At 71.4% G+C, this 56,215-nt stretch carries 52 protein-coding genes (2 of these 52 running past the window's edge); 31 read left to right on the top strand and 21 right to left on the bottom strand.

Annotation, left to right across the window (positions count from 1 at the left end; translation table 11 throughout):
• Positions 1-1,453 carry the 5' portion of a hypothetical protein gene (locus O7616_RS00795; RefSeq protein ID WP_282305236.1) on the bottom strand. 20 nt of this gene lie to the left of the window's left edge, so the window shows 1,453 of its 1,473 coding nt (coding positions 1-1,453); the start codon lies at positions 1,451-1,453; the stop codon falls past the left edge of the window.
• 53 nt (positions 1,454-1,506) lie between these two features.
• Positions 1,507-1,875 (bottom strand): VOC family protein, encoded by a 369-nt coding sequence (locus O7616_RS00790; RefSeq protein ID WP_282305235.1) that lies wholly within the window; start codon positions 1,873-1,875, stop codon positions 1,507-1,509.
• Positions 1,876-1,990: 115 nt separating this feature from the next.
• On the opposite strand from O7616_RS00790, the gene O7616_RS00785 reads away from it, so the two are divergent.
• From O7616_RS00785 to O7616_RS00775, 3 genes are read left to right on the top strand one after another with little or no spacing between them, the layout of a single operon-like run.
• Positions 1,991-2,449 carry an SRPBCC domain-containing protein gene (locus O7616_RS00785; RefSeq protein ID WP_282305234.1) on the top strand — a complete coding sequence of 153 codons (459 nt, stop codon included), beginning with the start codon at positions 1,991-1,993 and terminating at the stop codon, positions 2,447-2,449.
• Positions 2,446-2,796 (top strand): metalloregulator ArsR/SmtB family transcription factor, encoded by a 351-nt coding sequence (locus O7616_RS00780; protein WP_282305232.1) that lies wholly within the window; start codon positions 2,446-2,448, stop codon positions 2,794-2,796. The genes O7616_RS00785 and O7616_RS00780 overlap by 4 nt, the downstream gene beginning before the upstream one ends.
• A gap of 2 nt (positions 2,797-2,798) precedes the next feature.
• Positions 2,799-3,242 carry an SRPBCC domain-containing protein gene (locus O7616_RS00775; RefSeq protein ID WP_282305231.1) on the top strand — a complete coding sequence of 148 codons (444 nt, stop codon included), beginning with the start codon at positions 2,799-2,801 and terminating at the stop codon, positions 3,240-3,242.
• Positions 3,243-3,311: 69 nt separating this feature from the next.
• Here O7616_RS00775 and O7616_RS00770 read toward each other — a convergent pair whose 3' ends face one another.
• The 5 genes from O7616_RS00770 to O7616_RS00750 form a co-directional block, all read right to left on the bottom strand.
• Positions 3,312-3,890, bottom strand: coding sequence for a hypothetical protein (locus O7616_RS00770; protein ID WP_282305230.1), 579 nt, complete (start codon positions 3,888-3,890; stop codon positions 3,312-3,314).
• A 229-nt stretch (positions 3,891-4,119) separates the two neighbouring features.
• A complete protein-coding gene (locus tag O7616_RS00765; RefSeq protein ID WP_282305229.1) occupies positions 4,120-4,851 on the bottom strand; it encodes a class I SAM-dependent methyltransferase in 732 nt (243 codons plus the stop codon).
• 228 nt (positions 4,852-5,079) lie between these two features.
• The gene (locus tag O7616_RS00760; protein ID WP_282256748.1) at positions 5,080-5,442 is read right to left on the bottom strand and encodes a PH domain-containing protein; all 363 of its coding nucleotides are present in this window, start codon (positions 5,440-5,442) and stop codon (positions 5,080-5,082) included.
• A 10-nt stretch (positions 5,443-5,452) separates the two neighbouring features.
• Positions 5,453-6,208: a class I SAM-dependent methyltransferase gene (locus O7616_RS00755; protein WP_282305228.1), complete on the bottom strand. Its 756-nt coding sequence runs from the start codon at positions 6,206-6,208 to the stop codon at positions 5,453-5,455.
• A complete protein-coding gene (locus O7616_RS00750; protein WP_282305227.1) occupies positions 6,205-7,089 on the bottom strand; it encodes a LysR family transcriptional regulator in 885 nt (294 codons plus the stop codon). Before O7616_RS00750 ends, O7616_RS00755 begins: the two co-directional genes overlap by 4 nt.
• 113 nt (positions 7,090-7,202) lie before the next feature.
• On the opposite strand from O7616_RS00750, the gene O7616_RS00745 reads away from it, so the two are divergent.
• Entirely contained in the window at positions 7,203-7,652 is a 450-nt protein-coding gene (locus tag O7616_RS00745) for a VOC family protein (RefSeq protein ID WP_282305226.1), read from the top strand.
• Here O7616_RS00745 and O7616_RS00740 read toward each other — a convergent pair.
• A complete protein-coding gene (locus O7616_RS00740) occupies positions 7,639-7,947 on the bottom strand; it encodes a 4a-hydroxytetrahydrobiopterin dehydratase (protein ID WP_088991390.1) in 309 nt (102 codons plus the stop codon). The two genes, O7616_RS00745 and O7616_RS00740, sit on opposite strands and share 14 nt — an antisense overlap.
• A 183-nt stretch (positions 7,948-8,130) precedes the next feature.
• Between O7616_RS00740 and O7616_RS00735 the strand changes: the two genes are divergently transcribed.
• Positions 8,131-8,571, top strand: a complete 441-nt coding sequence (locus O7616_RS00735) for a (deoxy)nucleoside triphosphate pyrophosphohydrolase (RefSeq protein ID WP_282305225.1) — start codon at positions 8,131-8,133, stop codon at positions 8,569-8,571.
• A gap of 319 nt (positions 8,572-8,890) precedes the next feature.
• On the opposite strand, the gene O7616_RS00730 is transcribed toward O7616_RS00735, so the two are convergent.
• From O7616_RS00730 to O7616_RS00710, 5 genes are all read right to left on the bottom strand, one after another.
• Positions 8,891-9,952, bottom strand: a complete 1,062-nt coding sequence (locus O7616_RS00730; RefSeq protein WP_282256751.1) for a succinate dehydrogenase/fumarate reductase iron-sulfur subunit — start codon at positions 9,950-9,952, stop codon at positions 8,891-8,893.
• Positions 9,949-11,877 (bottom strand): fumarate reductase/succinate dehydrogenase flavoprotein subunit, encoded by a 1,929-nt coding sequence (locus tag O7616_RS00725; RefSeq protein WP_282305224.1) that lies wholly within the window; start codon positions 11,875-11,877, stop codon positions 9,949-9,951. The genes O7616_RS00730 and O7616_RS00725 overlap by 4 nt, the downstream gene beginning before the upstream one ends.
• A 12-nt stretch (positions 11,878-11,889) precedes the next feature.
• Positions 11,890-12,696 (bottom strand): hypothetical protein, encoded by an 807-nt coding sequence (locus tag O7616_RS00720; protein ID WP_282305223.1) that lies wholly within the window; start codon positions 12,694-12,696, stop codon positions 11,890-11,892.
• Between the two features lie 273 nt (positions 12,697-12,969).
• A complete protein-coding gene (locus tag O7616_RS00715) occupies positions 12,970-14,367 on the bottom strand; it encodes a metallopeptidase TldD-related protein (protein ID WP_282305222.1) in 1,398 nt (465 codons plus the stop codon).
• A gap of 58 nt (positions 14,368-14,425) precedes the next feature.
• Complete coding sequence (locus O7616_RS00710) at positions 14,426-15,862, bottom strand: TldD/PmbA family protein (RefSeq protein WP_282256755.1); 1,437 nt, start codon at positions 15,860-15,862, stop codon at positions 14,426-14,428.
• 528 nt (positions 15,863-16,390) lie between these two features.
• Here O7616_RS00710 and O7616_RS00705 point away from each other — a divergent pair.
• The 8 genes from O7616_RS00705 to O7616_RS00670 all read left to right on the top strand — a co-directional run bounded on the left by O7616_RS00705 (position 16,391) and on the right by O7616_RS00670 (position 25,063).
• Entirely contained in the window at positions 16,391-17,446 is a 1,056-nt protein-coding gene (locus O7616_RS00705) for an ABC transporter ATP-binding protein (protein WP_282307806.1), read from the top strand.
• A 55-nt stretch (positions 17,447-17,501) separates the two neighbouring features.
• Positions 17,502-18,566 (top strand): dipeptide ABC transporter ATP-binding protein, encoded by a 1,065-nt coding sequence (locus tag O7616_RS00700; protein WP_282305221.1) that lies wholly within the window; start codon positions 17,502-17,504, stop codon positions 18,564-18,566.
• Positions 18,563-19,570: an ABC transporter permease gene (locus O7616_RS00695; protein WP_282305220.1), complete on the top strand. Its 1,008-nt coding sequence runs from the start codon at positions 18,563-18,565 to the stop codon at positions 19,568-19,570. Before O7616_RS00700 ends, O7616_RS00695 begins: the two co-directional genes overlap by 4 nt.
• Before the next feature lie 10 nt (positions 19,571-19,580).
• Positions 19,581-20,567: an ABC transporter permease gene (locus O7616_RS00690; protein WP_282305219.1), complete on the top strand. Its 987-nt coding sequence runs from the start codon at positions 19,581-19,583 to the stop codon at positions 20,565-20,567.
• 123 nt (positions 20,568-20,690) lie between these two features.
• A complete protein-coding gene (locus O7616_RS00685) occupies positions 20,691-22,433 on the top strand; it encodes an ABC transporter substrate-binding protein (protein WP_282305218.1) in 1,743 nt (580 codons plus the stop codon).
• 290 nt (positions 22,434-22,723) lie between these two features.
• Positions 22,724-23,734, top strand: coding sequence for an alpha/beta hydrolase (locus O7616_RS00680; RefSeq protein ID WP_282305217.1), 1,011 nt, complete (start codon positions 22,724-22,726; stop codon positions 23,732-23,734).
• Positions 23,735-23,912: 178 nt separating this feature from the next.
• Positions 23,913-24,464: an ATP-binding protein gene (locus O7616_RS00675; RefSeq protein WP_282305216.1), complete on the top strand. Its 552-nt coding sequence runs from the start codon at positions 23,913-23,915 to the stop codon at positions 24,462-24,464.
• A 227-nt stretch (positions 24,465-24,691) separates the two neighbouring features.
• Positions 24,692-25,063 carry a DUF805 domain-containing protein gene (locus tag O7616_RS00670; RefSeq protein ID WP_278142555.1) on the top strand — a complete coding sequence of 124 codons (372 nt, stop codon included), beginning with the start codon at positions 24,692-24,694 and terminating at the stop codon, positions 25,061-25,063.
• A gap of 102 nt (positions 25,064-25,165) precedes the next feature.
• On the opposite strand, the gene O7616_RS00665 is transcribed toward O7616_RS00670, so the two are convergent.
• Positions 25,166-27,310 carry a prolyl oligopeptidase family serine peptidase gene (locus O7616_RS00665; protein ID WP_282305215.1) on the bottom strand — a complete coding sequence of 715 codons (2,145 nt, stop codon included), beginning with the start codon at positions 27,308-27,310 and terminating at the stop codon, positions 25,166-25,168.
• Between the two features lie 86 nt (positions 27,311-27,396).
• Here O7616_RS00665 and mshB point away from each other — a divergent pair, with 86 nt between their 5' ends.
• The 3 genes from mshB (at position 27,397) to O7616_RS00650 (ending at position 29,322) form a co-directional block, all read left to right on the top strand.
• A complete protein-coding gene (mshB, locus tag O7616_RS00660; RefSeq protein ID WP_282305214.1) occupies positions 27,397-28,323 on the top strand; it encodes an N-acetyl-1-D-myo-inositol-2-amino-2-deoxy-alpha-D-glucopyranoside deacetylase in 927 nt (308 codons plus the stop codon).
• Positions 28,324-28,340: 17 nt separating this feature from the next.
• Positions 28,341-28,775 carry a hypothetical protein gene (locus O7616_RS00655; protein WP_282307805.1) on the top strand — a complete coding sequence of 145 codons (435 nt, stop codon included), beginning with the start codon at positions 28,341-28,343 and terminating at the stop codon, positions 28,773-28,775.
• Positions 28,776-28,857: 82 nt separating this feature from the next.
• Complete coding sequence (locus O7616_RS00650) at positions 28,858-29,322, top strand: hypothetical protein (RefSeq protein WP_282256766.1); 465 nt, start codon at positions 28,858-28,860, stop codon at positions 29,320-29,322.
• A 103-nt stretch (positions 29,323-29,425) separates the two neighbouring features.
• Here the strand turns inward: O7616_RS00650 and O7616_RS00645 are convergent, their stop codons facing one another.
• On the bottom strand, positions 29,426-30,505 hold the full coding sequence (locus tag O7616_RS00645; RefSeq protein WP_282305213.1) for a GNAT family N-acetyltransferase: 1,080 nt from the start codon (positions 30,503-30,505) through the stop codon (positions 29,426-29,428).
• 79 nt (positions 30,506-30,584) lie between these two features.
• On the opposite strand from O7616_RS00645, the gene fdxA reads away from it, so the two are divergent.
• Genes fdxA through O7616_RS00620 form a run of 5 tightly spaced genes read left to right on the top strand, consistent with a single transcriptional unit; the run spans position 30,585 to position 34,358 of the window.
• Entirely contained in the window at positions 30,585-30,911 is a 327-nt protein-coding gene (gene fdxA, locus O7616_RS00640) for a ferredoxin (RefSeq protein WP_030490464.1), read from the top strand.
• Positions 30,908-32,014, top strand: a complete 1,107-nt coding sequence (gene dapC, locus O7616_RS00635; protein WP_282307804.1) for a succinyldiaminopimelate transaminase — start codon at positions 30,908-30,910, stop codon at positions 32,012-32,014. The genes fdxA and dapC overlap by 4 nt, the downstream gene beginning before the upstream one ends.
• A gap of 16 nt (positions 32,015-32,030) precedes the next feature.
• Positions 32,031-33,059, top strand: a complete 1,029-nt coding sequence (locus O7616_RS00630; RefSeq protein WP_282305212.1) for a prephenate dehydrogenase/arogenate dehydrogenase family protein — start codon at positions 32,031-32,033, stop codon at positions 33,057-33,059.
• Positions 33,060-33,069: 10 nt separating this feature from the next.
• Complete coding sequence (locus tag O7616_RS00625) at positions 33,070-33,711, top strand: SIMPL domain-containing protein (RefSeq protein WP_282305211.1); 642 nt, start codon at positions 33,070-33,072, stop codon at positions 33,709-33,711.
• Complete coding sequence (locus O7616_RS00620) at positions 33,711-34,358, top strand: nucleoside/nucleotide kinase family protein (RefSeq protein WP_282305210.1); 648 nt, start codon at positions 33,711-33,713, stop codon at positions 34,356-34,358. Before O7616_RS00625 ends, O7616_RS00620 begins: the two co-directional genes overlap by 1 nt.
• Before the next feature lie 68 nt (positions 34,359-34,426).
• Here O7616_RS00620 and O7616_RS00615 read toward each other — a convergent pair whose 3' ends face one another.
• On the bottom strand, positions 34,427-34,984 hold the full coding sequence (locus tag O7616_RS00615; RefSeq protein WP_282305209.1) for a sugar O-acetyltransferase: 558 nt from the start codon (positions 34,982-34,984) through the stop codon (positions 34,427-34,429).
• A gap of 162 nt (positions 34,985-35,146) precedes the next feature.
• On the opposite strand from O7616_RS00615, the gene O7616_RS00610 reads away from it, so the two are divergent.
• Positions 35,147-38,443 carry a S8 family serine peptidase gene (locus O7616_RS00610; RefSeq protein ID WP_282305207.1) on the top strand — a complete coding sequence of 1,099 codons (3,297 nt, stop codon included), beginning with the start codon at positions 35,147-35,149 and terminating at the stop codon, positions 38,441-38,443.
• A gap of 51 nt (positions 38,444-38,494) precedes the next feature.
• Here O7616_RS00610 and dapD read toward each other — a convergent pair whose 3' ends face one another.
• Positions 38,495-39,454: a 2,3,4,5-tetrahydropyridine-2,6-dicarboxylate N-succinyltransferase gene (dapD, locus tag O7616_RS00605; RefSeq protein WP_282305206.1), complete on the bottom strand. Its 960-nt coding sequence runs from the start codon at positions 39,452-39,454 to the stop codon at positions 38,495-38,497.
• Positions 39,455-39,531: 77 nt separating this feature from the next.
• On the opposite strand from dapD, the gene dapE reads away from it, so the two are divergent.
• The 8 genes from dapE (at position 39,532) to O7616_RS00565 (ending at position 51,936) form a co-directional block, all read left to right on the top strand.
• On the top strand, positions 39,532-40,605 hold the full coding sequence (gene dapE, locus O7616_RS00600; protein ID WP_282256774.1) for a succinyl-diaminopimelate desuccinylase: 1,074 nt from the start codon (positions 39,532-39,534) through the stop codon (positions 40,603-40,605).
• Between the two features lie 364 nt (positions 40,606-40,969).
• Positions 40,970-41,836: a TIGR00730 family Rossman fold protein gene (locus O7616_RS00595; protein ID WP_282256775.1), complete on the top strand. Its 867-nt coding sequence runs from the start codon at positions 40,970-40,972 to the stop codon at positions 41,834-41,836.
• Positions 41,836-42,381: a TIGR00730 family Rossman fold protein gene (locus O7616_RS00590; RefSeq protein ID WP_282305205.1), complete on the top strand. Its 546-nt coding sequence runs from the start codon at positions 41,836-41,838 to the stop codon at positions 42,379-42,381. The genes O7616_RS00595 and O7616_RS00590 overlap by 1 nt, the downstream gene beginning before the upstream one ends.
• Positions 42,382-42,536: 155 nt before the next feature.
• Complete coding sequence (locus tag O7616_RS00585; protein ID WP_282305204.1) at positions 42,537-46,052, top strand: ATP-dependent DNA helicase; 3,516 nt, start codon at positions 42,537-42,539, stop codon at positions 46,050-46,052.
• Complete coding sequence (locus tag O7616_RS00580; protein WP_282305203.1) at positions 46,052-49,516, top strand: UvrD-helicase domain-containing protein; 3,465 nt, start codon at positions 46,052-46,054, stop codon at positions 49,514-49,516. Before O7616_RS00585 ends, O7616_RS00580 begins: the two co-directional genes overlap by 1 nt.
• Positions 49,517-49,742: 226 nt before the next feature.
• Positions 49,743-49,946: a cold-shock protein gene (locus tag O7616_RS00575; protein WP_067374184.1), complete on the top strand. Its 204-nt coding sequence runs from the start codon at positions 49,743-49,745 to the stop codon at positions 49,944-49,946.
• A 225-nt stretch (positions 49,947-50,171) separates the two neighbouring features.
• The gene (locus O7616_RS00570; RefSeq protein ID WP_282305202.1) at positions 50,172-51,485 is read left to right on the top strand and encodes a DEAD/DEAH box helicase; all 1,314 of its coding nucleotides are present in this window, start codon (positions 50,172-50,174) and stop codon (positions 51,483-51,485) included.
• Between the two features lie 250 nt (positions 51,486-51,735).
• A complete protein-coding gene (locus O7616_RS00565; protein ID WP_179780875.1) occupies positions 51,736-51,936 on the top strand; it encodes a hypothetical protein in 201 nt (66 codons plus the stop codon).
• A 106-nt stretch (positions 51,937-52,042) separates the two neighbouring features.
• On the opposite strand, the gene O7616_RS00560 is transcribed toward O7616_RS00565, so the two are convergent.
• The 4 genes from O7616_RS00560 to O7616_RS00545 are packed head-to-tail and all read right to left on the bottom strand — an operon-like array spanning position 52,043 to position 55,195.
• Positions 52,043-52,474, bottom strand: a complete 432-nt coding sequence (locus O7616_RS00560) for an Rrf2 family transcriptional regulator (protein WP_282305201.1) — start codon at positions 52,472-52,474, stop codon at positions 52,043-52,045.
• A 3-nt stretch (positions 52,475-52,477) separates the two neighbouring features.
• Positions 52,478-53,362 carry an ABC transporter permease gene (locus tag O7616_RS00555; RefSeq protein WP_282305200.1) on the bottom strand — a complete coding sequence of 295 codons (885 nt, stop codon included), beginning with the start codon at positions 53,360-53,362 and terminating at the stop codon, positions 52,478-52,480.
• Positions 53,352-54,131 (bottom strand): ABC transporter ATP-binding protein, encoded by a 780-nt coding sequence (locus O7616_RS00550; RefSeq protein WP_282305199.1) that lies wholly within the window; start codon positions 54,129-54,131, stop codon positions 53,352-53,354. Before O7616_RS00550 ends, O7616_RS00555 begins: the two co-directional genes overlap by 11 nt.
• Complete coding sequence (locus tag O7616_RS00545; RefSeq protein ID WP_282305197.1) at positions 54,128-55,195, bottom strand: ABC transporter substrate-binding protein; 1,068 nt, start codon at positions 55,193-55,195, stop codon at positions 54,128-54,130. Before O7616_RS00545 ends, O7616_RS00550 begins: the two co-directional genes overlap by 4 nt.
• A 443-nt stretch (positions 55,196-55,638) precedes the next feature.
• Between O7616_RS00545 and O7616_RS00540 the strand changes: the two genes are divergently transcribed.
• On the top strand, positions 55,639-56,215 hold the 5' portion of the coding sequence (locus O7616_RS00540) for a pitrilysin family protein (RefSeq protein WP_282305196.1). Its footprint extends 731 nt past the window's final position; only the first 577 of its 1,308 coding nucleotides appear in the window; the start codon lies at positions 55,639-55,641; the stop codon falls past the right edge of the window.

Genomic DNA, 56,215 nt, shown 5'->3' with positions numbered 1-56,215 from the left:
GGAACCGTCGTGGCGGTAGCGCGGACCGGAGCTTGTCGGCTGCGTGGGTGAAGTCCGAGATGGTGGTAACGCAACCGTGGCCGACGTGGGCGAGCCAGAGTGCGTCGTCGCCTTCGACGACGAGCGCCTGGGCCAGCGGGACGGTGTGCACGTCGCCCTCGCCGTCCACCGTGGATATGGCATCGGTGCCGATCACCATCGAGCCCTTGTTGCCGAACCGCTTCCTGAGGGCCGGCCGGACCACGTCGCCTGCCGGCACGAAACGGGTGCTGGGGCAGGAGGCGTCGCCGACGCCGGGAAGGTCTGGTCGCGATCCGTATGGCACGACGATCATGGCGGAGGAGAGCCAGCCCGACATGATGTCCCGCGTCGCTGCCGGAGAGAGCCCGTCCGGTTCGGTGAGCGGATCCGTGAGGTAGTGCTCGGTGGTGCCGAACAACTCCCAGTGGACAGCGGATTCGAGCTTTTGGATCGGCCGCATCCAGGCCATCGCGTCGTACGTCGGCACGAGGGCCGCGGGTAGGGGCGCGGTCCGGGTCGCCTCCAGGTCGGCCATGTCGGCCGGGTCGAGCCCGTCGTGCACCAGTCTCCGTAGCTCGGCCCAGAGCAGTTCCGCCGCCGCCGCGGCGTCGAACCGCCTGGCTTTCGTCGGGCTGATCCTGATGCCGAGTTCGTGCCGTGTGCCGTCGACGACCTCGGCCATGAGTTCGGCGAACGGGGCGATCCCGGCCCGCTGCACCGCCGGGTCGACGCGCGATTTCAGCGCGGACATCAGCAGGAGGGCTTCCACGCTGGGCGCGGAGCCGACGACCAGCGCGACACCGTGCACCTCGTCGGCGTACCAGACCGGGCCCGACTGGTGGTTCAGGAGGCGTGTGTCGTGGTCTACGCGGGGTCCGGCGGGCAGTAGCAGTCGCATCGCCGGAGGCGCTTCGGCGGTGGTGGCGAGAACGGCGTTGCCGCTGGTGAAGAATCTGCCCACATGCTGTCTGATCTCGTCGGTCGTGAAGAGCCGGTAGTCCACGGCGGGCCAGCGCGCCAGGCCGTGCCCGCGCGGCCCGAACCGCCGTGCGAGCAGTGATCCCCACGGGTCGAGCACGCCCTTGTCGATGTCGGACACGTCCCGGTCGTCCGCGTCGACGTCCGCGACGGCGTCGGGCAGGTCCATCGGCGGAAGATGGGTGATTGTCGAGCAGACGGTGGTGAAGTGCTCCGCGATCTGCGCGGGTGTGCCGGCGGCGACGAACGAGGTCTCGTTCACCCAGGTGTCGTTCGCGTACTTCTCCGCGATGTACGGGTCGGCCCGGTCCAGCAGATGATGCACCAGATGGTTCAGGCCGATGGAGTCGAGCGCCTCGTCGCGGGTGCCACAGCCGAAGGTCAACGATGCGCCCAGCACGCCCGGCAGATCGTGTTCGAAGACCGTGACTCCGTCCATCTCCGCACGCCGCATGCGCGGATCGTATGGTGGCCGGTCAAGCCGGCCGGCCACCATACGACAGGGGCCTACTGCTCGGCCCAGACGCCCAGCTCGTTGCCGCTGGGGTCGGTGAAGTGGAACCGCCGGCCACCGGGGAACTCGTACGGCCCGTCGACCACCTGACCGCCGGCGTCCTTGACCGCCCGCACCGACCGGTCGAGGTCGGCCGAGAAGAGCAGCACCAGCGGACCGCCGGCGCGTACGGTCTCGTCGAGGCGCAGACCGCCGACCTCGGAGTCACCCTGCGGGCTGCGGATGCCCGCGTACCCCGGGCCGTAGTCGTTGAACTGCCAGCCGAACGCCTCGGTGTAGAAGCTCTTGGCCTCGGCGAGGTCTTTCACCGTGAGCTCGACGTAGTCGATGGCGTGGTGCTGGTGCGGAGTCGTCTCAGACATGCTCGGCATTCTCCGACCCGGGTACGACGAATCCACGACATGCAACAAAAGGTTGCGCAATGGGGGGCTGTCGTCGTAGGTTGAGTGCAACCAAAGGTTGCGAAAGGGTGAGGGTATGGAACAGGGAACGATCGAACGCGACATCCACGTCGACGCGTCACCCGAGGTGGTCTTCGAGGTGGTCAGCCGACCGGAGCACATGCGGGAGTGGTGGCCGGACGACGCGCGGTTCGAGTCGGTCGCGGGCGCGCCGGGCGAGCTGGTCTGGCGCAACGCTGACACCGGCGAGACGACGACCGTCGCCCTCGCCGTGGTCGAGGTCGACCCGCCGAAACGATTCTCCTTCCGGTGGTGCTTCACCGACGAGGGCCGGAACGGGCAGGCGTTGCTCGTCACCTTCGACCTGGCAGCCAGCGGTGCGGGCACCCGGGTCCGCATGACCGAGACCGGATTCCGCGAGATGGGCTGGGAGATCGCCGTCCTGGAGGAGCAGTACCGCGACCACGAGAACGGCTGGGACCACTACATGCCCAGGCTGGGCACGTACGTCGCGCGGCTGGTCGCCACCCCGTGAGTACGGCGGTCGACGACGAGCTGTGGTCCGCGATCGGCGACCCCACCCGTCGTACCATGATCGATCTTCTGCTCGCCGACGGGCCGGGCACTGCGACGTCGCTGAGCAGGCGGCTGCCCGTCACCCGCCAGGCCGTCGCGAAACACCTGGCCGTCCTGGATCGGGTGGGGCTGATCCACGGCGAGCCGGCCGGCCGTGAGCGTCACTACCAGGTCGACGAGGCGCAGCTCGCCCGCGCGGTCGCCCAGCTGTCGGCGGTGGGCGCGACCTGGGACGCCCGTCTGCGCCGGATCAAGCGGATCGCCGAGGCGATCGAACGCGACCGCCACAACAGCGAAGGAGAATGAGAATGATCGACATTCTGCATCGGGTGGGTGTCGTCGCTCCGCTCGGCGACGTCTACCGCGCGCTGGCGACCCCGGAGGGAATCGCCGGCTGGTGGACCACCGACACGGTGGGTAAGAGCGAGGTCGGCGGGCAGTTGACCTTCCGGTTCGGCGACGTCGGCGGCTTCGACATGGAGGTCCTGGAGCTGGATCCCGCCGGCCGGGTGCGGTGGCGGGTTGTCGAGGGCCCCGAGGAATGGATCGGCACCGAGGTCGACTGGCGTCTCGACCAGCGCGGCGAGTACACGATCGTCCAGTTCTCGCACGAGGGTTGGCGCGAGCCGGTCGAGTTCATGCACCACTGCAGCACCAAGTGGGCGCTGTTCCTGATGAGCCTCAAGGAACTCGTCGAGACGGGGCGCGGCAGGCCCGCGCCGGACGACGTCCGGATCAGCGACTGGCACTGATCTCGGTGACGGCTGAATCGTCAGGGTGGGGCGCCCGGCCATCTCTTTGGTGGCGCCTCACTCCACGGCTCAGTAGAGCTGTGGCGGCAGGCCCTTGCGGTCCACGACGGCCCGTACCTGCGCCTCCCACTTGAAGATCAGATCGTTCCACTCGGGCGAGTCGAAGTAGTTCTCGATCGACTCGTCGAGGTCGAACTCGGGCATGTACATGCCGACGACGCCCTGCTGGAGCAGCCCCTCCTCAAGGACGTCCTTCTCGCGCAGGATAAGGATCGGCAGGCCGAGCTGGTATGCCATCGCCGGTTCGATGTGTGACCAGGGGCTTGTCAGCCAGGTGTCGTCCAGCCGGTAGCTCTTCAGGCCCGCGAGGTTCGTCCGGAAGTTACCGCTGCCCGTCTCGATGTACGTTCGTCTCAGGGCGATCGTGATGAGCCCGTTCGACTCCAACATCAGCCGCCGGATCGCCTTCAGCGGGGCGTCCATGTCGTAGTCCGTGACGCCCAGGGTGCGCGGGGCGAACCCTCGAGAGTCGAGGTACGTGCACAACCGGTCGATGAATACGGCCTGCTCCCGCATGCACGGCTTGGGATAGCTCAAGAAAACGGAGATCTTGAAGCGACCCCGGCTGCCTTTCGTCTCCGCTGCCATCACCCTCCCTGCGGCGAACAACCGTGAGCCGGGCGGAGGTCGATCGAGTGACCTGGCCCAGGGAGAGCGATTCTAGGTTCGTGACGCGAAGTGGCGCGGCCCGCTGTCGGCAGCCCGACTGCCGGGCCGGTCCTGGGTCGTCGGAGGAGATCGACTCGGGTTCCTCGAAGTCGCGGCGTCGTCGTGGCGATGACACACCGACTTTCCGGAACCCGAGTCGATCACACCGCTACTCCGCCCGGTAGACGGAGATGTGCGACGGGCTGTCGGCCTGGAACGGTCGCCGTTGCCAGTCGGCGTACCGTTCGGTGAGCCGGAGCCCCGCCCGCTGCGCCATCGCGTCGATCTGGTGCGGCCAGGCGTACCGCATGGCGAACGGCTTCAGGTGCACACCATCACTGTCGAAGGTGATGGTCTGCCTGATGAACCGCTGCGCCGGCCGGTCGTAGGAGTGCAGCCGGATCGTTGCGGAGTCCTCGGCCACGTCCCACACCTGCACCTGCTCGTCGGAGTCGAAGCTGCGCGGGTCGGGCACGAACGTCTCGATGACGAACGCGCCACCGGGCGACAGGACCCGGGCGACGTTACGGAAGCAGTCCGCCTGTCGCTCGGCGTCGACCAGGTTGAACAGCGTGTTGAAGACGAGGTACGCCAGCCGGAACTCACCCGGCACCGGTACGTCGGCCATGTCGGCGATGACCACCGGAATCCGGTCGCCGCCGGGCTTGGCCCGCAACTGGGCCACCATCTCCTCGGACGCCTCCACGCCGTGCACGGTGAGACCACGCTCGGCCAGTGGAAGCGCGACGCGGCCGGTGCCGATCGCCAGTTCGAGTACCGGACCACCGTCGGCCAGGTCGGCCAGGAAGTCCACCGCCGGTATCGGGTCGGGGTTGCCTGGGCCGTCGTAGTCGGCGGCCCACAGCCGGCCGAAGAGGCCGGGATCGTCGAAGACCGACATCAGCGGCCTCCGCAGGTGGTGTCAGTGGCGCGCGGCGGCGCCGTGGTCGGGGGAACAGATCTGCTCACGAAGTCTCGATTCCTCGGTGCGATTGACGTCGGGTCGGAGGCACTTCGTCGTAGCGGGCATGGCGCTGCTCCCTTCGCGTGACCGTCGACCGAGGACACCAGAGACGCTGCGGGCCCGGCAAGGCATTTACGCCGGCCGGGCCCGCAGCGGGACGTCAGGTCAGGAGATGTGGTGCAGGATCACGTTGTGCACGTGGTGACTCTTCTGCGCACCACGGAACTCCACCTCGTAGGTGTGCGTGCCGACGTGGATCGCGATCGACCCGGTGGAGAAGAACGACCCACCCCAGGACTTGTTGCTGACCACGCTCACGCTCGTGATCTTCGAGTACGGGATGCTGGTGATCGCGAACCGCTTTCCGACGAAGGACCGGTCCTGGATGATCACGCGGCGGTCGGTCAGCCCGATGAACCCGGTGCCCGTGCCGACGGCGTCGTAGACGGCGATGATCTGCTCACCGTCGAGGAGGCCACTCTCGATCTGCTGGACCTGCTCTTTGCGGTCGTACGCGATGTTCGCCATGCGTCCCAGGCTAGAAAACCGGTGCCAGCCTGCCGGCCCGGGCGAGGACCACGAACTCGCCGTCGCCGTGGCCGACGGGCTCGTGACGCCAACCGCCGTAGACACGATCCACCACGAAACCTGCCCTGGTCAGAGACTCACGCAGCTCCGCCTCGGTGCGGAACCGCAGGGTCGCCGAGCTGACCAACCGCTCGCCGTCGGCGAAGTGGTAGTGGTGGGTGAAGTCGACCACTCCGGCGCGTACCCCGGTGACAGCGGTCCACGCGCGGACCTCGCCGCCGCCCGGCAGGGTGATCAGCCGCCGCGAATCCACCGGGTTCCACAGCTCCCAGCGGCGGTCCGCCGGGTCGCGGGCGTCGAACACCAACCGGCCGCCGGGCACGAGCGCACGGCGCAGGTCGGCGAGGGTACGCGCCCACTCCGCGTCGTCCACGAAGAACTGCGCCACGTGGCTGGTCAGCACCGCCACGTCGAACACCCCGCTCGGCAGCACTGCCGAGGTGCCCTCGACCCAGGTCACCGACTCGCCACCGGGACGGGCGCGGGCGGCGGCCACTGACGCGCCGGCCGGGTCGACGCCGGTGACGGTGTGACCGGCGGCGGCGAGGGCGACGGTCAACCGGCCGGTGCCGCAGCCGAGGTCGAGCACCCGGGCTGCCGGAGTCTCACCCACCACCGCCCGGAAGAAGTCGTCGTCCGGCCCCCACCGGCACTCCGCGTCGTAGACCTCGACCAGGCGGGGATGCTGGAACTCGCCGTGCCTCACGGCGCGTTCGCGTCGGTCGCGGCGCGGACGAACTCGCGTACCCGGGTGGTGGTGTTGCTGGGCAGCCAGACCGGCCCCCGTTCGATCGGTGGCGCGTCGTGGATGGGCACGTACGCCACGTCGGGGCGTGGGTAGTAGCGCCGCGTGTGCTCACCCACCGGCAGTACGCCTCGGCCCAGCGCGACCAGCGACAGCATCTCGGAGAAGGTGTTCCCGGCCGGCCCCTTCGGTACCGGGCGGCCGGTCGGGGTGCGCTCCGGAGTGCGATCGCGCTTGAACTCCACCGAGGTCACCGCCGGGTACTGCACCACCGGATGGTCGGCGAGCACCTCCAGCGACACGGACCGTTCCCGGGTGAGCGGGTGACCCGCCGCCACCGCCAGCGCCCGACCCTCGGAGAGCAACGCCGGGCCGGTGGCCATCCCGTCGAACGGGAACGAGGCGATCAGCACGTCCGTCGAGCCGTCGAGCAGCCCGGAGCGGGTGGTGGACAGCTGTGCCTCGTGCACCTCCACCCGACAGTCCGGATGCCGTTCGCCGAACAGTGCCACGGCCCGGAGCAGCACCGGTGCCGTCCACTCGCCGAGGAACGCCACCCGGAGCTTCCCGGTGACGCCTCGGCCCGCGTCGACCGCCCGGCGGACGGCCTCGTCCATGCCGGCGACCAGCGGGGCCAGATCGTCGGCGAGTTGCCGGCCGATCGGGGTGAGCTGGACGACCCGGCTGGTACGGGCGAACAGCGGTGCGCCGATCCGGCGCTCCAGCCTCTTCACGATGTGGCTGACGCGACCGGTGCTGACGGTCAGCCGCTCGGCGGTACGGCCGAAGTGCAGCTCCTCCGCGAGCGTCAGGAACGTCTCGACCTCGTACCGCTCCAGCACATCGCTCCCACCGTTGACCTGTGGGCAACGATCGTAGCGGCATCGGGTCTTGGTCGGCGTACCTCGTTCGGAGATCGTGAAGCGGCAGGAGACACCGAACGAAGGGCTGCGACATGAGCATCGACAACGACCGCACCGGCGTGAGCGCGGTACGGGTGACCGGCTTCGACCACCTGGTGTTGACCGTCGCCGACGTGGAGCGCTCGCTCGACTTCTACTGCGGCCGGCTCGGGCTGCCACCGGTACGGGTCGACGAGTGGCGCGCGGGCGCAGTCCCGTTTCCGTCCGTGCGGATCAGCCGCGACAGCATCGTCGACCTCGTCCACGGCGACCGGCACGGCACGAACGTCGACCACTTCTGCCTGGTGGTGGCGCCGCTGGACTGGGAGCAGGTGGTCGAGTCGGGGATCTTCACGGTGCTGACCGGGCCGGTCGACAGGTTCGGCGCCCGTGGCTCGGCGACCTCGATCTACGTCAGCGACCCGGACGGCAACGTCGTGGAGTTGCGCTGGTATCCGCAGGACGCGGAGGTGCCTGCCGACACGGACGTCAGGACTCGGTGACCGCCCGGTAGGCGTCCTCGATGCGCGCGGCCAGCAGGACCTCGCCCTCGGTCAGCGGCTCGCCGTTGCCGTGCCCGACCCGGATCTGGGTGCTGTCGGACCGTCGACTGATCTCGGGGCGCAGGTGCAGCGCGTCCGCGACCACCTTGACTCGTTCAGTTAGCGCCGCGTGTTGGGTATCGTCGATCACGAGCGTCCGTCGGATCTGCTCCCCTTCGCGCGTCCAACCAGATAGCAAGGTCAACGCGTCGGCAAGGTAGTCGTGCTTCGACCTGCTGCTGAACAGCACGCGCATCACCGCACCCCCCAAGCGCCGTTGCCGGCTTGTGGCCAAATCGTCGCCATCCCGTGTCTTGTCGGTGTCCCCTAGTCTCTCCCCACGCGGGAGGGGTGTCCACGCCCACACTTCCGTGTTCTATTGGCCTAGCGGACGGTTCCGGTACCCAAACCGCCGATTGATCTGGCACCCTGGACGCCCGTGCGGACCGAACGGGCTAATGATGGCGGGCAGGCCGAACGACGCGACCTGAAGGTGATCGTCGGTGCGGCGATAATCCGGGACGGGCGGGTGCTCGCCTGCGCGCGTTCCGCGCCGCCGGAGGTGGCGGGGATGTGGGAGTTCCCCGGCGGAAAGGTCGAGCCGGGGGAGTCCGAGGTCGACGCCCTGGTCCGGGAGTGCGTCGAGGAGCTGGCCGTACGCGTGGAGATCGGCGACCGGGTCGGCCGGGACGTGCGGATGGCACACGGCCGTTCGGTGCTCAAGGTGTACGCCGCCCGCCTGCTCGACGGCGACGAGCCGCAGGCCCTGGAGCACGAGGGGTTGCGCTGGCTGACCGCCGACGAGCTGGACTCGGTCACCTGGCTCCCCGCCGACGCCCCCATCGTCGCAGCCCTCCGCCCCCTCCTGAAAACCCCCTGACCCCCCGGCCCGCCCTGCTTCCGGTCGATCGAGAGATTTCGGTCAGGATCCGGCCTCCGGTGACCGAACGTCCGGTATCCGCGGGCCAGGATTGGAACGACGTTGATTCCGCTGTGGCATCTAGATGCCACAGCGGAATCACGCTCATCACGGACATGCCGGGGTGGCGCCGGGTCAGCCGGAGAGTTGCGACGGTCGGCGCCCAGGACCAGCCGGACCCGGCGGCGGCGGGTCTTTGATCACCGGCGTGGGGTGGGGTGGGGGTGGGAACGGGACGGGGGCCGCGGCGGTCGCCGCGGCCCCCGTTCGGTTCGGGTGGTCAGTGCTTGTCCTGGTCCGGGTGCGCGAAGTTGAGGTGCTCCGGAGGCAGCGGGAACGTCACGTCGTCACCGAACGGCGACGGCGCGGCGGGCCGGTCGAACGTGAGCTCGGTCAGCGGCAGCTTGCCCCGGTCGTCCACCGCCGGAGCGGTCGGGTGGGGCACCTCCCGGTCCCAGTTGACGCCGCTCTGCGCCTGCGCCTCAGCCCGCGAGTCGTGGGAACCACCCGCGTGCGAGTGCAGCCCACCGTGGGCCGAACCCGGCGTCGCAGAGCCCTGACGGGCGGTGGTCACGCTGGTCTGGGGCGTCTCGCCCCGACGGAAGATCTTGCTACCAAGCCACACAAGGGGATCGTACCTGCGGTCGACGACCCGTTCCTTCATGGGGATGATCCCGTTGTCAGTGATCTTGATGTGCTCGGGGCAGACCTCGGTGCAGCACTTGGTGATGTTGCAGAAACCGAGGCCCTGTTCGGCCTGCGCGTACTCCTTGCGGTCGGTCCGGGTGTCCAGCGGGTGCATGTCCAGCTCGGCCGCCCGGATGAAGTACCGGGGGCCGGAGAACGCCTGCTTGTTCTCCTCGTGATCGCGGATCACGTGGCAGACCGTCTGGCACAGGAAGCACTCGATGCACTTGCGGAACTCCTGCGAGCGTTCCACGTCGACCTGCTGCATCCGGTAGTCACCCGGTGCCACGTCGGCCGGCGGGGCGAAGGCCGGCGTCTCCCGTGCCTTCTCGTAGTTGAACGAGACGTCGGTGACCAGGTCCCGGATGACCGGGAAGGTACGCAGCGGGGTGACCGTGACCGTCTCGTCGTCGCCGAAGGTCGACATCCGGGTCATGCAGCCCAGTCGCGGCTTGCCGTTGATCTCCATGGAGCAGGAGCCGCACTTGCCGGCCTTGCAGTTCCACCGGCAGGCCAGGTCGGGTGCGTCGGTGGCCTGCAGACGGTGGATGACGTCGAGGACGACCTCGCCCTCGTTCACCTCCACCATGTAGTCCTGCAGGTCCCCGCCGGTCTCGTCGCCCCGCCAGATCCGGAACTGACGCTTCGCGCTCATCGGTTGTCCGCCTCTCCAGCGTCGGCGACGAGGGCGTCGAAGTCGGCCAGCTCCTCGTCGGTGAGGTACTTGGCCAGCTCCGCACGGTCGAAGAGGCCGATCAGCTCCGGCCGCATCTTCGGCAGCGGCTTACGGGTCAGCCGTACGTTGTCGCCGTCCAGCGAGCAGACCAGGTTCACCTGCCGCCACTTCGGCTCCATCGCCGGGTAGTCCTCCCGGGTGTGCCCGCCGCGCGACTCCTGCCGCTCCAGCGCCGCCTTCGCGGTGCACTCCGAGACCACGAGCATGTTGCGCAGGTCCAGGGCCAGATGCCAGCCCGGGTTGTAGCGCCGCCCACCGGCCGCGCTCACCTTGGCGACCCGCTCGCGCAGCTCGGCCAGCCGCACCAGGGCGTCGGCCAGCTCACCCTCCCGCCGGATGATGCCGACCAGATCCCCCATGACCGCCTGGAGGTCCTGCTGCAGGGTGTACGGGCTCTCGCCGGTGTCACGCTGCAGCGGAGCGAGCGCGGTCTCCACGGCTGCCTCGACCGCGTCCACGGCCACCTTCGGCCGGGCGGTCAGCCCGTCGGCGTAACTGGCCGCGTGGCCGCCCGCCCGCTTGCCGAAGACCAGCAGGTCGGACAGGGAGTTGCCGCCCAGCCGGTTGGAGCCGTGCATGCCGCCGGACACCTCACCGGCGGCGAACAGCCCGCGTACGTGGCCGAACGCGGCACCCGAGTCCGGGTCCACCTCGACGCCGCCCATCACGTAGTGACAGGTCGGCCCCACCTCCATCGCCTCGGCGGTGATGTCGACGTCGGCCAGCTCCTTGAACTGGTGGTACATCGACGGCAGCCGCCGACGGATCTCGTCGGCCGAACGCCGGCTCGCGATGTCCAGGAAGACACCGCCGGCGGGGGAGCCCCGGCCGGCCTTGACCTCACTGTTGATCGCGCGGGCCACCTCGTCGCGGGGCAGCAGCTCCGGCGGACGCCGGTTGTTGTCCGGGTCGGTGTACCAGCGGTCCGCCTCCTCCTCGGTCTCCGCGTACTGCTTGCGGAAGACGTCGGGGACGTAGTCGAACATGAACCGCTTGCCCTCGGAGTTCTTCAGGACACCGCCGTCGCCACGGACCGACTCGGTGACCAGGATGCCCTTCACCGAGGGCGGCCAGACCATGCCGGTCGGGTGGAACTGGAGGAACTCCATGTTGATCAGCGTCGCCCCGGCGCGCAGCGCCAACGCGTGCCCGTCGCCGGTGTACTCCCACGAGTTCGAGGTGACCTTGTAGGAACGCCCGACACCACCGGTCGCCAGCACCACGGCCGGCGCCTCGAAGAGGATGAACTCGCCCGACTCGCGGTAGTAGCCGAACGCGCCGGCGACCCGGTCACCGTCGAGCAGCAGCTCGGTGATCGTGGTCTCGGAGAACACCTTGATCCGGGCGTCGTACGAGCCGAACTCCCGCTGGTCCTCCTGCTGCAGCGAGACGATCTTCTGCTGGAGGGTGCGGATCAGCTCCAGGCCGGTCCGGTCGCCCACGTGCGCCAGACGCGGGTACTCGTGGCCACCGAAGTTGCGCTGCGAGATCTTGCCGTCCTTGGTGCGGTCGAAGAGCGCACCGTACGTCTCCAGCTCCCAGATCCGCTGCGGCGACTCCTTCGCGTGCAGCTCGGCCATCCGGAAGTTGTTGAGGAACTTGCCGCCGCGCATGGTGTCGCGGAAGTGCACCTGCCAGTTGTCCCGGCTGTTCACATTGCCCATCGCGGCTGCCGCGCCGCCCTCGGCCATCACCGTGTGCGCCTTGCCGAACAGCGACTTGGAGATGATCGCGGTCTTCTTGCCGGCGAGCCGGGCCTCGATGGCCGCGCGCAGACCGGCGCCGCCGGCCCCGATGACGACGACGTCGTAGTGGTGTCGCTCGATGCGAGTGGTAGTGGTCATGTCAGGGGCCCTTTAGTTGATGAACCGCAGGTCGGAGAACCAGCCGGCAGCGAGCGCCATGATGTAGAAGTCGGCCAGCGCCAGGGTGCCGAGGGTGATCCAGGCGAGCTGCATGTGCCGGACGTTCAGTGCCGAGACGAACGTCCAGGCCCGGTACCGCACCGGGTGCTTGGAGAAGTGCTTCAACCGGCCGCCGATGATGTGCCGGCAGGAGTGGCAGGAGATGGTGTACGCCCAGAGCATCACCACGTTGAGCACCAGGATGATGTTGCCCAGCCCGAAGCCGAAGCCCTCGGGGGAGTGGAACGCGAGGATCGCGTCCCAGGTGTTGATCAACGAGATGATCGCGGCGGCGTAGAAGAAGTAGCGGTGCAGGTTCTGACCGAGCAGCGGGAAACGGGTCTCACCGCCGTACTCCTTGTGGCCGTCCGGCACGGCGCAGGCCGGCGGCGACAGCCAGAACGACCGGTAGTACGCCTTGCGGTAGTAGTAGCAGGTGAGTCGGAACAGCAGCAGGAACGGCAGGGTCAACGCGGCGTCCGGGATGATCCACCAGCCGGGCAGGAACCGCCCGAAGTGCGAGGCGGCCTCGACACACCGGTCGGTCACGCACGGGGAGTAGAACGGGGTCAGGTAGTGGTAGTCATCGACCCAGTAGTTGTCGTGCTGGAAGACCCGGACCGTCGCGTACACGACCCAGGCGCTGAGCCCGATCACGGTGATCAGCGGGGCGAACCACCAGCGGTCGGTACGCAACGTCTTCGCCGCGATGGCGGCGCGCGCCCGCGCCCCCCGCGGCCTCGTTGCCGTTGAAGTCATTCGAGTCGTCTCCTCGACGGGCCCGTACGGGCGGGCTGAGCTTTCACCGGTCGGCACGCGGACCGGAGAACCGCACCCGCTGCCACGTCCTGCGCACACAACGACCACGCCGGATCGACCGACGCAGCTAAGTGACACACGTTACGCCGATCTCTGCGAGCCGTCCGCGCAAGGGACCGTCCCGTGTGTCTGGCCTGCGGAAAAACCGCCGAGGTGCCGGTCGATGGCGCTTGTGGAGGAGTCGCCCGCGGCACGCACCCCCGTCCGGATACGTCAGCCGGAGGCGCCTCCGGTGAAGTGCCAGGACGCCAGCCGCACCGGCGGCGCCGTCCACCACGCACCGTCCACCCGATCCGGTTGGCGCACCGGCCGCGCGCCCAGCCCGAGCACCGCCCCCGGCCCGAGCGCCCGGGGGTACGACTCGGTGAACCGCAGGTCGCGTACCGCCCGCACGACGGTGCCGTCCTCGATCAACCAGACGCCGTTGCGGGTCAACCCGGTGACGACGAGGCTCTTCGGGTCGAGCACCCGCGTGTACCACAGGTCGCTGACCAGCAGACCCCGCCGCACACCGCTGACCAGTGCGGCCGTGTCCGCGTCGGCGACCGCCCCGGCCGCCGCGCCGGTGGTGCTCCGGCCGTTCGCACCGGCCGGGCCCGCCGCCGCGCCGACCAGCCGCATGGTGCGCGCCATCGGCCCCCAGGTGGCGCCACCCGCGACCGCGTGCCCGGTGGACTGCGTACCCGCCTCCACGGCGGTCCGTCGGTCGTGCGCGACCGCCCGCGTGGTGCCCGCCTCGACCAGGGTCAACGCCCCACGGGGGGTGCCCTCCGCGTCGAACGGCAGGCCCGACGCGCCCAGCGGATCGTCCACCAGGGTCACCGCCCGGTCGAACTGGGCGACCCCCGGCTCGGCGAACGACTGCCGTTCGGCGTACCGCTTGCCGTTGAAGCCGAACCAGGACAGGTTCTGCAACAGGTCCGCCACCGCGGCCGGCTCGAACACCACCTCGTAGTGCCCCGGCGGCAGCTCCACCGGATCGGCCGCGGCCTGCGCCTTCGCCGCCGCGTGCGCCCCCAACGCGGCACCGTCGAGGTCGGAGAGCCGGTCCGCGCTGCGTCGGGCCACCCCGTCCGCGCCGTCGCGGCGGGCGATGCCGTCCATCGCCGCCTCCGCCGAGCGGCCGTACGCGGTGTGCCCGGCCGAGTTCGCGAACCCCGACGACCGGTGCGCGGTACGGCAGTAGCCGGCCGTGCTCAGGCCCCCGGCGGCGGCCACGAACGCGCCCACCCGGTCGGCCCGTTGATCCGGCTCGGCGTACGCGGTCGCCTCGTCCACGGGCGGCGCGTCCGGCGTGGGCATCGGCTCGGTCAGCCCCGGCCAACCCGGGTCGGGTGGGCAGAGACGGGCCGCGGCCAGTGTCCGCTCCACCAGCGCGCGCAGCCCGTCGGCGGTGACCACGCTGCCGCTGCCGGCGGCGGTCCGGCCGTCCACATGCAGCCGCAACCGGACACCGACAGTCGACTCCGCCACGTTCTGGTGGATGGCCGAGTTGGCGAACCGGGTCAGCGCCAGATCAGCCCGCGTCACCACCGCATCGGCCTGCGCCGCCGGCCCGCCGAGCTGCCGGACCAGCTCGACGACCTGCCCCGCCAGCTCCAACTCCCTCATGCCGTGCCGCCTTTCGTTCGCGACTGCGGGGCTCGCAAACCCGGCTCACTCCTCGCGCTCACGCGGACACCCCCACCCGGACGTTGCGGAACCGGGCCGGCGCCGCCGGGTGGCCGGTGTGGCCGATCTGGCCGGGTTGGCCCTTCCCGCAGTTGGGCGTGCCCCAGGAGATCGTCTCGTTGGAGAGCATGTCCATCGAGCGCCAGAAGAGCGGGCCGATCCCCGTGTACGTGGGATTGCGCAGCATCCGCCCCCGCCGCCCCTTCTTGATCTCCCAGCCGACCTCGCATCCGAACTGGAAGTTGAGCCGCTTGTCGTCGATCGACCAGGACCGGTTGAGGTCCATCAGAACGCCGTCGTCGGTCGCTGCGATGATCTCCTCCAGGGTGTGCGGGCCGGGTTCCAGGCCGACGTTCGTCATCCGCACCATCGGCAGGCGTGCCCACCCGTCGGCCCGTACGCTGCCGCCGTAGTCGAGGCCGGCCATCGCGGCGGAATCCCGACCGGCGAGCACACCGACCCAGCGACCGTCGCGAACCGCGTCCCGCTTGACCGCCGGGGAGCCCTCGTCGTCGAAGCCGAAGCTGCCCAGCGCGCCCGGGATCGTCGGATCGATGGTGATGTTCATCAGCTCCGAGCCGTAGCGCAGCGAGCCGAGCTGGGCCAGGTCCAACCAGGACGTGCCGGCGAACGCCGCCTCCCAGCCGAGGATGCGGTCCAGCTCGATGGCGTGCCCGACCGACTCGTGGATCTGCAGGGCCAACTGTTCGCCGCCGAGGATCAGATCCGTCTCACCGGCCGGGCAGAGCGGCGCGGTGAGCAGCGCCCGAGACTCGTCGGCGATCTGCGCGGCGTGCGCGGCCAGGTCGAGTGACTCGACCAACTCCCAACCGGTGGTGCCGTACTGCCCCCGGTAGCTCGGCCAGGACCGCCGCTGCGTCTCGCCGTCACCGATGGAGGTGGCGGAGATGCCGCCACCGCACTCGCGGATCCGCTGGTCGATCCGGTGGCCCTCGCTGGAGACGAACCACTTCGCGGTGTCCCAGACCTGGTACAGGCCCTCGGCCAGGTCCGCACCGTGCTCGACCATCGCGCGGGTCGCGTCGACCAGCAGGTCACCCTTGTCCGACAGTGGCACCCCGAGTGGGTCGATCTGGCAGCCGGACGCCCAGCTCGCGGTGACGGCCTCGGTGGGCACCAGGTCGACCGCCGGGCCCGGCACCCGCGCGCTCGCCATCGCGGTACGCGTCGCGCGCCGGCCGGCGTCGCGGGCGGCGGCGTCGGAGAGATCCGGTACGGCGTAGAAGCCCCAACTGGCGCCGACGAGCGCCCGGACGCCAAGCCCGATGCTCTCGTCCTGGGTCAGCTCCTCCACGTCACCGTTGCGGGCGGTCATCGACTCGTAGCGGCGATGCATCACCCGTGCGTCGGCGTACCGCGCTCCCGCGTCGAGGGCGGCCTGGACGGCGGCGGTGGCCGCGTCGAACTCGGTCATGCGACGACCCTAGGGCAGTCGACCGACACCCGTCAGGGGAGCAGTTCCTCCGGTCGGATCCGCAGGCCCCAAGATCGCACTACATCCTGGTTGTAGTGGTATCGGTGCGTCGGTGATGCCACTGAATCCTGGTTCGAGCGTGACCTTGACGGCGGTGGCCCGCCAAAACCCCGCTCCCGGTCTCTCCCGGGCGGTGTTCGTCGTCAAGATCCGCGCAGTATCGGGGATGTTGCTGCTTCCCGCGTGCCGGAGGCAGCAACATCGGGGAAGTTGCGCGGATCTTGAGTGCGGGGGTGGGGCGCGGGGTGCGCAAGGGCCAGGGCCGGGCCATGAACGGGCGTGGATGGCGAGGTGACGGGGGTGCGGGGCCGATGCCGACTCGTTACGCTCGGGCCCGCTGACACGTGCCGACTTTGTAGCTTATTTTCACCCTCGGGACTCTGTTGTAAGTTCTCTTCGTCACTGAGGGAGGTTGCCGTGGACAGCTCGGATCCGGCGCCGTCCGGGAAGCCGGACGACCATCCCGCCGTGCCGACGCAGCGCGGCAACGAGGACGCCTACCTACGGGTGCGTGACCTGCGCGTCCGGTTCGACACCTCGGACGGCGTGGTGCGCGCGGTCGACGGGGTGTCGTTCACCGTCGAGCGGGGTCGCACCCTCGGCATCGTCGGTGAGTCCGGCTCCGGCAAGAGCGTCACCTCGCTGGCCATCCTCGGCCTGCACGACCCCAAACGGGCCACCATCACCGGTGAGATCTCCATCGGCGGCCGACAGGTGGTCGGCCTGCCCGACGAGGAGGTACGCCGGCTGCGTGGCCGGGACATGGCGATGATCTTCCAGGATCCGCTGTCGGCGCTGCACCCCTACTACACCGTGGGCCGACAGATCGCCGAGGCGTACCGGGTGCACCGCCCGAAGGCCAACCGCCGCGAGGCCCGCAAGCGGGCTGTCGACATGCTGGACCGGGTCGGCATCCCGCAGGCGGCCCGCCGCTTCGACCAGTACCCGCACGAGTTCTCCGGCGGCATGCGGCAACGGGCGATGATCGCGATGTCGCTGGTCAACGACCCGGCGCTGCTGATCGCCGACGAGCCGACCACGGCGCTGGACGTCACCGTGCAGGCGCAGATCCTGGACCTGCTGGCCGACCTCCAGGCCGAGTTCCACTCCGCGATCATCCTGATCACCCACGATCTCGGCGTGGTCGGCCAGGTCGCCGACGACGTGCTGGTGATGTACGGCGGTCGTGCCGTCGAGCGGGGCAGCGTCGAGCAGGTGCTCCGCTCGCCGCAGCATCCGTACACCTGGGGGTTGCTCTCCAGCGTGCCGTCGCTGCACGGCGACGCGGACGCGGACCTGGTGCCGATCCCCGGCAACCCGCCGAGCCTGATCAACCTGCCGTCCGGCTGCGCGTTCCACCCGCGTTGCCGGTACGCGGACCGCGCCGGCAGCCGATCCCGCACCGAGACGCCCGAGCTGCGTCCGGCGGGCGGCGACGGGCACCTGGTCGCCTGCCACCTGGGCGCCGAGGAGCGCGCCGCGTTCTACGCCGAGGACGTCGCACGAGTGGGGGTGGCTGTGTGAGGGCGAGGAACGCAGCGCAGCGGAGCACCGCAGCCCTGAACGGAGGACCGTGGAGGTGACCGACGAGCCGTTGTTGCGGGTGCGTGGCCTGACCAAGCATTTCCCGGTACGCCAGGGGCTGCGCGACACCGGCCTGGTGCGGGCGGTGGACGGGCTCGACTTCGACGTGCGCCCCGGCGAGACGCTCGGGCTGGTGGGGGAGTCGGGCTGCGGCAAGACCACCACTGGCCGGATGCTGGTGCGGTTGCTGGAGCCGACGAGCGGCAGCATCGAGTTCGCCGGGCGGGACATCACGCACGCCGGTCGCCGGGAGTTGCGCCCACTGCGTCAGGAACTCCAGATCATCTTTCAGGACCCGTACGCGTCGCTGAACCCCCGGCACACCGTCGGCCGGATCGTGGCGATGCCGTTGCAGGTCAACGGCATCAGACCGCCGGGCGGGATCAAGGCCCGGGTCCAGGAGTTGCTGGAGCTGGTCGGGTTGAACCCGGAGCACTACAACCGGTACCCGCACGAGTTCTCCGGCGGTCAACGCCAGCGCATCGGCATCGCCCGCGCGCTGGCCCTGCGGCCCAAACTGATCGTCGCGGACGAGCCGGTGAGCGCGCTGGACGTCTCGATCCAGGCGCAGGTCGTCAACCTGTTGCGTGACCTGCAACGGGAGCTGGGTCTGGCGTTCGTGTTCATCGCACACGACCTGGCCGTGGTCCGGCACTTCTGTCAACGGGTCGCCGTCATGTACCTGGGCCGGATCGTGGAGATCGGCGACCGGGCGGACATCTACGAGCGCCCGCAGCACCCGTACACCAGGGCGTTGCTCTCGGCGATCCCGGACGTCACCCGGCTCGGCCCGGCGGGCCGCATCCGGCTGACCGGTGACGTGCCGACGCCGCTCGACCCGCCGTCGGGCTGCCGGTTCCGTACCCGCTGCTGGAAGGCGCAGGACCTCTGCGCCACCGAGGATCCGGCGTTGGTCCCGCGCGACGGCGGCCGGCAGTCCACCGCGTGTCACTTCCCCGAAGGGGAATCGGCCGGCGCGAGCCCCGAAGGGGGACCGGCCGGCACGCGCCCGGAACCGGCCGGGTCGACCAGCCCGACCGTCGAGGAGGTGTCATCGTGAGCCTCTCCCCGGTGGAGGGTGTGGCGCTGGCCGAGATCGAGTCCGGCGCGGACGCGGGCGGACCCGCCGAGAAGGGCGTCGTCGGCCGTTCACCCGGTCAACTCGCCTGGCTGCGGCTGCGCCGTGACCGCACGGCCGTGGTCAGCGGCGTACTCCTGGTGTTCTTCATGGTGTTGGGGTTGTCCGCCCCGCTGATCGAGATGGTCTACGGGATCGGCCCGCGCGAGCAGTTCCAGCAGTTGCTGGACGGCTCCGGCATGCCGCTGGGGTACGCCGGTGGTGTCACCGGGGAGCACTGGTTCGGTCTGGAGCCGGGGCTGGGTCGGGACATCTTCATCCGCCTGGTCTACGGGCTGCGCACGTCGTTGTTCATCGCTCTCGCCGCCGCGTTGATCACCGCGACGATCGGCGTCGCGCTCGGCGCGCTCGCCGGTTACCTCGGTGGCTGGCTCGACGCGGTGGTCAACTGGATCACCGACCTGACCCTGGCGATGCCCTTCCTGATCATCGCGTTGGCGCTCACCCCCACCATCACGCTGCGCTTCTACGGCGAGCGGGGGCAGGTGTCGTCGGCCTTCGGGGTGGGCGTGCTGATCGCCGTCTTCGCGATCTTCGGCTGGACCAGCACCGCCCGGCTGGTGCGGGGGCAGGTGATCGCGCTGCGTGAGCGGGAGTTCGTGGAGGCGGCCAAGGCCAGCGGCGCCGGGTTGGGGCACATGCTCTTCCGGCAGTTGCTGCCGAACATCTGGGCGCCGATCCTGGTGTCGTTCTCCCTGGCGGTGCCGCAGTTCATCACCAGCGAGGCGGCGCTCTCCTTCATCGGCGTCGGGCTCAGCGACGAGACACCGAGCTTCGGCCGAATGATCTACCGCAGTCTGGACTACCTCCAGACCGACCCGGCGTACGTGTTCTTCCCGGGCATCGTGATCTTCGCGCTGGTGTTCGCCTTCAACCTCTTCGGCGACGCGTTGCGGGACGCGCTCGACCCGAAGTCGTCCCGGTAGGGGGTACCCGATGGCGCGATTTCTGCTCAAGCGACTGTTCTCGGCCACGCTGACGCTCTTCGCGGTGAGCGTGCTGACCTTCCTGATGTTCTTCGCCCTGCCGCGTGACCCGGTGAGCAGCATCTGCTCGAAGAACTGCAACCCGGAGCGGTTGGAGCGGGTCCGCGACGACCTGGGCCTGAACGACCCGCTGATCAGCCAGTACGCCGGCTACATGAAGGGCATCGTCACGGGTCGGGACCTGGGCAGCGCCCAGGGCGGCCGGTGCGACGCGCCCTGCCTGGGCTGGTCGTACGTCACCAACGAGGCGGTCTCGGACACCATCGCCCGGGTGTTGCCGGTGACGCTGAGCATCGTGATCCCGGCGGCGATCCTGTGGTTGCTACTGGGGGTCGGGCTGGGCATGGTGTCCGCGCTGCGGCGGGGCACCTGGTTGGACCGGGTCGCCATCGGCTTCTCGTTGACCGGTGCCTCGTTGCAGCTCTACTTCGTGGGCGCGGTGCTGTTGCTGGTCTTCGTCTACAACCTGCGGTGGCTGCCGGTGCCGAGCTACACCTCCCTCTTCGACAACCCGGCGAAGTGGGCCAGTGGGCTGGTGCTCGCCTGGGTGGCGTTGGCCTTCCTCTTCTCGGCCATCTACGCCCGGCTGTCGCGGGCGCAGATGTTGGAGACGCTGTCGGAGGACTTCGTCCGGACCGCGCGGGCCAAGGGCCTGGCCAAACCGAAGGTGTACGGGCGACACGCGCTGCGCGCGGCGATCACCCCGGTGGTGACGATCGCGGGGCTGGACGTGGGCGGGGCGCTGGGCGGCACGGTGATCACCGAGACGACGTTCGGCATCCAGGGGCTGGGGCGTACGGCGGTGGACGCGGTGCGCTCGGGTGACCTACCCACGATCATGGCCACCGTGCTGATCGCGGCCGTCTTCGTGGTCCTGGCGAACGTGCTGGTGGACCTGCTCTACGCGGCCATCGATCCGCGGGTACGGCTGCGGTGACCGATGGCGAAATTTATCGACAACTGTTACACAACTCGTAGGTTTTCTTCCTTACGATCCTCGGGACGTCGGTGGTTCTCGCCCCGACGAGATCGCACGGCACATGGCTGAAGGGGGTATTTCATGCGACCACGCGTGGCGGTTGCCGCAGGCGGCGCGATCGCTCTGGTGGTGGCACTGGGTGCGTGCTCGAAGAACACGGGCGAGGGCACCACGGTGGACACCAACCGGACGCAGACCGGGGTCATCTCGACCGACCCCAAGGACTCGCAGGGGCCCGCGGCCGAGGTGAGTGGGGCGCAGAAGGGTGGCACCTTCACCGTCATCCGGGAGTCGCCGATCTCCCACCTCGACCCGCAGCGGACGTACTCGTTCGCCGGTCTGATGGCCAACCCGCTCTGGTCCCGCTACCTCACCACCTGGAAGGACGACGGCAAGGGCGGCCTGGTCCTGGTCGGTGACCTGGCCGAGACCCCGGGCAAGAACGTCAACAACGACTGCAAGGTCTGGGAATTCACCATCAAGGACGGGGTGAAGTTCGAGGACGGCCGGCCGATCACCTCCAAGGAGATCGCGTACGGCATCGCCCGGTCCTTCGACCCCGACCTCTCCGGTGGCCCGACCTACATCCAGGAGTGGCTGGCCGACACCGCGCAGTTCGACACCAAGTGGGACTTCAAGAAGAACAAGACGTCGCTCCCGCCCGGCCTGAGCACGCCGGACGCCAAGACGCTGCGCTTCGAGTTCGCCAAGCCCCGCTGCGACCTGCCGTTCGCGGCCTCACTGCCGACGACCGCGCCGCTGCCCGCCGACAAGGACACCGGCATCGACGTGGACAAGCAGCCGTTCTCGTCCGGCCCGTACAAGATCGCCAAGAACCAGGTCGGCGTACAGCTCACCCTGGACCGCAACCCCAACTGGGACCCGGCCACCGACCCGGTGCGGCACCAGTACCCGGACCAGTTCGTCTGGACCTTCGGCCCGACCGCGGACGCCGCCAACAACCGGGTGATCGCCGACAACGGCGCCGACCAGAGCGCGCTCGCCTTCAACACCGTGCCCGCCTCGCTGGTCGCCAAGGTGGCCGGTGACCCCGCGCTCAAGTCGCGCAGCATCCTCTCCCCGACGCCGAGCGCCAACCAGCTCGTCATCAACAACCAGCGGGTCACCGACCTCAAGATCCGCCAGGCTCTCAACTACGCCATCGACCGCGAAGGCATGATCAAGGCGCTCGGCGGCCAGAACGTCGCCGCGCCGCTGACCACGCTGATGCCGCCGGCCACCATCGGTTACAAGGCGTACGAGGCGTACCCGGCCGGTCCCAACGGCAACGTCGACAAGGCCAAGGAACTGCTCGGCGGCAAGACGCCGGAGCTGGTGCTGGGTGTCGCCGACAACTCCACGGAGCAGCAGCAGGGCGCGCAGCTCAAGGCCAACCTGGAACGGGCCGGCTTCAAGATCACGCTGCGGAACATCTCCGACGACGCCAAGCTCGACGAGATCAAGAAGAAGGACAACCCGTGGGACCTGTACATCGGTAACTGGGCGGCCGACTGGCCCAGCGGGGCGTCGATCCTGCCGGTGCTCTACGACGGCCGCACCATCAAGGCCGAGGGCAACAGCAACCAGTCCTACTTCAACGACCCGGCGGTCAACGCCGAGATGGACCGCATCCTGGCCCTCGCCCCGGCCGACCAGGGCCCGGAGTGGGCCAAGCTCGACGAGCGGATCATGAAGGAGCACGCGCCGGTGGTGCCGATGTACGTCGACGTGGCGTACAACGTGCACGGGTCCAAGGCCGGCGGGATCTTCATCTCCAGCGTCTTCGGCTACCCGTCGTTCGTGAACGCGCACGTCAAGCCGTAGTCGTATCGCAGGCAGGCAGGGCCCCCTCCCGACAGCGTCGTCGGGAGGGGGCCCTCGCCGTCCATCCTTCGAGCGCGAGCGCTGTTCGGCCGGCCCGGGATGGGTGGTCCTGCACGCTTCCTTTCGAGCTGATGTCGTAGACGATTCAGCCGTCGGAGCATCCTCGACCCGGCGTGCCGACGGCCCAGCCTCACGCCTGCACCTCGCAGTGCGGCCAAGGTCCTACGCGCGCCGGTTGAGGGGAACATTCGTCCAAGCCGGCGGCACGGCAGGGCAGCGACAGTGACTTCATGACGGCATCGCCAGCCTCCGGCAAACAGGTCGACGAGGTCGATCCGCGCGCGTCCGACCAGCAACCGCGTCGAAGCCGCGCCCGCCGGCGACGGCGCGTCATCGCCTCGACGACACTGCTCACGGTCGTCGGACTGCTCCTCGCCAACGCGGCATCGGTGAACTGGCAGTCCGCCCCTGCCACCGGAGACACGATCCTGCAGCTCGACGGCGGCGACATCAACGTCAGCCAGGACGGACCCCGCGACGCCCCGGTACTCGTGCTGATCCACGGGCTCGGGGCCTCGACCGAGTGGTGGAAGTCGATCGTCCCGACGCTGGCAGCGTCCCATCGTGTCATCCGAATCGACCTGCTCGGACATGGCCGATCCGCGAAGCCGACCGGCGGCGGCTATGCCGTCCCGCAGCAAGGACGCCGCGTCGGGCAGGCACTGGACCAGCTCGGCGTCGAACAGGCCATCGTGATCGGCCACTCCACCGGCGGCTACGTCGCCACCGCGCTCGCCGAACACCGCAGCGACCTGGTGACCGCGCTCGCGCTCGTCAACACGGGACCGCGCCTGGACGCCTTCATCTCGGACGGGCCGGTCGGCAAGCTCGTCTTCGTCCCCGTGTTGGGTCAACTCCTGTGGCGACTTCGGACCGATGGGATTCTGCGCCGGGGCTTGAGCACCGCGTTCGCGCCCGGCTTCCCCGTCCCGCAGCAGCTCGTCGACGACACGCGCGGCATGACCTACCACGCGCTCACGGCGGCATCGCGGGCGTCCGAGGACTATCTGACCCAGCGACACCTTCCGGATCGGCTCACGAGCCTCGGCAAGCCACTGCTGGTCATCTTCGGTGAGCTCGACCAGAGGTGGCGATCGTCGTCGGCGGCCGCGTACCGCGGCGTTGCGGGTGCGACAGTCGAGCTGATGCCCGGTGTCGGTCACTCACCCATGCTCGAAGATCCTGCGCAGACGGCCGGACTTCTTTTCGACTTCTTCAACTCCGTGCCGGGCGGTCGATGAGTCGAACGAGAACCGCGACCACGTGCGGCCGTGCGGGGTGCCCTGGTGCTCGTGGATCCATGCGATGGGCCGCGCGCATCCTCAGGGGTCGGGCGACCGGATCGGTCGGCGCGAAAGGCTGGTGCGCATAGGGTCGTCCCGAAACGGTGACGACGGGTCGTTCGTACGGAGGCGGGGGATGACGACGCTGTTCCTGACGGTAGGGCTTCCCTGCACCGGGAAGACCACTGCTGCTCGGCGTATCGAGGTCGAGCGCGGAGCGCTCCGTCTGACGAAGGACGAGTGGGTGAAGGCTCTCTACGGGCCGGAGAATCCGCCGTCGGCCCAGGACGTGATCGAGGGACGGCTCATCGAGATCGGGCTGCGGGCCCTGGAACTCGGCACCAACGTCGTGATCGACTACGGCCTCTGGAGTCGGGACGAGCGGTCTGCCCTGCGGCAGGCGGCGGCAGACCTCGGCGCGGCGGTGGAGCTGCACTACTTCGCGCTCGCCCCAGCCGAGCAGCGCAGACGGCGCGATCGGCGCCAGGCCGAGGCGCCGCACACGACGTGGCCGATGTCCGACGGGGAACTCGCCGAGTGGGCCGCCGGGTTCGACATCCCGACGCCGGGCGAACTCGACGGCAGCGAACCCATCGACGCACCACCGGCCGGATTCGCGAGCTGGAACCAGTGGCGTACGCACCGCTGGCCGCCGTCGGTCTCCGACCCGGGCACCGGCGGTTCGTGACCGGAAGGGTGTCCGGTGCCGGGCAGCGATTCGACTCGTCGGTGCTTTCGTTTCGTCGCCGTACCCGGTGGCGGCCTCGCCGGTTGGTGACGCTTGCCTCATCGGTCGGTCCCGATAGGCGCTGCGGCTACCGCGCCTCGGCTGTTCGCCCCTTGACCTCGCCGGATCGAACTGTTTGGCTGCCTCCGCGATGACCTTGAAAACCCCTCAATCGAACGGGGATAGTCATGTCCTTCATTGACGCAGTCAAGTCGGTTCTCAGCAAGTACGTCGGCTTCACGGGCCGCGCCCGCCGGTCCGAGTACTGGTGGTTCGCCTTGTTCACAATCCTGGTCAGCATCGTCGCGTCCATCCTGGACGGTGCACTGGGACTGGACTTCGAGGGCTCCACCACCGGTTTGATCGGCCTCGTCGCCTCCCTGGCGCTGCTGCTGCCTTCGCTGGCGGTCGGGGTGCGACGCCTGCACGACACCGACCGCACGGGATGGTGGTTGCTGATCGCGCTGGTGCCGCTCGTGGGCTTCATCGTCCTCATCGTGTTCTTCGTGTTGGACAGCACGCCGGGCACGAACCGTTTCGGCCCCAACCCGAAGGGCTGAGCGCCGACGACACGTTCCAGGAGTGGGCAGGCCGGCCCCCTTCCGACAGGGTTGTCGGCAAGGGGGCCGCGTCCCGGGGATCGGACTGAGGCCGCATCCCGGCTACAGCAGATGGGTGCGGAGGAACTCCAGCTCCAGTGGAAGCAGACGCTCGGCGGTGCCGTTCGCGGCCATGTGGGTGGCGCCGGTCAGCGGCAGCACGGCGTGCGGGCGACCGGTGCTCAGCAGGGCCGCCGACAGCCGGAGCGTGTGCGCGGCCACCACGTTGTCGTCGGCCAGACCGTGCACCAGCAGCAACGGGCGGGCCTGGTCCGGGCCGGTGACCGCCTCGGCGGCCAACTCGACGAGCGAGTGGTGCGCGTAGACGTCCACGCCGTCCTCCGGCAACCCCAGATAACGCTCGGTGTACGCGGTGTCGTACAGCGCCCAGTCGGTCACCGGCGCGCCGGCGATGCCGCAGCGGAACAGCTCCGGGTGGCGCAGCACCGCCAACCCGGCCAGCCAGCCGCCGAACGACCAGCCGCGCACCCCCACCCGGCTCAGGTCCAGGTCCGGGTGCTTGCCGGCGAGTGCGGTCAGCGCGTCGATCTGGTCGGTGAGGATCACGTCGGCGACCCGGCGGTGGATCGCCTTCTCGAACGAGGGGGCCACTCCCGGCGTACCCCGGTTGTCGATGGTGACCACCGCGAACCCGGCGTCGGCCCACCACTGCCGCTCCAACCACGCGGCCCGCGCCGCCACGACCTCCTGGTGCCCCGGCCCGCCGTAGATGTCCAGCAGCACCGGCAACCGTCGACCCGTCACGTGGTTGTCCGGGTAGAGCACCGCCGCCGGCAGCCGCCGGTCGGTCACCCGTTCCAGCAGCGGCAGCGGAGAATACGGCGGGTTGGCGGCGAACGACCGCAGCTCGGCCAGCTCCTGGTCACCGCGCCGCACGGTCCACCGCACCCCGGCGTGGTCCAGTGACGCGACACCGACCGCCAGCACGTCCCCGCCGACCGCGGCGGTGTACCAGCCGGAGTCGGTGGTGAGTCGCCGCGCGTCCACCCCACCGCCGATGGTGGTGCGGATCCGGAACAGGTGACGCTCGCTAGGCTCGCCGTCGCTCGCCTCGACCAGCAGGTCCGCCGGGCCGGAGGCGGCCGGCAGCCGACCGACCACCCGGCGTACGTACAGCGACGGCGGGGTGAGCAGGGTGCCGTCGGCGAACAGGCACCGTGCGTCGTACCCGTCATGGGCCAACTCCCCGCCGACCAGCACCCGGCCGTCCGGCAGGTGCGCCGGGGTGCCGGCGATCGGCTCGACCCAACGCGGGTCGGCCAGCTCCGCGTGCACCTGCGTCTCCCCCGTGCGGGGGTCCACCGCCAACACCAGCCCGTGCTGCTGCGAGCGGCGCAGCACGGTGATCAACGGGCTGCCCTCGCCCCAGCTGACCCCGGTGAGGTACGGGTAGGTCTCCCGGTCCCAGTGCACGTCGACCCAGCCGTCGTCCAGGTCGAGCAGGTGCAGGCTGACCTCGGCGTTCGGCCCACCGGCTCGGGGGTACGCGACGGCCGTCGGTGGGCTGGCCGGTTGGGCCGGGTCGTGCAGGTGCCAGCGTTCCAGGCGGGACTCGTCGACCCGGGCGGCGAGCACCGACCGACCGTCCGGAGCCCACCAGTAGCCCCGGTACCTGCCGAACTCCTCAGCCGCGATGTGCTCGGCCAAGCCCCAGCTCACCCCGGCGTCCTCGCCGGCCAGCAGGGTGTCGGTCCCGTCCGGGTCGATCACCCGCAGTTCGCCCCGGCGCACACCCTCGGCCGCGTCGGTCACGTACGCCAGCCGCTGCCCGGTCGGGTCCGGACGCGGGTCCAGCACCGGGCCGACGGCGGCCACCTCCACCACGTCACCGTGCACCAGGTCAGCCCGGAACAACCGCCCGGCCAGCGCGAACACGGCGACCCGGCCGGCGGCGTCCAGCGCGTACGAGCCGATGCCGGCGGCACTGAGCCGCAGCCGTTCCCGCAGGGCGCGTTCGCCGGGGGAGAGGGACCTGACGTCCCCGTCCTCGCCGAGCAGCGTCGCCGGGTCGGCGACCAGGCGCTCCTCGGCGGTGGCCACGTCCAGCATCCAGAGCGCGTCCGCGGGATCCTCCGGCCCGGCGGAGCGCAGGAAGATCACCCGGGAGCCGTCCTCGGCCACGGAGACAGCGCGTGGCGCGCCGTGGCTGAACCGGTGGGTGCGGGCGGCCAGCTCCGGAAAGTCCACAGACCAAATCGTAGAGCCGGACCGGAGGTGATGTGGCCGACCTGGGCGGACGCGTCAGCGCCGACCGGGGGGAACCGCCGGTTAGAGTGACCGTCGTGACGATGTTGCCCGACCGCCGCCTGCTGCTGGTCCACGCGCACCCCGACGACGAGTCGATCGGCACCGGCTCGACGATGGCCCACTACGCCGCCGACGGCGCGCACGTCACCCTGGTGACCTGCACCCTCGGCGAGGAGGGTGAGGTGCACGTCCCCGCGCTGGCCCAGCTCGTCGCCGCCGAGGCCGACCAGCTCGGCGGGTACCGCATCGCCGAGCTGACCGCCGCGTGCGCCGCGCTCGGCGTCACCGACCACCGCTTCCTGGGGGGCGCGGGCCGCTACCGCGACTCGGGCATGATGGGGCTCGCGACCAACGAACACCCGCGGGCCTTCTGGCAGGCCGACCTCGACGAGGCCGCCGGGCACCTGGTCGAGATCATGCGGGAGGTACGCCCGCAGGTGCTCGTCACGTACGACCCGAACGGCTTCTACGGCCACCCCGACCACATCCAGGCGCACCGGGTGGCGATGCGCGCCGTCGAGTTGGCCGCCACCGAGGGCTGCGCCCCGCTCAAGGTCTACTGGACGGCGATGCCGCTCAGTGTGCTGGAGGCCGGGATGACGCAGTTCGCGGAATCCTCGGACAACCCGTTCGGCGGCATCGAGGACATCGCCGACCTGCCCTTCGGCACCCCGGACGCGGAGATCGCCGCCCGGATCGACGGCACCGACCAGCACCTGGCCAAGGAAGCCGCGATGCGGGCGCACGCCACCCAGATCCCGGCCAACTCCTGGCTCTACTCGATCGCCGGTAACTTCGGCGGCGAGTTCATGGGCGTGGAGTACTTCACCCTCGCCGTCGGCGGGAAGGGTCCGGGCACCGGGCCGTACGGCTGGGAGGACGACCTCTTCGCCGGGCTGCCCCTGGAGACCGCCCCGGACCGGTCTCCGGTCGCGGCGGCCGGTCTCCGGTGACCTCGCCCGCCGCGCCGATGACGGTCGTCGACGACCAGGCCGCCCCGCCCCCGGCGGGACCGCCGCCGCGCCTGCTGGACCTGGGCCTGCGGGTGGCCGGCGCGATCGTCGTGGTGGTGGCCGGGGTGCTGACCGGGGTGTTGGAGTTGCTGCTGGCCACGGTCCGCGTCGGTGGTCACCTGATCGGCGTGTCAGTGCTCGTGGCAGTCGGCGCGAACATCGCGTTGAGCTGGTTCGCGTACGAGGCGGTCGGCCGTAGGTGGGCGGTGGCGTTGCCGGCGGTGCCGTGGTTCGCGTTGATGGCGGTGGCCGCCCTCCGGACCAGCGAGGGCGACCTGCTGCTGGCCGGCGACAACTGGGTCGGCCTGGCCATGATCGTGGCCGGTGCGATGACCTTCGCGGTGATGGGCTTCCGGCAGATCCTCGCCCCGCCGCACACCCTCGGCGGCTGATGACGTCACCCAGGTAGGGGTGGTAGATATTCCTGCCAGAGATGGGGGCCCCACGACGGGGCGTACGGCGGGAGGTCCGGCGATGGACAAACGGTGGCGTGACATCGGGGTGCTCGTTGCGGCTCTGTTCGCGGTGAACGTGGTCGCCCGGCTGATCATCCGGTTCGGCTTCGAGGGTGACGACACCGCCGCCGACCGGGTGTCACTGGCGATGTTCGCGGTGATCGGGCTGATCCTGGCCGTGGTCGCCTTCCGCTGGGGTCGTCGGCGACCGCTGGCGGGCTGGGCGGCCGACATGGCCCTCGTGGTGCCGATGGCGATGGTGTTGACCGTGCTGGTCGGGCCCCTGCTGATCGGTCACAACCCCTTCGCGGGCGGCGCGCCGACGTTCTTCGCCCAGATCTGGCTCTACCTGCTCGCCACCGGCGCCGGGTTGCTGGTCGGCTATCTGGTGCTGACCGCGCTCGGGCGGGACTACCGGTCGCAGCAGCTCAAGCGGTACGCCGAGGTGAGGGCCGCCAAGCCCCGCCGGGTCGTCCGCCGCTGACCCCGCCCGCTGATCCACTCCATTGCGCCGATGTGGCGGTATCGCCCGCCTGGGAAACCCCCACGTCGGCGATGTGGAGTGGATCAAGCGGGGGCGGATCGGCTCAGTGCGGGGCGACCCGGGTCAGGTAGGTGTGGTGGGTGGTGAAGCCGAGCCGTCGGTAGAGCGTGACCGCCGCCGTGTTGTGCTGCTCGACCTGGAGGAACGCGTGTGTCGCGCCGACCGACACGCCCCAGGCGGTCAGTTCGTGGATCACGCGCCGCGCCAGCCCCTGCCGGCGGGCGTCCGGCAGCACCTCGATCAGGCTGAGGCCCAACCAGCGCCCCTCGCCGGTCACCGTGCCCCGGCCGACAGCCACCAGCGCGCCGTCGACGTACACGTGGGCGAAGCGGACCTGGTCCACGGCGGTGAGCACGTGCCGGGCGGCCTCCGGTAGGCCGCCCTTGCGGCCGGCGGCGACGGCCAGCCACGGCTCGCTCGGCGCCGTGCGCAGCTCGACGACCGCGCCGGGCGGCGACTCGGCGTCGGCGACCGCACCGGTGCCCGGCTCCTCGACGTCGGCGGGCGGCTCGGCGACCTCGTCGCTCTGCGCCCCAGCGGCGCCGGGCGTGGCGGTGATCGCGCCACCCTGTCGTGGGGCGGGCGGACCCTCGGGCGGCAGGGGGAGTGGTGCGGTCTGCACGAGTGTCGGCGGGCGGGCGGTCCAGCCGCGGGCGTCCAGCTCGCCGCCGACCGGTGCGGCGAGCGGCAGCGGCGTATTGATCATCGCGGGCTGGCCCTGCTCGGCGTACCAGCGTTCCACCGCGTCCACGGCGGCGGGCAGCGGCCGGTCCGGGTCGCCGATCGGCAGCGCCGAGTTGGCCCGGCCGGTCCAGCCGTCCGCCGACCGGAGCAGCCAGTCACCGAGTCGGCCGCGCGTCGGTGCCGGCCAGGCCTCGTCGGCGGCCCGCTCCAGTGCCACGACGGCCGCCGCAGTCGGTCGACGGGTCGCCGGCACCCGCTTGGCGCGGTGGACCTGGGCCACCGGAACCCGTAGCGGCCCCTTCGCCGTGGCCAGGGTGAGATGAGTCTCGCTCAGCTCCACCAGCTCGCCGAGGGCATCGGAGAAGAGCGGGCGGCCTTCGCGAATCCCCACAATCCGGCGGACCACAATTCGGTGTCCCACATCCTGCTGTCGGAGCACGATCGACCCCCTCCCCGGCGAGATACTAGGCTCTTACCGTCGCGGGAGATCGCGACGTGTCTTGCGGAGGAGAAGACCGGTGACCTACATCATCGCCGAGCCGTGCGTGGATGTGCTCGACAAGGCATGCATCGAGGAGTGCCCGGTCGACTGCATTTACGAGGGCAACCGGATGCTCTACATCCACCCCGACGAGTGCGTCGACTGTGGTGCCTGTGAGCCCGTCTGCCCGGTGGAGGCGATCTTCTACGAGGACGACGTCCCGGAGCAGTGGAAGGACTACACCGGCGCCAACTACGAGTTCTTCGAGGACCTGGGCTCGCCCGGTGGCGCCTCGAAGGTCGGCAAGGTGGAGAAGGACGCCACCTTCGTCGCCGCGCAGCCGCCGCGCGGCGAGGGCCACTGAACCGGCCCGCGCCGGTCTCGTCGCGGCTGCCCGAGTTCACCTGGGACACCCTGGACGCCGCAGCCACCCTGGCCGCGGCGCATCCGGAGGGCCTGATCAACCTCTCCATGGGTACGCCGGTCGACCCGGTGCCCGAGGTGATCCGTCGAGCCCTGGCTGAAGCGTCCGACGCTCCCGGCTACCCGCTGACCGCCGGTACGCCCGCGTTGCGGGCCGCGATCGCGGCATGGGTGTCCCGGGCCTGCGGCGCTGGTGTCGACGGTCTCGGAGTGCTGCCGACGATCGGCTCGAAGGAGTTGGTCGCGTGGCTGCCCACCCTGCTCGGCATCGGCCCGGGTGACGTGGTGGTGGTGCCGTCGATCGCGTACCCGACGTACGAGGACGGCGCCCGGCTGGCCGGCGCCACCGTCGTGCGCACCGACTCGCTCACCTCGGTCGGGCCGACCTCGCGGGTCCGGCTGGTCTGGGTCAACTCGCCCGGCAACCCGACCGGGCGGGTGCTGCCCGCGGCGCACCTGCGCAAGGTGGTCGACTGGGCCCGGGAGCGCGGCGCGGTGGTCGCCAGCGACGAGTGCTACCTGCCTCTGGGCTGGTCGGCGGAGCCGGTTTCCGTGCTGTCCCCGCAGGTCAGCGGCGGCAGCTACGACGGGGTGCTGGCCCTGCACTCGCTGTCCAAGCGGTCCAACCTGGCCGGCTACCGGGCGGGGTTCGTCGCCGGTGACCCGGCGCTCGTCGCCGAGCTGCTGAAGGTGCGCAAGCACGCGGGCATGATCGTGCCCGCGCCCGTGCAGGCGGCGATGGTGGCCGCGCTGCACGACGAGCGACACGCCGAGGAGCAGCGGGAGCGCTACCGCGCCCGACGTGAGGTGCTCCGGGCCGCGTTCACCGAGGCCGGGTTCACCGTCGAGCACTCCGAGGCGGGTCTCTACCTGTGGCTCACCCGCGGTGAGGACTGCTGGCAGACGGTCGACTGGCTGGCCCGTCGGGGCATCCTGGTCGCCGCCGGGGTGTTCTACGGCCCCTCCGCCGGGCAGTACGTCCGGGTCGCACTGACCGAGTCCGACGAGCACGTCGCGGCGGTCGCCGACCGGCTGCGGGCCTGACCCCGGGCGCCCGGCGATGACCGACGGCACGACCGGGCGGTACGCCGGGGCGCGCGCGGCCGTGATCGGCACCGGCCTGATCGGCGGCTCCGTGCTGCTGCGCCTGGCCGAGGCCGGCCTGGACGTCGTCGGATGGGACCCGGACCCGGCCACCCGTGCGGGGGCCCAGCTCCGGGGTGTGGTCGCCCCGGCCACGATCGAGCAGGCCGTGTCCGGTCGGGACGTGGTCTTCCTCTGCGGCCCGCTGCCGACTCTCCCGCTGACCCTGGCCCGGGTGGCCGAGCTGACCGCGCCCGGCTGTGTGCTCACCGACGTGGGCAGCACCAAGGTCGAGGTGGCCGAGGCGGCCGGTCGGCTCGGGCTGGCCGACCGGTTCGTACCCGGGCATCCGATGGCCGGCGCGGAGTCGGCCGGCCTGACCGCCGCCTCGCCGACCCTGTTGACCAACGCCGCCTGGGTGCTCTGCCCGACCCCGGGCGCCGCGACGGACGCCTTCCGTTGGCTGACCGGGCTGCTGGTGGATGTGTTCGCCGCCCGCGTCGTGCCGATGTCGGCGTCGGCCCACGACTCGGCGGCGGCGCTCGCCTCGCACGTGCCACACCTGCTGGCCGGGGCGTTGGCCGGTGCGACGCAGCGGGCGCCGCTGCGCGACGCGGTGCTGACGCTGGCCGCGGGCAGTTTCTCCGACGGCACGCGGGTCGCCGGCACTCCGGCCGAGCGGACCGCGAACATGCTGCTGGGTAACCGCGACCGGGTCCTGGACGGGTTGGCCGAGGTCCGCGCCTTCCTGGACGGGCTGGCCGCCGCCCTGCGGGCCGACGACGCGCCGGCCCTCGTCGCCCGGTACGCGGAGGCCAGGGCCGCCCGTTGCGCATTGTCGGATCGGCTGTTCACCGGCGAGACCCGGGAGTTCCCGGTCGGCGGCGACAGTGCCGCCGAGGTGGCCTGGTTGCGCGGGCTGGGCGACGTCGGCGGGCACCTGACCGGGTGCCGGGTCGACGCCGAGGCGGTTTCCTACACCGCGCGGATGCCGGTGGCTGACTAGGCTGAGGGGCATGGCGGCGGACGGTCCGGTGGTGCAGGTGCGCGGCGAGGCGTACCGGGAGGTCCCGCCCGAGCTGGCCCGGTTCGCGGTCACCGCGACGGCGCGCGACCGGGATCGGGAGGCGACGTTGACCAGGTTGGCCGAGCGGGCCGCCGCCGTCCGGGTGCTGCTCGACGGCTCGGAGCCGACGGTGGCCCGGCGGGAGACCGGCGACCTGCGGGTGCGGCCGGAGACCCGGCGGTCGGGTGAGCGGGTCGTCGCCTGGCACGGCAGCGTGACCACCACCGTCACCGTCACCGACTTCACCGCTCTCGGCGAGCTGATGCTGCGGCTGGCCGACCAGGACCAGGTCGAGGTGGCCGGGCCCTGGTGGGAGCTTCGGCCGGACAGCCCCGCGTACCGGGAGGCCCGGCACGCCGCGATCGGCGACGCGCTGCTGCGCGCCCGGGAGTACGCGGAGGCGCTCGGCGCCCGGGTCACCGCACTGATCGAGTTGGCCGACGCCGGCCCGGCCGACCGGCCGATGTTCGCCCGGGCGGCGTTCGCCGGGGCCGGTGGGGGCGCGCCGGAGTTCGAGTTGGATCCCCAGCCGCAGACCGTGCAGGCGGCGGTGCAGGCTCGGTTCACGATCAGCGAACCGGTCCTCGGCTGATGCCGCCGGCCCAGGTGCTGTCCGTCGACGAGCTGGTGGGGCGGGCGTTGGTGTTGGCCGAGGCCGGGCCGCGTCAACTACTCGGCATCGCCGGTGCGCCCGGCGCCGGGAAGTCCACGCTGGCCGAGTTGATCGTCGCCGAGGTGGGGCCGACCGCCCGGCTGGTGCCGATGGACGGTTTTCACCTGGCCCAGTCGCAGTTGGTCCGGCTGGGTCGCGCGGACCGCAAGGGCGCGGCGGACACTTTCGACGCGAACGGGTACGTCTCGATGCTGCGCCGGTTGCGCCGCCTGGAGCAGACCTCGGTCTACGCTCCGGAGTTCCGGCGGGAGCTGGAGGAGCCGATCGCCGGGGCGATCGAGGTGCAGCCGTCGGTACGACTCGTGGTGACCGAGGGCAACTACCTGCTGCTGCCCGACGACCCGTGGTGGGAGATCCCGCCGCTGCTGCACGAGACGTGGTTCCTGGACCTGGACGCGGAGATTCGGCACCGGCGGCTGACCGCCCGGCACGAGGCGTTCGGGCGGTCGCCGGAGCAGGCCCGGGAGTGGGCGCTGGGCAGTGACGAGGCCAACGCGGCTCTGATCACCCCCACCGCTGAGCGGGCCGACCTGGTGGTCCGCCTCCCCGAGCCACCGGCGGCCTGACCGGCCCGTCGAGGGCGCGAGCGGCAGTGCCCCCGGCGGCCTGACCGGCCCGTCGAGGGCGGCGGTCGTCAGTCCAACTCCCGGACGGGCCGGGCGGGGTTGCCGACGGCGACCACGTTGGGTGGCAGGTCCCGGGTGACCACCGCGCCCGCGCCGACCACTGTGTTCGCACCGATCGTCACGCCGGCGAGGACGATGGCGCCGCCGCCGAGCCACACATTGTCCTCGATGGTGATCGGCTTGGCGGCCTCCCACTTGTCGCGGCGCGGACCGGGCTCCACCGGGTGTGTCGGGGTCAGGAGTTGGACGTTCGGTCCGATCTGGACGTCGGCGCCGATGGTGATCGCCGCGACGTCGAGGAAGACGGCGTTGTAGTTGACGAAGCTGCGCGCTCCGATCCGGATCTGCCACCCGTAGTCGCAGTAGAACGGTGGGCGGATCCAGGTGCCGTCGCCCAGGTCGCCGAGGAGGTCACGGAGCGCCGCGAGGCGTGCTTGTGGATCGCTGGCGGCGCTGGTGTTGAAACGTTCCATCAGCAGGGCGGCGCGGTCCAGATCGGCGATGATCTCGGGATCGTCGGCGAGGTACGGCTCACCGGCGAGCATGCGGTCCTTCATGGAGGTCATCCGGTCGATGATGCCTGCCATCCTGGTCGGGGGTTGGCAGGTCCGTCATATTTTCGACCCCTTTTCTGCATACCGGGTATGCAATACTGACTTCGGTCTATGGAACCCCGTCATCGGTATCAACGCTCCAAAGAGGAGGACCCGTTGCATCGACGCAGCAGAATGACCACAGCCGCCGCCGCGGTAGCAGCCCTCGTCCTGGGCACTCCAGCGCTCGCCGTGGCCGGCCCACCCACCAGCACCGCACCCGCCGCCAACCCGGCTGCCGCGGCCGGCGTCCCCGCCACGAAGACCGTCACCCTGCTCACCGGTGACCAGGTCACCGTCACCGCGTCCGGGTCCGCCGCCGTCCGGCCCGGACCGGGCCGGGATCATCTGCGGTTCGTCACCACCCGTGACCGCGGTCAGCTCACCGTGCTGCCGCAGGACGCCGTGCCGCTGGTCCGCTCCGGTCGGGTCGACCGGCGACTGTTCAACGTGACCGGGCTGATCAGCGCCGGTTACGACGACGCCCGGCGCGACGATCTGCCGGTGCTCGTCGCGGGCGACGCGGGCGCTCGGCAGCGGGCCGCCGCCCCCGCCGGGTTGACCGTCACCGCGCAGTTGCCCGCGATCGGCGGGGTCGCCGCGACGGCGGACAAGAAGCAGGTCGCGACGGTCTGGGCAGCGCTCACCGGCGCGAACGCCCGGGTCGGCACGGCGGGGGGTGCCGACCGGATCTGGCTCGACGGCCGCCGACACGTCACGCTGGACCACAGCGTGCCGCAGATCGGCGCGCCGGCCGCACATCAGGCGGGCTTCACCGGCCAGGGCGTACGCGTCGCGGTGCTGGACACCGGCATCGACGCCGACCACCCCGACCTGGCGGGCCGGGTCGCCGAGTCGCACAATTTCACCGAGGCCACCGACGCCGGTGACACGGTGGGCCACGGCACCCATGTCGCCTCGATCATCGCCGGCAGTGGCGCTGCCTCGGGCGGGAGATACCGGGGCGTCGCGCCGGACGCCACGCTGCTCAACGGCAAGGTCTGCGAGGACTTCGGCTGCCCGGACTCGGCGATTCTGGCCGGCATGCAGTGGGCCGCCGTCGACCAGAACGCCGACGTGATCAACATGAGTCTGGGCGGCACCGACACGCCCGAGGTCGACCCGCTGGAGGCGGCCGTCGAGTCGTTGACCGCGCAGACCGGCGCGCTCTTCGTGATCTCCTCCGGCAACGACGGCACCGACGGCTCGGTCAGCTCGCCGAGCACGGCTGACGCCGCGCTGTCGGTGGGCGCGGTGGACCGGGACGACGCCCTGGCCGACTTCTCCAGCCGAGGCCCCCGGGCGGGCGACGGCGGGCTGAAGCCGGACCTGACCGCTCCCGGCGTCGACATCGTCGCCGCCCGGGGCGAGGGGACGCTGCTCGGCGATCCGGTGGGCGACTCCTACGTCACCATCTCCGGCACCTCGATGGCCGCACCGCACGTCACCGGCGCGGTGGCGCTGATCGCCCAGCAGCACAGCGACTGGGCGGCGGCCCAGCTCAAGGCGACACTGATGGCGTCGGCGAAGCCGCACCCGGAGCAGACCTCGTTCCAGCAGGGCGCCGGCCGGGTCGACGTGGCCCGGGCGATCTCCCAGCGGGTGGTCAGCCACCCGGTCAGCGTCGGCTTCGGCCAACCGGCCTGGCCGCACGACGACGACGTCCCGGTCACCCGGACTGTCGACTGGCGCAACGACGGGCCGAACCCGATCACCCTGGACCTCACCCTCGAGGTGACCGGGCCGGAGGGCCAGCCGGCACCGGCAGGCCTGTTCACCCTGGCGGCGACCCAGGTCACCGTGCCCGGGGGCGGCGCCGCCGGCACCACGGTCACCGCGGACACCCGGATCGGGACCGACGGCTACTGGACCGGGCGGATCGTGGCCCGCTCCGGGGAGACCGTCGCGGTCACCCCGATCGCCGTGCACCGGGAGGTGGAGAGCTACCAGGTCACGGTGCGCCACCTAGATTCCACCGGAGCGCCCGCGACCGACCACATCACCACATTGGTCGACCTGGACACCTTCCGGACCTACGACGTGTACGACCCGGACGGCACCGCCGACGTCCGGTTGCCCAAGGGCCGTTACGGGCTCGCCAGCATCCTCTTCTTCGCGGACGGTGCCACCCAGTTCGCCCAACCGGAGCTGCTCCTGGACAGCGACACCGCGGTGACCGTCGACGACCGGAAGGCCCGGCCGGTGCGTACGGCGGTCCCGGAGCCCACGGCCGTGCCGGCGCTCGTGGACATCACGGCGCTGTTCCTGGAGGGCGACAACGGATTCGGGTTCGGCCTGCTTGCGCTCGACTTCACCGGATTGGCCACCGGGCACCTCGGCCGGGCCGCGTCCGCCGAACGGTTCGTCTCGACGATCAGCAGTCAGTGGGCGACAGCCGAGCTGGTGGACAGCCCCTACCTGTACGCGCTCGCCGAGACGATTCCCGGCCGGATGCCGACGGGCTTCGACAAGACCTACCGGAGCAGGGACCTGGCGAGCGTCACCCACCAGTTCCGGGGTGGCTATCCGGGCCTGGTCGCCGAGCGGGTGGTGTTCCCACACCTCGAACCCGACTCGGGTGGCTGGGCGATAGGCCTGCCCACCACCGTGCCGGGGCAGCGGGTCGAGCACTACAGCACCAACGCGGTGCGGTGGTCCTCGGAGCTGATGTTCGGGGTCGTCACCGAGGAGGGTTGGATCGACCTGAAGGTGAATCTGGCCTCCGACCCGAGGGCGTACCAGCCCGGGCGGCACACCCGGGAGAGCTGGAACAGCGCGCCGTACGGGCCGTCCTTCCCGGCGCCGCGCTGGCCCGGTCAGAGCATCAGTCGACTCGGTGACGAGATCCAGGTGGGAGTGCCGCTGCACGGCGACGCCGAGGGGCACGCCGGATTCTCGGTCACCGACGAAGGCCGGACCGCCCTCTACCGCGACGGCAAACTGGTCGGTGAGTCGGCGGAGCCGGGATTCGGGCAGTTCACCGTGCCGCCCGATAACGCCCGTTACCGGTTGGAGGTGTCGGCCAAGCGGAGCTTCACCGACCTGAGCACCGAGGTCAGCACCGCGTGGACGTTCCGCTCCCGGCACGTCGGCGGGGACGACTACCGTCAACTGCCGGTGTCGGCCATCCGGTTCACGCCGCCGCTGAGCGTGGACAACGCGGCTCCCGCCGGACGGAGTCTGGTCATCCCGGTGCAGGTGCAGCGTCAGCCCGGCGCTGCCGCGTCGCGGGTGACCAAGCTGACCGTGGACGTCTCCTACGACGGAGGCAAGACCTGGCAGTCCGCCCGGGTCCGGCACGGCGGGCAGGGCTGGACGGCGACCGTCCGGCATCCCGCCGGGCCCGGTTACGCGTCCCTGCGGGCCACCGCGAAGGACGCCGCCGGCAACACGGTGACCGAAAAGATCATCCAGGCGTACCGGTTGCGCTGAGGCGTACCCCCGACGGGTCCGCGGCCGAGCGCCGCGGACCCGGCGGGGACGTCAGTCGTTGGCGTGCAGGGCGGCGTTCAGCTCGATGCCCCGGCCGGTGCGCGGCTTCGCCTCCAGCGCGCCGGTCACCGAGTTGCGCCAGAACAACAGCCCGTCGACACCGGACAGCTCGCGGGCCTTGACCACCCGGCCGTCGGGGAGGGTGACCTTCGACGCGGCGGTGATGTAGCAGCCGGCCTCGACCACGCAGTCGTCGCCGAGCGTGATGCCGACCCCGGCGTTCGCGCCGACCAGGCTCCGCTCACCGATGCTGATCTTCTCGGTGCCGCCGCCGGAGAGGGTGCCCATGATCGAGGCACCACCGCCGATGTCGGAGCCGTCGCCGACGAGCACGCCCTGCACGATCCGCCCCTCGACCATCGAGGTGCCGACGGTGCCGGCGTTGAAGTTCACGAAGCCCTCGTGCATCACCGTGGTGCCGGCGGCCAGGTGGGCGCCGAGGCGGACCCGGTCGGCGTCGGCGATCCGCACGCCGGAGGGGACCACGTAGTCGGTCATCCGGGGGAACTTGTCCACCCCGTACACCGACAGGTGCCGGCCCGCCGCACGCTCGATCACCCGCAGCTCGTCCACCCGCTCCGGCGGGCACGGCCCGGCGGACGTCCAGGCCACGTTGGCCAGCTTGCCGAAGATGCCGTCCAGGTTGAGCTGGTTGGGCCGCACCAGGCGGTGCGAGAGCAGGTGCAGACGGAGGTACGCGTCGGACGCGTCCTTGATCGGGTCGTCCAGCGAGCCGATCACGGTGACCACCTGCACGGTACGCAGACCGGGCAGCGACCGGTCGCCGAGCGCGGCCGGCGGCAGGTCGAGCACGTCCGCCTTGTCCTCGCCGGAGACCAGCGGCAGCTCACCCAGGCCCAGCTTGCCGGTCGGGTACCAGGTGTCGAGCACCTGCTCGTCTGCGGTGACCGTGGCCAGGCCGATGCCCCAGGCCGAATCTGCGGACGTCACTGTTACACCTCTCGGTAGCGGCCGGCTGGCCTCAGCTCACTGCTCACGCTGACAGCCCTGAAGGTACCGTGCGATTCATGGAGAACCCGCTGACCCCCGAGGTCCTCGCCGATCCGGTGCAGCTGACCCGCGCTCTGGTCGACATAGAGTCCGTGTCCCTCAACGAGAAGGCGATCGCCGACTGCGTCGAAGAGGTCCTGCGCGGTGTGCCGCACCTGAGCACCCACCGGCACGGCAACACCGTGATGGCGCGCACCGACCTCGGTCGGTCGCAGCGCGTCGTGCTGGCCGGGCACCTGGACACCGTGCCGCTGAACAACAACTTCCCGTCGACGATGCGCGGCGACCTGATGTACGGCTGTGGCACCTCCGACATGAAGTCCGGCACCGCGTACGCGCTGCACCTCGCGGTGACCCTGCCCGATCCGCGGTACGACGTGACCTACTTCTTCTACGAGGCCGAGGAGATCGAGTCCCGGTACAACGGGCTGAACCTGGTCGCCCAGGCGTACCCGGAGTGGTTGGAGGCGGACTTCGCGGTGCTGCTGGAGCCGACGTACGGCATCGTCGAGGCGGGCTGCCAGGGCACCATGCGTTCGGTGGTCACCACGACCGGGGTACGCGCGCACTCGGCGCGCTCCTGGCACGGGGTGAACGCCATCCACGCCGCCGGTGAGGTGTTGCGGCGCCTCCAGACGTACGAGGCGCGTCGGGTCACCATCGACGGCTGCGACTATCGCGAGGGCATGAACGCGGTGCGGATCGGCGGTGGAGTGGCCGGCAACGTGGTCCCCGACCACTGTGAGGTCGAGGTCAACTACCGGTTCGCCCCGGACCGCAGCCCCGCCGAGGCGGAGGCGCACCTGCGGGAGGTGTTCGCCGGTTTCGAGGTGAAGGTGACCGACATCGCGCCGGGCGCGGCCCCCGGGCTGGAGGCGGCTCCGGCGAAGGAGTTCCTGGCGGCGGTGGGTGCCGCGCCGATCGGCAAGCTGGGCTGGACGGACGTGGCGCGCTTCGCGGCCATGGGCATCCCCGCGCTGAACTTCGGCCCCGGCGACCCGAACCTCGCCCACCACCCCGACGAGCACGTCGAGATCAGCAAGATCCGCGACGGCGCGGCGACCCTGCACCGCTGGCTGGCCCCGGTCTGACCGGGCGCGGGGCCGTCGCCCCGGTGATCAAGAGGTTTGCGTCAGCCTGGCCCGTTGTCGGCGACGCAAACCTCTTGATCGGATCCGGTCGACGCGGGGGCTGCGGGGGAGAGGCTCAGGTCTCGGGTGCGGCGGCGTTCGGCCACCACGTCTCGGATCCGTCGCTGCATCTGGCGACGGATCCGGATCATCTCGCTGTTACTGATCACGCTGTCTCCTCCCCCGAAGGCGCGCGCCCGGGGCATACCCGGTATGTGAATAGTAAGACGTACGGGAGAGCCGAATAGTTGCCCTTGATCGCGAACTATTTCTCGGCGTCCCCGCCCCGCGCACCCGGCGGGTGCTGCTCCACTACGGTTGCTCCATGAGCCAGAGCAACGGGCGGGAGGCCGGTCGCGGTCCCGGACAGGAGCGGCACCGGGGCGCGGTCACCCTGCGCAGAGGGGCGATTCCGAGCAGCACGGCCGACCAGCGGTTGCTGGATTCGCGGGGCCGGAGCGACTGGAAGACCAAGGACGCCTGGCGCGCGCTGCGCATCCTCTCCGAGTTCGTCGAGGGCTTCGACACCCTCGCCGACCTGCCGCCGGCCGTCAGCGTCTTCGGCTCCGCCCGCAGCGGACCGGACAGCGCCGAGTGCCAGCTGGCCGAGCAACTGGGCGGTGCGCTCGCCCGGGCCGGCTACGCGGTGATCACCGGCGGTGGGCCCGGTGTGATGGAGGCCGCCAACCGTGGTGCCAGCGAGGCGGGCGGGCTCTCCGTCGGGCTCGGCATCGAGCTCCCGTTCGAGCAGGGCATCAACGAGTGGGTCGACCTGGCCATCGACTTCCGCTACTTCTTCGCCCGCAAGACGATGTTCGTCAAGTACGCCCAGGCGTTCGTGGTGCTGCCCGGTGGGTTCGGCACCATGGACGAGCTGTTCGAGGCGCTCACCCTGGTGCAGACCGGCAAGGTCACCCGGTTCCCGGTGGTGCTGATGGGGACCGCGTACTGGCAGGGGCTGCTGGACTGGCTGCGCGACACCATGGCCGCCGACGGCAAGATCGGCCCGGTCGACCTGGAGCTGATCTGCCTCACCGACGACGTCAACGCGGCGGTCCGGCACATCGTCGAGGCGGAGGCGGCACTCTCCGCCGAGCAGGAGGCGATCCGCGACGAGGTCGTCGCCCGGACCGGCGCGGACCAGCAGGCCGCCGCCGAACAGGCCGCCGCCGAGCAGCCGCGGGACAACTGATGGCGGCGATCTGCGTCTTCTGCGCCTCGTCCCGCACCCTGGACCAGCGCTGGTTGGACCTGGCCGCCGAGACCGGCGCCGAGGTGGCCCGGCGCGGGCACACGCTGGTCAGCGGCGGTGGCTGCGTCGGCATGATGGGAACCCTGGCGGACGGCGCGCGTTCCGCCGGTGGGCGGACCCTCGGGGTGATCCCGCAGTCGCTCGTCGATCTGGAGGTCGCCGACCTGGCCTCGGACGAACTGCTGGTCACCGATTCGATGGCCAGCCGCAAGACCCTGATGATCGAGAAGTCGGACGCCTTCCTCACCCTGCCGGGCGGGCTGGGCACCCTGGACGAGCTGTTCGAGGTCTGGACCACCGCGACCCTCGCCCTGCACGCCAAGCCGATGGTGCTGATCGACACCGACGGCTTCTTCCGACCCCTGCTGGACTGGCTCGACAGCCTGACCGACCAGCACTTCCTGAAGACCGCCGGTCGCGACCTCCTCATGGTGGCCACCACCGTGCCCGAGGCCCTGGACGCCCTGGAGTCCCACCTGACCTGATCCCCGCCCCCGGCGGCCTCCGCTCCCTCCGGATGATCATGAAATTAGCGGTGCCGCTGTCGGCGTGTCGCGCCGCCAACTTCATGATCGACGGAGCTGGATGGTGGGGTGGGCCGGGGCGGGTGGGTGTCGTACGGGTTTGATGGGATGAGCTGATGCAGGCGTACCGGTTGGTGCGGCGGTCCGGTGGGCCGGCGCGGGAGGGCGACGGCGTGCCTGGCGGCGGCACCGTGGCCGCCGGCGACGCCGCGCAATCCGACCACGGCATCCCGGCTGCCGGTGGCAGCGGGTCGACCGACCGGGCGGGCGGCGCGATGGGCGCACCGCCGGGCCGACGGGTCGATCCGGTGCAGGCCGAGGTGGTCGGGCACACCGACGGGCCGATGCTCGTGCTCGGCGGCCCGGGCACCGGCAAGACCAGCACCCTGGTCGAGGCGGTCGCCGCCCGGGTGGCCGAGGGCGTCGACCCCGAACGCATCCTGGTGCTGACCTTCGGCCGGCGCGGCGCCACCGCGCTGCGTCAGCGCATCGAGGCCCGCATCGCGCAGGACGGCCACCGCGTGTTGCGCGAGCCGCTGGTGCGCACCTTCCCGGCGTACGCCTTCGGGTTGCTCCGCCGGGCCGCCGCCGAGCGGGGTGAGCCGTCGCCCCGGCTGCTCACCGGCCCCGAGCAGGATCTGATCATCCGCGAGCTGTTGGACGTGGTGGGCGAGGAGCCCGAGGACGACCCGGTCGGTTGGCCGAGCGACCTGCGCCCCGCGCTGCGGACCCGGGCGTTCGCCGGTCAGCTACGCGACCTGCTCATGCGTGCCGCCGAGCGGGGCGTGGGCCCGGTCGACCTGGCCCGGCTGGGCGAGAAGCTCGGCCGCGACGACTGGCCGGCCGCCGCCCGCTTCCTGCGGGAGTACGTGTCGGTGCTCGCGCTGCGCGACGTCAGCAACCGGGGCTCCATCGCGTACGACCCGGCCGAGCTGGTCCGGGCGGCCACCGGGCTGCTGCGCGACGACGAGGAACTGCTGGCCGCCGAGCGCCGCCGACTCGCCCACGTGTACCTCGACGAGCTGGCCGACACCGACCCCGCCCAGATGGAGTTGCTGTCGGTGATCGCCGGGGGAGGCACCTCACTCGTCGCGTTCGCCGACCCGGACTCCTCCACGTACGCCTTCCGCGGTGCCGACCCGGCCGGGGTGACCACGTTCCCGCACCGCTTCCGCACCGCCTCCGGGGCACCCGCCGCGCAGGTGCTGCTGACCACGTCGTACCGGGCCGGGCCGGATCTGCTCGCGGCCGTCGCCCGGCTGGGCCGCCGGCTGCGCGGTCCAGCGGCACACCGCCGGCTGCACCCGCTGCCGGACGCGCCGCCCGGGGCGGTCGAGGTGCACACGTTCCGCTCGGCGACCAGCGAGGCCGCCTGGCTGGCCCACTCGTTGCGCTCGGCGCACCTGCTCGACGGCGTGCCCTGGTCGCGGATGGCGGTGCTGGTGCGGTCCACCGCGTTGCAGCTGCCCACCCTGCGACGGGCGCTGCACGCCGCCGGCGTACCCACAGTGGTGCACGGTGAGGATCTGCCCCTGCACCTGCAACCGGCGGTCGCACCTCTGCTGCTGCTGTTGCGGTGCGCGCTCGAACCGGACCGGCTGGACGAGGAGGCGGCGGTCGCGCTGCTGCACTCGCCGCTCGGCGGCGCCGACCCGCTGGCCGAGCGGCGGCTGCGGCAGGGCCTGCGCGCGCTCGCGCTGGCCGGCGGTGACCGACGCCCGTCCGGGGAGCTGATCGTCGAGGCGCTGCGGGATCCGGCGGAGCTGGCCGACATCGACCGGCGCTGGGCCGAGCCGGCGCAGGCGGTGGCCGGGCTGCTGGCCTGCGCGCGGGACGCCGCCGACCGACCCGGGTCGACGGCGGAGGACGTGCTCTGGGCGGTCTGGCACGCCAGCAACCTCGCCGAGCGCTGGGCGGGCGCGATCATCCAGGGGCGACCGGCGGCCGGTGAGGGTGACCTGGCCCGGCGGCGCCGGGCCGAGGCGGCCGACCGCGACCTGGACGCCGTGCTGGTGCTCTTCGACGCGGCGGCCCGGTTCACCGACCGCCTGCCCGGTGCCCGCACCGAGGTCTTCCTCGACCACGTGCTGGCCCAGGACCTGCCGGCGGACACCATCGCGCCGACCGCCGACCGGGGCGAGGCGGTGCGGCTGCTCACCGCGCACGCCGCGAAGGGCCTGGAGTGGGACCTGGTCGCGGTGGCCGGCGTGCAGGAGGGCATCTGGCCGGACCTGCGACTGCGCGGCAGCCTGCTCGGCTCCGAGCGGCTGGTCGACGTGTTGGCCGGTCGGTCCGTCGACGGGGCGACAGCGGCCAACGTGGTGGGTCAGACCTCCGCGTTGCTGGACGAGGAGCGCCGGCTCTTCCACGTCGCCATCAGCCGGGCCCGACACCGACTGCTGGTCAGCGCCGTCGCATCGGCGGCCGTCGGCGGTGACGACCACGAGGAACAGCCGAGCCGGTTCCTGCACGAGCTGGTCCCCAGCACGCCGCCCCGACCGCCGAACGGCGCTGGGCCGGCCGACCCGACCGGGCCGCCCGGCCCGCGCGGGACCGATGACGGCGGTGGGCCCGGCGGCGGCGACGTGGACGACGGTCAAGCGGACCGTCCCGGGGCGCTGCCGGTGACCCGTCCACCTCGGGCGCTCACCCTGCCCGCGCTGGTCGCGGAACTGCGTACCGCAATCATCGACCCGGCCGCTCCGGCGGGCCGACGGCGCGCCGCGGCGGCCGAGCTGGCCCGGCTCGCCGCCGCCGGGGTGCCCGGCGCTCACCCGGACGACTGGTGGGGGTTGCGGGCGCTCTCCGACGACCGGCCGCTCGTCGACGAGGGCGAGCCGGTGCGGGTCACCCCGTCGGCGATGGAGAGCGCACTGCGGTGCAGCCTGCGCTGGTTGCTGGAGCGGCACGGCGGCAGCGGTCCGACCAGCACGGCGCAGGGGGTGGGCAACCTGGTCCACGCCGCCGCGATGCTCGCTGAGGACGCCAGCGCCGACCGGGGCGCTCTGCTCGACTACGTGGCCGCCCGGTTCGACGCCATCGAGCTGGCCGCCAGGTGGATGGCCGGGCCGGAGCGCGAGCGCGCCGAGGCGATGGTCGACAAGCTGCTGCGCTGGTTGGCCACCAACCCGCGGCGGCTGCTCGCCATCGAGCACGAGTTCGCCGTCCGCCTGGACGACCCGAACCGACCGGTGGAGCTGGCCGGTCGGGTCGACAGGTTGGAGGTCGACGAGGCCGGGCGGCTCGTGGTGATCGACCTGAAGACCGGCAAGTCCACCGCCGTCACCGGCGCCGAGTTGGCCGAACACCCGCAGCTCGGCGCCTACCAGGCGGCCGTGGAGGCGGGGGCGTTCGCCGAGTTCGGGGACGAGTCGGGCGGCGCCGCGCTGGTGCAGCTCGGCACCTCCGCCAAGGACGCACGGGAGCAGAACCAGCCGGCCGTCGGCGAGGGACCGGCGGCCGGCTGGGCGACGGCACTGGTCCGGCGGACCGCCGATACGATGGCGGCCGCCACGTTCGCCGCGGTGGCCAACTCGAAGTGCCGGGTCTGCCCGGTGCGGACCAGCTGCCCGGTCTCCGGGCAGGGACGTCAGGTGGTCGAGCCGCCCACCGTCCGTCCCCCGGAGAACTGATGACCCAGCCCACCCTGTTCGGTGCCGGCCCCGCGCCGACGCCCCGGCTGGCCGACTCCGGACCTCGGTACACACCGACCGAGCTGGCCAAGCTGCTGCGGTTGCCGGCACCCACCCGGGAGCAGGCCGCGATCATCGCCGCGCCGGTGGAGCCACTGCTGGTGGTCGCGGGCGCCGGGTCGGGCAAGACCGAGACGATGGCCGCTCGGGTGGTCTGGTTGGTGGCCAACTCGTACGTACGTCCGGAGCAGATCCTCGGGTTGACCTTCACCCGGAAGGCGGCCGGGGAACTGGCCCACCGGGTCCGTACCCGGCTCGACCAGCTGATCCGCCGGGTCGGTCGGCAGGGCCGGGATCCGCTGGACGATCCGCTCGCCGGTGAACCCACGGTCTCCACCTACCACTCGTACGCCGGGCGGATCGTCACCGAGCACGGGCTCCGGGCCGGCTACGAGCCGTCCACCCGGCTGCTGACCGAGGCGTCGCGGTGGCAGTTGGTCGACCTGCTGGTGCGTAACTACGACGGCGACATGTCCGAGGTGGACCGAATGCCGAGCACCATCACCGACGCGGTGCTGGCGCTCGCCGGTGAATTGGACGAGCACCTGGTGGCACCGGACGAGCTGGCGGCGTGGACCGGTCGGTTCTTCGCCGAGGTGCAGTCCCGGCCGGGTCGGGTGTACGCCGACGTGCGCAAGGCGCTCACCCTGCAGCAGACCCGGCTGCGCCTGCTGCCGCTGGTGCGGGCGTACGCCCGGCGCAAGGAGGACTTCGAGGCGATGGACTTCGCCGACCAGCTCGCCCGGGCGGCCCGGGTGGCCCGGGACCACCCGGCGGTCGGCCAGATCGAGCGGGATCGTTTCCGGGTGGTGTTGCTCGACGAGTACCAGGACACCAGCCACGCCCAGGTGGTGCTGCTCAACGCGCTGTTCGGCGGCGGGCACCCGGTGACCGCCGTGGGCGACCCGTGCCAGTCCATCTACGGCTGGCGCGGGGCCAGCGCCGGCACCCTGGACCGGTTTCCCGCCGAATTCGCCCGCACCGACGGTCAGCCCGCCCAGGCGCTCGGTCTCACCACGAGTTGGCGTAACCGCCCGGAGATCCTCCGGGTGGCGAACGCGCTCTCCACTCCGCTGCGCGCGGCCGGGGCCCGGGTGCCGGAGCTGCGTTCCGCGCTGACCGTCCGGGATCCGATCCCGCACCGCAGCCCGAGCGGTGCGGCCGGGGGCACGGTGCACTGCGCGATGCTGTCGACGTACGCCGACGAGGCGGCCTGGATCGCCGACAGCGTGCTCGCCGCCTGGCGTGGGGCGGCCCGGATGCCGGGCGCGGCGGCCGAGCACATCCCGGTGGCGCAGCGCCCGACGACGGCCGTGCTGGTCCGGGTCCGCAGCCAGATCCCGGCGATCGAGTCGGCGTTGCGCGAGCGCGGTCTCCCGGTGGAGGTGGTCGGGCTGGGCGGTCTGCTGGACACTCCCGAGGTTCGCGACGTGGTGTGCACGTTGCGGGTGCTGGCCGACCCGACCGACGGTGCTGCGTTGTTGCGGTTGCTCACCGGCGCCCGGTGGCGGATCGGGCCACGGGACCTGGTGGCGCTGCACCGGAGGGCTCGGGCCATCGCGAACGCCCGGCGGCAGGTCGCCGCCGACGAGGCGTCGGACATCAGCCCCGACCTGTTGGACGAGGCGACTCTGGTGGAGGCGCTGGCCGATCTGGGCCCGGCGCAGGCGTACTCGGCGGAGGGTTTCGCGCGGTTGCGCGCGTACGGGCTGGAGTTGGCCCTGCTGCGTTACCGGCTGGACCAGGCCCTGCCGGACCTGATCGCCGACATCGAGCGGACCATCGGCCTGGACGTGGAGGTGGCGGTGCGGGCCGGTCGGGACGGTGCCGGCGACGCGGGCCTGGCCCGGGGTCACCTGGACGCGCTGGGGGACGTGGCGGCGCGCTTCAGCGGGGAGACCCCTGGCGCGACGCTCGCCGGCTTCCTGTCCTACCTGGCCGCTGCCGAGGACGAGGAGCGCGGTCTGGCGCCGGGCGAGGTCGAGGTGGTGGAGGGCGCGGTGCAGGTGGTCACCGCGCACGCCGCCAAGGGACTGGAGTGGGATGTGGTGGCGGTGGCCGGGCTGAGCCGTGGGGTGTGGCCGGGCCCGGTCCGCAATTCCGATCACTGGCTGGGTGGGCTCGGTGTGCTGCCGTTCCCGCTGCGCGGTGACGCCGACGGGTTGCCCGAGTTGGCGCTCGACGAGGCGGCCGACCAGCGGGCGGTTGCTCGGGCGGTGACCGACTTCACCGACGCGTGGCGGGCCCACGACGAGCGGGAGGAGCGCCGGCTGACGTACGTGGCGGTGACCCGGCCGCGCCGCCTGCTGCTCTGCTCCGGCTACTGGTGGGGGGAGGGCACCAAGCGACCGCGAGGTCCGTCGGTCTTCCTCCGCGAGGTGTACGACGCCTGCCTCGACGGCGGGCCGGGGCACCTGATCGACGTGTGGGCCCCGGAGCCGACCCCGGACGCGACGAATCCCACGGCCGAGGTGGTGCTGCGCGCGGAGTGGCCGGCCGACCCGCTGGGTGGCCGCCGGCCGGCGCTCGCGGAGGCGGCCGGGCTGGTGCGCCGGTTGATGACCGGCGGTCCGAGCGCGGTGGTCGTCGGGCCGGTGGGACCGGTGCCCGCTGGGCCGGTCGGGGCGGTGCCCGCTGGGCCGGTGGGACCGGTGCCCGCCGGGCCGGTGGCGAGGGTCGAGCCGGAGGCGGACCCGGAGGCGGACCCGGAAGTGGCGCGCTGGCAACGCGAGGCGGATCTGCTGCTTGCCGAACGGGCCGAGCTGACCAGGCTCTCCGGTGCGGTCGAGGTGCCCCTGCCCGGGCAGCTGAGCGTGACCCAACTGGTGGCGTTGCGGCGTGACCCGGCGGGGCTGGCCCGTACGCTGCGCCGACCGGTGCCGACCGAGCCCAACCCGTACGCCCGTCGGGGTACCGCCTTCCACGCCTGGTTGGAGCAGCGCTTCGGCGCCGACCGCCTGCTGGATCTGGACGAGCTGCCCGGTGCGGCCGACGCCGATGCCGCGCCCGACGAGGCACTCGTCGAGCTTCAGGAGCGGTTCCTGTCCAGCGAGTGGGCCGATCGGTCACCGGTGGAGGTGGAGGTGCCGTTCGCCACGGTGATCGCCGGTGTCGTGGTGCGGGGGCGGATGGACGCGGTCTTCGCCCGGCCCGGCGGGCGGTTCGACGTGGTCGACTGGAAGACCGGCGCGCAGCCGACCGGGCCGGCGGCGGAGGTGGCCGCCGTGCAGTTGGCCGTCTACCGGTTGGCCTGGGCGGAGTTGGCCGGTGTGCCGGTCGACCGGGTGGGCGCCGCGTTCCACTACGTCCGACACGGCGTGACGGTCCGGCCCACCGATCTGCTGGACGTGGCGGGGCTCACGGCCATGATCACCCAGTTGCCCGAAGATTCCGCTAACCATTGACCGGGACGGGAAGATCCGTGGTAGGTTGACCGGGTTGCAGTTTTGGTTACCAGAGACTCTGTGTGCGCCTGGCGGGATTGTGGCCCCAGGCGCTCTTTGTTGTGTCCGGAGTTCTCCGGGCGGGGCGACCAGAAGCGACAGGCGATTCGCGCATCCCCGCGCGGAGCGCTCCTCTTCGGGCACGCAACACGTGCGTGTCCGACGTTCCGTCAAGGAGACGAAACACATGGCAATTGGCACCGTGAAGTGGTTCAACGCTGACAAGGGCTTCGGCTTCATCACCCCGGACGGCGGCGGCGCTGACGTCTTCGCCCACTTCTCGGCGATCCAGACCTCCGGCTACCGGAGCCTGGACGAGAACCAGCGGGTCGAGTTCGAGGTGACCCAGGGCCAGAAGGGCCCGCAGGCGGAGAACATCCGCCCGCTCTGATCTTCGGATCGGTCAGCATCACCTGTCGCACCCTCCGGGTGCGACGGCGACGGGACCGGCCCGCCTCGCCGCCGCCTGCCTGCGCGCAGACGGCGGCCCGGTGGCGGGCCGGCCCGTACTCCAATCGGTTCGTGCTTGTGAGTCCCGGCTGCCTTGTTGCGGCCGGTGACAGCGCCGACGTCGGCGCCCTCCCTCGACACGTGCCGCGTCGAGGAAGGCTTCCGCATGACCACAGTTATTCCTTCTTTCGCACATACCGGCCTGGCTCCGGCGTTGCTCACCGCGTTGACCGCGCAGGGCATCACCGAGCCGTTCCCGATCCAGTCGGCGACGCTTCCCGACTCGCTCGCGGGCCGGGACGTGCTGGGCCGGGGTCGTACCGGCTCCGGTAAGACCCTCGCCTTCGGGCTCCCGCTGCTGTCCCGCACGGCCGGGCGGAAGGCCCGTCCGGGTCGCCCGCTGGCCCTGGTGCTGGTGCCGACCCGCGAGTTGGCCCAGCAGGTCACCACCGCGCTCGCCCCCTACGCCCGCGCTGTCGGGCTGCGCTGCGCCACCGTCGTCGGCGGGCTGTCGTTGCAGCGGCAGGCGGACACTCTGCGCGCCGGCGCCGAGGTGGTCGTCGCCACCCCGGGCCGGCTGCACGACCTGATCAACCGCGGCGACGCCCGGCTCGACCAGGTTGAGATCACCGTGCTCGACGAGGCCGACCAGATGGCCGACATGGGCTTCCTGCCGCAGGTGACCAAGCTGTTGGAGCAGGTCGCGCCGCAGGGGCAGCGGATGTTGTTCTCGGCCACCCTGGACGGTGGCGTGGACCGGCTGGTCCGTCGTTTCCTGAGCAACCCGGTCACCCACTCGGTCGACCCGGGCACCGCCACGGTGACCGCGATGACCCACCACGTGCTGCACGTCGACGCGGTGGACAAGCCCGACGCGTTGACCCGGATCGCCGCCCGCGAGGGCCGCACCATCCTGTTCATGGGCACCAAGCACCGCGCCGACCGCCTCGCCCGGCAGTTGCTGTCCAAGGGGGTACGCGCGGCCGCGCTGCACGGCGGTAAGTCGCAGCCGCAGCGCACCCGGATCCTGGAGCAGTTCCGCACCGGTCAGGTGACCGCCCTGGTCGCCACCGACGTGGCGGCCCGGGGCATCCACGTCGACGGCCTCGACATGGTGGTCAACGTGGACCCGCCGACCGAGGCGAAGGACTACCTGCACCGGGGCGGCCGCACCGCCCGAGCCGGTGAGTCCGGCACGGTGGTCACCCTGGTCCTGCCCGAGCAGCGCCGGGACGTGTCCCGGTTGATGGCCACCGCGGGCATCCGGCCCGAGTCGGTCCAGGTGCGCGCCGACGGCGAGGCGTTGGCTCGGGTGACCGGTGCCCGCGAGCCGTCCGGCGTGCCGGTGACCATCACCGCCCCGCCGGCGCCGACCGCGCGGGCCCGCACCTCCGGTGGCTCGGCCGCCGACGGTGCCGCCCGCCCGGCGCACCGGGCGTCGGGCCGGTCCCGCCGCCCGCGCCGTCCCCGTACCGCCTGATCGTCCGCGCCTCGACCGACCCGCTCCGCTTCGGCTGGGCGGGTCGGTCGCGTCGGTGGGGCGACCGATGCCGCGCGACACCGTTCCGCCGCCGTGGCGAGGTGGCCGGTCGGCCGCGCTGTCCGACCGCTCGTCTGAGTCGGCAATCAGCCTCGCCTTGGTCGGCTGGCCGACTGTGCCCGGGCCGAGGGTGGTCGAGGCTGACCACCGGGGGATGTCGGGCGGGGGGCCCGGCACGGGAGGGGTGACCATGGCGGGCGAAGCCGGCTCGGGTGCACTGCGGGAACTGATCCTGGTGGTCGCTGTCGCGCTCGCCGGGCTGCTGCTCGCCATGGTTGCGGCCTTCGCACCCTGGCACGCCACCCCGGCGGGTAACGCTCCCGCGGGTCTGGTGGAGCTGCGCGGTCCCGGTGACCAGGGCTCCGGCCCGGCGGTCGCACACGTGGGTTGAGCAGCGACCGGCCGACCGGCGCCGCGGAGGGGCAGGCCCGGTCAGGATCGGTACGCGACGTGGTCGGGTCGGCGGGGCACCGACCCGACCACGTCGCCTTCGGGGTTCACCAGGTCGTGGGAGCGTGGGTGAGCAGGTCGGCCAGGCTGGTGCTGTCGACCACCGTGGCGATGGCCCCGTGCACCGCCAGCCAGACGTCGGTCAGGCCGGCGGCCACCCCGTGGTAGCCGGCGCGCTCGGCCGGGAGGCCGCGCACCGTGGTGAGCGAACCGCCGACCGCCCGTAACACGTCCCCGACGGTGATCTCGTCGGGTGGGCGGGTCAACGCGTACCCGCCGTCGGCGCCGCGATGGCTGTGCAGCAGACCGGCCCGGCGCAGGTCCAGCAGGATGCCCTGGAGGAAGCTGAGCGGGATGTCCTGCGCCTCGGCCAGGCTGGCGGCCTTCATCAACTCGCCGTCCTCGCCGTCGCCGGCACCACCGGCGGCGACGGCGAGCATCGCCCGGAGCGCGTAGTCGCTGCGCGCGGAGACGTACACGGGTCAGTTGCCTGCCTGGTCGAGCACGCCCCAGCGTCGCCGGATCGCCTTGTCGGCCGCGCCGAAGGCGGCGTCCACGCCGAGACCGAGCACCAGGATGACGATCATCGTGGAGAGCAGCCAGGGTGCGTCGGACAACTCGCGGGAGTACGTCAGTTGTGCGCCCAGCGACGTCTGCGAGATCCCGACCACGATCAGTTCACCGGCCATCAGGCTGCGCCAGGAGAACGCCCATCCCTGCTTGAGCCCGGCGACGATCGCCGGCAGGGCGGCCGGCGCGATGACGTACCGGTAGAGGTTGAGCCCTCGGGCGCCGAGGTTGCGGCCGGCGCGCAGCAGCAGCGGCGGCACGTAGTCCACACCGGAGATCACCCCGTTGGCGATGGACGGCGCGGCACCGAGCACCACCACGAAGAAGATCGCCTTCTCGCTCAGCTCGAAGAGCAGGATGGCCAGCGGGAACCAGGCGATCGACGGCATGGTCTGCAACGCGGTGATCATCGAGCCGATGGCGGCCCGGAGCACCTTCGACCGGGCCACCGCCAGGCCCAGCAACAGGCCGACCGCCACCGAGAAGACGTAGCCGACGGCGGCCCGCCGCAGGGTCGTGAGCAGACCCTCCCAGAGCTGCGGACCCTGGGCCTGGGTGACCAGCTCGCGGCCGACCTCCAGCGGCCCGGGCAGGGAGTACGGCGGTTTCCAGCCCGACCAGACCACCACCTGCCAGGCCGCGATGGCGATGGCCAGCGCCGCCAGCTTCGGCCAGGTGGCCGACCAGATCCGGGCGCCTCGGGAGACCTCGGTGTCCCGCCCGGCGATCTCCAGCGCGTCCAGGCCGGAGATCTGCGCGTCGGTACGCGCGGCGCTGGTCAGGGTGTCATTGGCCATGACGGCCCACCTCCGTACGGAGCCGCTCGGTGACCTCGGCGGCGATGGCGGCGACCTCGGGGGAGTCGATCCGTCGGGGGCGCGGGATGTCCACAGCGGTGGAGTAGATGATCCGGCCGGGACGGCTGGAGAGCAGGATGATCCGGTCGGCCAGCCGGGCGGCCTCGCGGACGTTGTGCGTCACGAAGAGCACCGACAGTCTGCGCTCGGACCAGATGCGTTCCAGCTCGTCGTGCAGGATGTCCCGGGTCATCGCGTCCAGTGCGCCGAACGGCTCGTCCATGAGCAGCACCGGGGTGTCCAGGGCCAGCGTGCGGGCCAGTGCGACCCGCTGCCGCATACCGCCGGACAGTTCATGGGGGCGCTTGCGCCCGAAGTCGGCCAGGTGCACCGTACGCAGCAGGTCGGCGACCCGTTCGCGTCGCTCGGCTCGGGGCAGCCGGCGCAGCTTCAGTGGCACCTCCACGTTGCCGTCGACGGTCAGCCAGGGAAACAGCGCCGGCTCCTGGAACATCAGCCCCGGGTTGGTGTCGCCGTCCAGGGTGATCTGCCCGCCGCTGGGCCGGTCCAGCCCGGCGACCAGGTTCAGCAGCGTGCTCTTGCCGCAGCCGGAGGCGCCGACGAGGCAGACGAACTCGCCGGGTGCGACGTCCAACGACACACCGTCGAGGGCCAGGACGGCATTCGCGCCGCGCCCGTACACCTTGGTCACGCCGGAGAGCGCGACCGCGGTGGTCGCGCTCTGCGGCGTCGTCGTGGTCGACGTCATGGCTGGACGACCTCGGGCTCGCCGGCGGCCTTGAGCGCGTTGTTGAGGTACTTCAGGTCGTACAGGCCGTCGAGGTCGACCGGCTCGGTCAGCTTGACGTCGACGGCGTGGTCGAGGCCGGCCTTGAGCGAGGTCGCGATCGGGTCGTTGGTGAACTCCAACGTCGGCCACGCCTGCTTGATGAGCTTCAGGTCCAGCGGCTTCCCGGTGATCTTGCCGATCGCGTCGGAGATGGCCTGCTGAGCCTCCTCGGGCTTGCTGTTGACGAACTCGTTAGCGGCCACCTGGCCGTCGACCAGCTTCTGCACGACGTCCGGGTGCGCCTTGAGGAACTTCGTGCTGACCAGCAGGTTGGTGATGACGAACTTCTTGTCCGGCCACAGGTCCCGCTCGTCGACGAGCACCTTGCCGCCGGCGTTGACCAGGCGGGACACGAACGGCTCGGGCACCCAGGCGCCGTCGATCGCTCCGCTGTTGAACGTCTCGACCGTCTGGGCGTTCTCCTGCGGCACGATCTTGACGTCGCCGCCACCCTCCTTGGTGGTGGTCAGTCCCTGCTGCTTGAGCCAGTAGCGGATCGCCACGTCCTGGGTGTTGCCCAGCTGCGGGGTGGCGATCTTCTTGCCCTTCAGGTCCGGCACGCCACTGATGGCGGGCTTGACGACCAGCGCCACGCCGCCGGAGGCCGCGCCGGAGACGACCCGGACGGCCTCGCCCTTGGACTTGGAGAAGGCGTTCACCGTCGGGTTCGGACCGATGTAGGTGGCGTCCAGCGCGCCGGAGAAGACGGCCTCGATGGCGGCCGGGCCGGCGTTGAAGGTCTTCGGATCCAGCTTGACGTTCGCGCCGAGCTTCTCGGCGAAGATGCCCTTCTCCACGCCGACGACCGCCGGCGCGTGGGTGATGTTGGGGAAGTAGCCGAGGCGCAGCGTCACCGGGCCGGAACTCCCGCTCGCGCCCTTGCTGTCGTCGTCGCCGCACGCGGCGGTGCTGCCCAGGGTCGCCGCGCCGAGGACGGCGAGGGTGGCCAGAGTGACCACCCGGCGCAGGGGGGACCGTCTCATCGTCCATCCAATCCGCAGTATTCCTACTTAGTTGGTAGGAAGACTGGGCCAGCCTGCGGCCAGCGTCAAGACCCATCCACATGCCGGGATTTCGGGTCTCAGTCATGTCGGTATTTCCTACCAGTTTGCTAGGTGTCCGGCATCGCGCGCTGAGCACCGGCCTGCGGCTGCACGTCATCGCCCGACCCACCGGCGCCCAGGCGTGGGCCGAGGCCGACCGGCTGCCGGCCGGGGTGAGCCCGGAACGGATCGCCGCCGCCCCGGCCCGGTTCCGCCGGATGGACTCGGTGGGCCGGGCCCGCATGGCCGCTCTCAACTTCCGCCGCACCGCGAGGAGGGCCGAGCGGTGGGCGTCGAGGCCCTGCCTCTGGCCACCGCCCCGGTCGCGGCGGCTCCGGGTAGGTCGCAGGTGGTGGGGGTGCCGACGCGCTAGGGTCGATCTCGTGGCGCGGAGATCCAGAATTCCAGCGACGAAGTATCCGGTCGAGCGGTTCACCCTCGACAACGGCCTGCGGGTGGTGCTGACCCCCGATCGCAGTGCCCCGGTGATCGGGGTGGCGGTGGTCTACGACGTCGGCATCCGCTCCGAGCCGGAGGGACGCACCGGCTTCGCACACCTCTTCGAGCACCTGATGTTCCAGGGCTCGGAGAACCTGGAGAAGCTGGCCCACTTTCGGCACGTGCAGGGCGCGGGCGGCACCTTCAACGGCTCCACCCACCTGGACTACACCGACTACTTCGAGACGTTGCCGAGCAACGCGCTGGAACGCGCGCTGTTCCTGGAGGCGGACCGGATGCGTGGCCCCCGGCTGACCGAGGAGAACCTGCGCAACCAGGTCGACGTGGTCAAGGAGGAGATCCGGGTCAACGTCCTCAACCGGCCGTACGGCGGCTTCCCCTGGCTGACCCTCCCGCCGGTCATGTTCGACACGTTCCCGAACGCGCACGACGGCTACGGCTCCTTCGACGACCTGGAGTCGGCGACCGTCGCCGACGCCGCGGACTTCTTCCGCCGCTACT

The organism is Micromonospora sp. WMMD964 (genome assembly GCF_029581455.1).
GTDB lineage: Bacteria > Actinomycetota > Actinomycetes > Mycobacteriales > Micromonosporaceae > Micromonospora.
The sequence above is the reverse complement of the archived record's forward strand: the minus strand, read 5'-3'. Positions and strand labels throughout refer to the sequence as shown.

What these genes read in the sequence shown, in the direction of transcription:
- O7616_RS00590 (WP_282305205.1), top strand. Translation starts at nt 41,836, where the DNA reads ATGGCGGCGATCTGCGTCTTCTGCGCCTCGTCCCGCACCCTGGACCAG.
- O7616_RS00620 (WP_282305210.1), top strand. Translation starts at nt 33,711, where the DNA reads ATGCCGCCGGCCCAGGTGCTGTCCGTCGACGAGCTGGTGGGGCGGGCG.
- O7616_RS00680 (WP_282305217.1), top strand. Translation starts at nt 22,724, where the DNA reads ATGACGGCATCGCCAGCCTCCGGCAAACAGGTCGACGAGGTCGATCCG.
- O7616_RS00770 (WP_282305230.1), bottom strand. Translation starts at nt 3,890, where the DNA reads ATGGCAGCGGAGACGAAAGGCAGCCGGGGTCGCTTCAAGATCTCCGTT.
- O7616_RS00550 (WP_282305199.1), bottom strand. Translation starts at nt 54,131, where the DNA reads ATGACGTCGACCACGACGACGCCGCAGAGCGCGACCACCGCGGTCGCG.
- O7616_RS00585 (WP_282305204.1), top strand. Translation starts at nt 42,537, where the DNA reads ATGCAGGCGTACCGGTTGGTGCGGCGGTCCGGTGGGCCGGCGCGGGAG.
- O7616_RS00545 (WP_282305197.1), bottom strand. Translation starts at nt 55,195, where the DNA reads ATGAGACGGTCCCCCCTGCGCCGGGTGGTCACTCTGGCCACCCTCGCC.
- O7616_RS00595 (WP_282256775.1), top strand. Translation starts at nt 40,970, where the DNA reads ATGAGCCAGAGCAACGGGCGGGAGGCCGGTCGCGGTCCCGGACAGGAG.
- O7616_RS00775 (WP_282305231.1), top strand. Translation starts at nt 2,799, where the DNA reads ATGATCGACATTCTGCATCGGGTGGGTGTCGTCGCTCCGCTCGGCGAC.
- O7616_RS00715 (WP_282305222.1), bottom strand. Translation starts at nt 14,367, where the DNA reads ATGAGGGAGTTGGAGCTGGCGGGGCAGGTCGTCGAGCTGGTCCGGCAG.
- O7616_RS00720 (WP_282305223.1), bottom strand. Translation starts at nt 12,696, where the DNA reads ATGACTTCAACGGCAACGAGGCCGCGGGGGGCGCGGGCGCGCGCCGCC.
- O7616_RS00785 (WP_282305234.1), top strand. Translation starts at nt 1,991, where the DNA reads ATGGAACAGGGAACGATCGAACGCGACATCCACGTCGACGCGTCACCC.
- O7616_RS00655 (WP_282307805.1), top strand. Translation starts at nt 28,341, where the DNA reads ATGACGGTCGTCGACGACCAGGCCGCCCCGCCCCCGGCGGGACCGCCG.
- O7616_RS00760 (WP_282256748.1), bottom strand. Translation starts at nt 5,442, where the DNA reads ATGGCGAACATCGCGTACGACCGCAAAGAGCAGGTCCAGCAGATCGAG.
- O7616_RS00580 (WP_282305203.1), top strand. Translation starts at nt 46,052, where the DNA reads ATGACCCAGCCCACCCTGTTCGGTGCCGGCCCCGCGCCGACGCCCCGG.
- O7616_RS00610 (WP_282305207.1), top strand. Translation starts at nt 35,147, where the DNA reads ATGACCACAGCCGCCGCCGCGGTAGCAGCCCTCGTCCTGGGCACTCCA.
- O7616_RS00730 (WP_282256751.1), bottom strand. Translation starts at nt 9,952, where the DNA reads ATGAGCGCGAAGCGTCAGTTCCGGATCTGGCGGGGCGACGAGACCGGC.
- O7616_RS00690 (WP_282305219.1), top strand. Translation starts at nt 19,581, where the DNA reads ATGGCGCGATTTCTGCTCAAGCGACTGTTCTCGGCCACGCTGACGCTC.
- O7616_RS00685 (WP_282305218.1), top strand. Translation starts at nt 20,691, where the DNA reads ATGCGACCACGCGTGGCGGTTGCCGCAGGCGGCGCGATCGCTCTGGTG.
- O7616_RS00725 (WP_282305224.1), bottom strand. Translation starts at nt 11,877, where the DNA reads ATGACCACTACCACTCGCATCGAGCGACACCACTACGACGTCGTCGTC.
- O7616_RS00740 (WP_088991390.1), bottom strand. Translation starts at nt 7,947, where the DNA reads ATGCGCGTGCTGTTCAGCAGCAGGTCGAAGCACGACTACCTTGCCGAC.
- O7616_RS00570 (WP_282305202.1), top strand. Translation starts at nt 50,172, where the DNA reads ATGACCACAGTTATTCCTTCTTTCGCACATACCGGCCTGGCTCCGGCG.
- O7616_RS00675 (WP_282305216.1), top strand. Translation starts at nt 23,913, where the DNA reads ATGACGACGCTGTTCCTGACGGTAGGGCTTCCCTGCACCGGGAAGACC.
- O7616_RS00615 (WP_282305209.1), bottom strand. Translation starts at nt 34,984, where the DNA reads ATGACCTCCATGAAGGACCGCATGCTCGCCGGTGAGCCGTACCTCGCC.
- O7616_RS00790 (WP_282305235.1), bottom strand. Translation starts at nt 1,875, where the DNA reads ATGTCTGAGACGACTCCGCACCAGCACCACGCCATCGACTACGTCGAG.
- O7616_RS00670 (WP_278142555.1), top strand. Translation starts at nt 24,692, where the DNA reads ATGTCCTTCATTGACGCAGTCAAGTCGGTTCTCAGCAAGTACGTCGGC.
- O7616_RS00710 (WP_282256755.1), bottom strand. Translation starts at nt 15,862, where the DNA reads ATGACCGAGTTCGACGCGGCCACCGCCGCCGTCCAGGCCGCCCTCGAC.
- O7616_RS00745 (WP_282305226.1), top strand. Translation starts at nt 7,203, where the DNA reads ATGAGCATCGACAACGACCGCACCGGCGTGAGCGCGGTACGGGTGACC.
- O7616_RS00625 (WP_282305211.1), top strand. Translation starts at nt 33,070, where the DNA reads ATGGCGGCGGACGGTCCGGTGGTGCAGGTGCGCGGCGAGGCGTACCGG.
- O7616_RS00575 (WP_067374184.1), top strand. Translation starts at nt 49,743, where the DNA reads ATGGCAATTGGCACCGTGAAGTGGTTCAACGCTGACAAGGGCTTCGGC.
- dapE (WP_282256774.1), top strand. Translation starts at nt 39,532, where the DNA reads ATGGAGAACCCGCTGACCCCCGAGGTCCTCGCCGATCCGGTGCAGCTG.
- O7616_RS00765 (WP_282305229.1), bottom strand. Translation starts at nt 4,851, where the DNA reads ATGTCGGTCTTCGACGATCCCGGCCTCTTCGGCCGGCTGTGGGCCGCC.
- O7616_RS00630 (WP_282305212.1), top strand. Translation starts at nt 32,031, where the DNA reads ATGACCGACGGCACGACCGGGCGGTACGCCGGGGCGCGCGCGGCCGTG.
- O7616_RS00650 (WP_282256766.1), top strand. Translation starts at nt 28,858, where the DNA reads ATGGACAAACGGTGGCGTGACATCGGGGTGCTCGTTGCGGCTCTGTTC.
- O7616_RS00565 (WP_179780875.1), top strand. Translation starts at nt 51,736, where the DNA reads ATGGCGGGCGAAGCCGGCTCGGGTGCACTGCGGGAACTGATCCTGGTG.
- O7616_RS00555 (WP_282305200.1), bottom strand. Translation starts at nt 53,362, where the DNA reads ATGGCCAATGACACCCTGACCAGCGCCGCGCGTACCGACGCGCAGATC.